The following is a 43,900-nucleotide window of genomic DNA, read 5'->3' on the forward strand; positions in this document are numbered from 1 at the left end:
ATCCTCGCCGCGAACTCGTTCATGCAGAACCCCGTCGGCTACCGCATCAACCCCGACAGCGGACGCGCCGAGCTGACCGACTTCCCGGCCGTGCTCACCAACAAGGTCGCCCTGATCACCTTCCCGCACACCCTGGCCGGCTCGTTCCTGGTCGCCGGGTCGCTGATCGTGGCGGTCGGCCTGTGGCACGTGATCCGCAACCGGGACTCCGCCGACACCGGCGCGTACCGCTTCGCCACGAAGTTCGGCTCGTGGGTGGTCCTGGTCGCCTCGGCGGCCGTGCTGTTCACCGGCGACATCCAGGGCAAGATCATGACGGATGTGCAGCCCATGAAGATGGCCGCCGCCGAGGGTCTCTACACCACCGAGAGCCCCGCCTCGTTCTCCGTGCTCACCATCGGCAGCCTCGACGGCAGCCGCGAGGTGTTCGCCCTCAAGATCCCGTACCTGCTGTCGTACCTGGGCACCGGCGACCCGAACGGCACCGTGCACGGCATCAACGACCTGCAGGCCCAGTACGCCACCCAGTACGGCGCGGGCAGCTACACCCCGATCATCCCGGTCACCTACTGGAGTTTCCGCTTCATGGTCGGCTTCGGGTTGGCGGCGGGCGCGATCGCCCTGCTGGTGCTCTGGAGCCAGCGCAGGGGCCGTACCCCGCGCAGCAGGTGGCTGCTGCGCGCCGGCCTGGCCATGCCGGTGCTGCCGCTGCTGGCCAACTCCTTCGGCTGGATCTTCACCGAGATGGGCCGCCAGCCGTGGATCGTCTTCGGCGAGATGCTCACCCGCAACGGCGTGTCCCGCAGCGTCTCGCTCACCGAGGTGCTGACCTCGTTCACCGCCTTCACGCTGATCTACGCCACCCTCGCCGTGATCGAGGTCAAGTTGCTGCTGCGCTACGCCAGAGCTGGCGTGCCGGACGTCAGCGAACAGCCCCCCACCGACGACACCGACGACGCCGAGCGTCCGCTCGCCTTCGCCTACTGATCCCGGAGCCCATCGTGGACCTGACCACCATCTGGTTTCTCCTCGTCGCCGTGCTGTTCACCGGCTACTTCATCCTGGAGGGCTTCGACTTCGGCGTCGGCATGCTGCTGCCCGTGCTCGGCCGCGACGACCGGGAACGCCGGGTCCTGATCAACACCATCGGCCCGGTCTGGGACGGCAACGAGGTGTGGCTGATCACCGCCGGCGGGGCGATGTTCGCCGCGTTCCCCGAGTGGTACGCCACCCTCTTCTCCGGCTTCTACCTGCCGCTGCTGCTGATCCTGCTGGCCCTGATCGCCCGCGGGGTGGCCTTCGAGTACCGGCACAAGCGCCCCGAGGCGTCCTGGAAGCGCCGCTGGGACGCCGCGATCGTGGTCGGCTCGCTGCTGCCGGCGATCCTGTGGGGCGTCGCCTTCGCCAACATCCTGCGCGGTGTGCCCCTGGACGCCGACCACGAGTACGTCGGTGGCCTCGTCGACCTGCTCAACCCGTACGCCCTGCTCGGTGGCGCGACCACGCTCGCGCTGTTCCTGACCCACGGCGCGGTGTTCCTGGCCCTGAAGACCACCGGCGACATCCGCGACCGCGCGGGCGCCCTGGCGGTGCGCCTCGGCGTCGGCGCCGCCGTGCTCGCGGTCGGCTTCCTGGCCTGGACGTTGAGCATCCGCTCCAGCGCGGCCGCCGTCGTGCTCGCCGTCGGCGCGGCCCTCGCCCTGCTCGGTGGCCTCGCCGCCGCCCGGGTACGCCGGGAGGGCTGGGCGTTCACGGGTACGGCCGTGGCGATCGGCCTGGCCGTAGCGACCCTGTTCGCGGCGCTGTTCCCGAACGTGCTGCCGTCCACCCTCGACGCGGCGGGCACGCTCACGGCCACCAACGCGGCCTCCACCCCGTACACCCTGAAGATCATGACCTGGGTGGCGGTGATCTTCACTCCGGTGGTGCTGGCCTACCAGGCCTGGACGTACTGGGTGTTCCGCAAGCGCATCGGCATAGCCAACATCCCCCAACACTGACCCCCACCCCCCACCCGCCACCGATCATGGACTTGTGGTGCCCGACCTGGGGCATCAAGGGCGCTTCGTCACCCACCACGACTCCATGATCGACGGGAGTCCGGCCGGGGAGGTTATCGGCTGGTCGGTGTCGGGGCGGGCCGCTACGGTGTGCCGATGCGCGTTCGTGAACTCACCATCGACGACCTGGACGACGCCTGGGAACTGGGCCGGTTCGCGTTCGGCTCTGATGCTCAGCGGTCCCCGCACACCACCGTCGAGGTGCCCGGCATGACCCGCTACGGCGCGTTCGACGACACCGGCCGGCTCGTCGGCAAGGCCGTCGACCTGCACCACGACCAGTGGTGGTCCGGTCGGGCCGTCGCGGCGGCCGACGTCGCCGGGGTGGCGGTCGCCCCCGAGGCGCGGGGCCGGGGTGTGGCCCGAGCCCTGCTCACCGCCCTGCTGGCCGGGGCCCACGAGCGTGGCGCGGCGATCAGCGCCCTGTACCCGACCGTCGCCGCCCCCTACCGGGCCTGCGGCTGGGAGGCCGCCGGTGTGCTGCGCACCGTCAACGTCGCCACCGCCGCGCTGCCCCGGCACCGGCCCGCGTCGCACCTGACCGTCCGCGCCGGCACGCCCGCCGACCTGGACGCCGTCGCTGCCCTCTACGAGCGGGTCACCCGCCACCGCAACGGCATGTTGACGCGCCGGGGCAAGCTGTTCGACTTCTTCGCCGCCGACGCGAAACTGCCCGGTGACGGGATCACCCTCGTCGAGGACGACGGCGACCTCGTCGGCTACGCCACCTGGCAGCGCGGCCGGGGCTACGGCGCCGACTCGGTCCTCACCGTCGACGAGGCTCTGGCCACCACCGCCGACGCGGCCCGGGAACTCGTCGGGGTGCTCGGGAGCTGGGCCAGCGTCGCGCCGACCCTGCGGCTGTGCCCGCTCGACGGTGACGCCGTCAGCGTCCACCTGCCGTTGGAGGCGGCCCGGGACCACGAGCGGGACCTGTGGATGCACCGCCCGGTCGACGTCGTACGGGCGGTGGGTGAGCGCGGCTGGCCCACCCACGCCCGGGGCGTCGTCAACTTCCACCTCACCGACCCGCTCGCCGACTGGAACACCGGCACCTGGCGGTTGGCCGTCGCCGACGGCGAAGCCGAGCTGACCAGACTCGACGGCGAGGCGGACCTGCGGCTCGACGTGCGCGGCTTCGCGCTGCTGTACGCGGGCGCGGCGGGTGCCCGCTCGGTGGCCCAGGCCGGCCTGCTGCACACCGTGGGCGTCGAGCCGGACGCCCTGGACCTGCTGGGCGCCGGCGGTCCGGCACACCTGCTCGACTACTTCTGACCGCCCCTTCGGGGACGGGTGGCAGTCCGGCGCGCCGGTAGGGTGTGCCGGTGCAGATCCTGACCCGCGTCCACTCCGGAGCGACGGCGCAGCGGCTGCTGCCCCACCCGCGCCTTGCACTGGTGGCGGCCTGGGACGCCGACCGTCCGGCGATCCGGATCTGGGAGTACCGGGACGGACAACTGCGGCAGCGGGCAGCCCTCGGCGTGGACTCGGCCGGCTACGTCGAGGACGTCGGCTACGAACGGTTGAAGCGGACACCCTCCGCCGCCTGGCACCCCCGCGACCCGTTGTTGGCGGTGGCGGACGCCGAGAGCGTTGTTCTCTGGACCCCCTCGGGCACGTCGCCGGTCGACGGCGTCCCGTCGACCGAGTACCGGCGGAAGGTGGCATTCAGCCCCGACGGTCGCACGCTCTGGTTGTCGCCCGCCGCCGGAACGGACGGCTGGGAGCACTCCGTCGCGCTCGACCTCGCCTCGGGAACGACCCTCACCGGCCCTCGGTGGGACACCGGGGTGGTGGCGCATCCGGCGGGTGGCCTGGTCTGCACCCTCGTGAGCGACCAGGGTGCCACGCTGGTGCTCTTCTCCGCGGACACCGGGCCGGTGCTGCGGCCGGTGCGCCGTGCGCTGGTCCTGGACTGCGACGGCTACCAAGCGCCGATCTTCAGCTCGGACGGCCGGCACCTCGCGGTACGGGGCAACGCGTACAACAACTCGCTTGAGGTGTTCGCGTTTCCCTCGCTGCGGCGCGTCCTGCGCATGACACTGGGGGAGCCGAGCCCGGGGTACCCGTACCCGCAGGAGTGGCTGGACGAGATGCGGGCCTGGTCCCGCCACAACGTCGCGTTCGGTCCGTCGCCGCGGGTCCTCTGGATCGGGACACCCGAAGGCGTGGTCGTCGAGCTGGACGTCGACGGCAGTCGGGTGGTCGAGCACGAGGTGCTGCCCAGGGCAGCGGTGACCGCGCTGGCGGCCACCGCCACCGGTGAGCTCGTCGTCGCCGGCAACGACGAGCTTCTTGTCCTGTCGGTGGGCACGACCGACCCGGGCGAGGCAGCCGGGGCCTCAGTGACCGCTTTCCTCGCCGGCACCCGCGAGGCGTCGGTCGTCGACATGGACCAGCTCGACCTCACCGACGGCACGCGGGTCTGGCAGTCCGGCGACCTGGCGACGGTCAGCGAGACCTCCGCGACCAACCCGTCCTGGCTGCGGATCCGGGCGGCCGTGAACCGACGCACCTGAGTCGCTTCCGGCGTCAGGCCACGTCCGCCGGTTGAACCGCGTTCCGGCGTCAGGCGACGCCCGCCAGCTCGTCGTTGGCCCGTTCGGTGACGAGCGTGAGGACGCGGGCGGCGACGTCGGCCTCGGCGGGCGGGATGTCCCCGTACAGCCGGGCGGTGATACCCCCGACGGCCTCGGCGACACGGGCCTGCGTGCTCTGGCCGGCATCGGTGAGCGACACCCGCGGCTCGGTGGTGTCGTCGAGCAGCGCCAGGCCGGCGTCGACGAGGCCGTCGATCACCTCGAGCACGGCCGACTCGTCGACCCTGCGGGCGCTCGCGAGGCGCCGCACGAGCGAGGTCCGGTCGACGGGGCCGGCGGTGAGGGCGTTGAGGGCGATGACCTGGGCGAAGTCGATGCCCAGGGGCGCGACGGCGCGGTCGAGCAGGGCCCGGGTGGCGAAGTGGGCCTGACCGATGACCTGACCGTTGAGAGTGGACACGTTGCCTCCTTCGAAAACGTTGGCTGAACCAACGTTGGTAGAACCAACGTAACATGGTTTGTGGGTCACGCCAACGATTACTGTTAGGCTCCCGCCATGGACGCCACCGCCCCGCAGTCACCCGCCGGGCTGCGTACCACCGCGAGCTGGCTGCTCAACCAGGTCGCCGCCCACGCCGGCCGACTCGCCAGCGCGGGCTTCGCCGCACACGACCTACGCGGCTACCACTTCCGGCTCCTCGCCTCGCTGGCCGAGGACGGCCCCGCGAGCCAGGCCGACCTGGGCCGCCGCTGCGGCATCGACCGCAGCGACGTCGTGGCCGCCATCAACGACCTGGCCGGCCGGGAACTCGTCGTACGCGCCCCCGACCCGGCCGACCGCCGCCGCAACGTCATCAGCCTCACCGACGCCGGCACCGACGAAGCCCACCGGATGGCCGACACCGTCGCCCGCGTCCAGGACGACCTGCTCGCGCCCCTGTCGAGCGCCGAACGCGCGCAGCTGACCCGCCTGCTCACCCGACTGCTCGAGCACCACAACGGCCACTGACCGCCGCTCGGGCCCGCCCCACCGCAAGGCAGCGCTCAGCTCGCCTCGCGCAACTCCGCCAACCGGGCCTCGATCTCGGCCAACTCCGCGCGCAGCTTCTCCGCCTGCTGCTCCGCCTCGGCCCGCTCGGCGCCCAGGATCTGCTCCACCGCCTCCTGCACACCCGGCACGTCCACCAGCGCCACCATCTTCAACGCCTCGGCCGGCTTCACCACGTACGGCTTCGCCAGGGCCTTGCTGCCCTGCTGCGCGGCGACCGTCCACTCGCCGTCCGCGTACGCCAGGGTCACCGTGAGGCCCGCGGGCCCCTTGGGCTTCGCGGCCTTGACCGCCCGCCGCGCCGGCGGCTTCTCGACCTGCTCCACCTTCGGCTCCTCCTGTCGCTGCGCGGGCACCCGCGGCGTGTCCAACACGAACTCCGGCGCCGCCACCGCGTGCGCCTCCGGTTCCGGCTCCGGTTCCGGCTCCGGTTTCGGCTCCGCCACCCGCCGGCCCGCGCCCTTGGGCGCGACCGCCAGATCGGCGGGGGAGAACGGCAACTCGTCACGACCGAACCGCACCACGACGAACTCGTCGGACACGTCCGGATCGGTCAACTCGACCACCTGGCCGACCTGACCGGCGATCTGCCCCGCCGACGCGGTGAACACCACCCTCGGCTTACGGCCGGCCGCCAACGCCTCCCGGATGCTTTGCACCTCGTCAGTGGACAAACCCTGGCCGGCATCCATCACAACCCTCTTCCGTACACCTGTTTGATTGCTGTCTTGATACCAGTCGACTGCGACACCCGCCGCACGGGGCTTAGGGCGTGTGTGAAGCCCCTGGCCGGCCGTTGGCTGGACTCCGCCTCGGCTCGACCGAGGACTTTCAGACACGCCCTAGCCGCCGAGGGCCCGCAACGCCCGATCGGCGTGGTCGTTCATGCTGACCTCGCTGTGGATCACCTCGATGACCCGCCGGTCCGTTCCGATCACGAACGTCATCCGCTTCGTGCTCAACGCCCCCAGCGGCACCCGCCGCCGGACCCCGAACGCCCGCGCGACCGTCCCGTCCACATCCGACAGCAGCGGATAGTCGAAGCCGTGCATCGTCGAGAACTCCGCCTGCTTCGCCACCTCGTCGCGGCTGATACCCACCCGCGACGCGCCCAGCGCCGTGAACTCCGCCGCCAGGTCCCGGAAGTGGCAACTCTCCGCCGTGCACCCCCGCGTCATCGCACCGGGATAGAAGAACAGCACCACCGGCCCCGACGCCAGGAACTCCGACAGCCGACGCGGCGTGCCCGTCTCATCCGGCAACTCGAAGTCGTCCACGACATCGCCGACACCCACACCCGCCACCGCGCACCTCCGTAGTCCGAACGACCGCGCGGGAAGCGTAAGCGATCACACCCGCAGCGCCTCGTGCGCCACCAGCACCAGGGCCCGCAGCATGTGACCCTCCTTACGACGACTCGTCCGCGCCGGTCACGGTAGCGTCGGCCCAACCCGCCCGACAGACCCGGAGGCGCCATGGCACCCGTCACCGTCATCACCGGCGGAGGCCGCGGCATCGGCGCGGCCACCGCCCGCCGCCTCGCCGCGGCCGGCCACCACATCGCCCTGTGCTACCGCCGCGACGACGCCGCCGCCGCGACCGTCCTGGCCGACCTGCGCGCCACCGGCGTCCAGGCCATCGCCGTACGCGCCGACACCACCGACCCCGACCAGGTCACCGCCCTGTTCGACGCCGCCGCGCAGCTCGGCCCCCTCACCGGCCTGGTCAACAACGCGGGCGTCACCAGCCTCATCGGCCCGTTCACCGACCTGCGCGTGGACGACCTGCGCCGCGTCGTCGACGTCAACCTCATCGGGTACGTCCTCTGCGCCCAGCAGGCAGCCCGCCGCCTCACCGACGGCGGCGCCATCGTCAACGTCTCCTCGGCCGCCGCGACCCTCGGCAGCCCGGGGGAGTACGTGCACTACGCCGCCGTCAAGGCCGCCACCGACACCCTCACCGTCGGCCTGGCCAAGGAACTCGCCCCGCGCGGCATCCGCGTCAACGGCGTCGCCCCCGGCCTCGTACGCACCGACATCCACACCGACTCCGGCGTACCCGACCGCGCCGACACCGCCGCCGGTCGCATCCCGATGGGCCGCGCCGGCGAACCCGACGAGATCGCCGCCGCCATCGCCTGGCTCCTCAGCCCGGACGCCTCCTACACCGCCGGCGCCGTGCTACGGGTCTCCGGCGCCCTGTGAGCCGGGGCGCGCGACACGCGCCCCGGCCCACCGCCCTCAGTGGGTGAACAGCTTCGCCGCCGTGATCACCGTCTGCACGACCCCGTAGCCGAGCAGCACCGCCACCACCAGCCAGGAAATCCACAACCGGGCCTGCTGCCCGCTCCGACCGTCGTCGCTCATCGCGTACCACTCCTTTGCGCCGCCGTGACCTCGTCCACGTCCTGCTCCACCGGCTCGTGATAGCGCTGCGGCACCGGTCGCACCAGCAGGTTCGCCACGAAGCCCACCGCGAGGACACCCACCATCGTCAGCAGCGCCGGCCGGTACGCCGCCGCCGTCAACGTCCCCGGCTTGCCCTGCGCGTCGAGGAACCCGTTAACGATCAACGGCCCCGCGACACCCGCCGCCGACCAGGCCGTCAACAACCGGCCGTGGATCGCCCCCACCTGGTACGTGCCGAACAGGTCCCGCAGGTACGCCGGCACGGTCGCGAAGCCGCCACCGTAGAACGACAGGATCACGCACGCGAACAGCACGAACAACGCCGTCGCCGTGTGCCCGAACAGCGCCAGCAGCGCGTACATCGCCATGCCCACGCCGAGATACACCAGGTAGATCGGCTTACGGCCGATGACGTCCGACGTCGACGACCACACGAACCGGCCCGCCATGTTGAACAACGACAGCAGACCCACGAACCCACCGGCAGCCGCCACCGACACCGCCGACGTCCCGTTCTCCCGGAAGAAGTCCTGGATCATCGGGCTGGCCTGCTCCAGGATGCCGATACCGGCCGTCACGTTGCAGAACAACACCACCCACAACAACCAGAACGACCGCGTCTTCACCGCGTTCGCCGCCGACACGTTCGCCGTGGTGACCAGCGGCTTCGCCGCCACCGACGCGGGATCGAAGCCCGCCGGACGCCAGTCCTCGGCCGGCACCCGCACGTTCGCCACCCCGAACATCATGATCACGAAGTAGCCCAGGCCCAACGTCACGAACAACCACACCAGCGCGCTGCCCGACGCCGTCGAACCCGCGTTCGACGGGTCGTAGCCCGGGTCGTAGAACGACAGCAACTGCCGCGACAGGGGAGAGGCCACCATCGCCCCACCACCGAACCCCATGATCGCCAAACCGGTCGCCAGACCCGGCCGGTCCGGGAACCACTTGATCAGCGTGGACACGGGGGAGATGTACCCGATACCCAGACCAATGCCGCCGAGCAGGCCGTACCCCAGGTACAGCAGCCACAACTGCTTCGTGGCGATGCCCAGCGACCCCACCAGGAAACCCGCCGCCCAGAAGCAGGCCGACACGAACATCGCCTTACGCGGCCCGTTCGCCTCCACCCACGTCCCGGCCACCGCCGCGGACAACCCCAGCATCACAATCGCGATACTGAAGATCACCCCGATCGCGGTCTGACCCGTGTCGAAATGGGCGATCAACGAATTCTTGTAGACGCTCGTGGCGTAGACCTGGCCGATACAGAGGTGGATGGCCAACGCCGCCGGGGGAATGAGCCACCGGCTGTAGCCGGGCGGCGCGACGGTATGCCGACGATCGAGTGCGGACAGCATGCGCTGCTTCCTCTCCGAGGCGGACGAAACGTGGTCACAACGTGCCCACCCCGCACCCAAGGAGCAAACCTCACCATCGCCGGACGGTCCCTCCCGTGAGCTGAGCGGTCACTCAGCCCACGCCGCACCTACCGCAGCTCCGGCGCATGCCAGCCACCCGCCAACGCATCCGCGTCCGCCGGACCCCAACTACCCCTGTCGTACGAGCGCACCGGCGCCGCCAGATCCAGGATCGGCGCCACGATCCGCCACTCCTGCCGAATCGTCTCCGCCCGCGCGAACCGCAGATGCTGCCCGTCCATCGCGTCGTCGAGCAACCGCTCGTACGCCTCCTGACGCCGACCCAACGCCGCACCGAAGTCCACCGACAGATCCACCGGCCGACTCGCCACCGCCGCGCCCGGACTCTTCGCCTGGATCGACATCGTGATGCCATCCCCACGACCCAACCGGAACCGCAACAGGTTCGCCGGCGCCTCCGCCCCACCCTCGGCGGGGATCAACGACCGCTGCGGCCGCTTGAACTCGACCACCACCTCCGTCGCCGTCCCCGGCAACGACTTGCCCGTCCGCAGATAGAACGGCACACCCGCCCACCGGGGCGAATCCACCGTCAACCGCGTCGCCACGAACGTCTCCGTGTTCGAATCCGGCGCGACACCCGGCTCATCCCGGTAACCCGCGTACTGCCCCCGCACCGTCGACTCCGGCGACAACGGCACGACCTGCCGCAACACCGCCGCCTCCGCCTCCCGGAACGAATCCACGTCGTCACCAGCCGGCGCGTCCATCGCGATCAACGCCACGACCTGCAAAATGTGGTTCTGCAACACGTCCCGCGTCGCACCCACCGTGTCATAGAAACCGGCCCGACCCTGCGTACCGAAACCCTCAGCGAGGGTCACCTGCACGTTGTCGACGTGCTCACGGTTCCACAACGGCTCAAACAGCCGGTTGGCGAACCGGAACGCGTACAACCCCTCCACCGCCTCCTTGCCGAGGTAGTGGTCGATCCGGAACACCCGACTCGCGTCGAAAGCCGCCCCCAACGTCCGATCCAACTCCTCGGACGACGCCAGGTCACGCCCGAACGGCTTCTCCACGATCACCCGACCACGGTCGGCCAACCCGACCGCCGCCAAGCCCCGCACCACCGAACCGAACACCATGGGCGGAATCGCCAGATAGAAGATCGGCCGCCGCGCCGCACCCAGACGCTCCGCCAGCCGCTCGTACGTCGCCGGATCCGCATAGTCCCCGGAGATCATCGACAGGTTGGCCGCCAACGCGTCGAACGTCTCGTCATCCACCTCGTCAGAAGCCTCCGCCACCGACTTACGGGCGGTCGCCACCAACTGCTGATCATCCCAGGGGGAGCGGGCCACCCCGATCACCGGAACGTCGAGACGCCCCCGCCGCGTCAACTCGTACAACGCCGGAAACAGCTTCTTCGAGACAAGATCACCTGTCACACCGAACAGCACAACCGCGTCTGAACGCACGCGCATGACACTTCCATCCGATCATGTGGACCTGATCTTCCGAACGGACAACGGCGCGCCCCACCGGAGGAATTCCCCGCGAACGGCCCACGTGAGGTCGGCGACAACGCCACAACGGAAGATGACCCCACAGCGCTCCGCACACCCCCAGGAAGGACCAGAATGACCCTGGCCGCCGACCGCTCACCGGAAACCGGCCCCGACGTGGTGTGCCTGCCAATGTTCGGCACGACCCGCGCCGCCACCGCCGCCGCCTTCCACCCCGCCCTCGCCGGCACCGGCCTCCGGGAGACATACCTGGACCTGCCCGGCCACGGCGACACCCCACCCACCTGCCCGCCCACCTCCCAGGCCCTGCTCACCACCATCTGCGCCTGGCTCGACCACCACATCGACGGACCGGCCCTGCTGGCCGGCGCCTCCTACGGCGCCTACCTCGCCGCCGGCATCGCCCGCCAACGCCCCGACCTCGTCCGCGGCCTACTCCTGATCTGCCCCGGCATCACCATCGCACCGGCCAGCCGCACCCTGCCCGAGCACCGCCCGCCGCCAGGACCCACCGGCTGGCTCGACGACGCGCCCACCGACCTGCGCCCACACCTCGACACCGCGCTCGGCCACCGCACCCCGAGCGTCGTCGCCACCGTCCTGCGCGCCCTGGACACGGGCGGCCCCGGCGACCACACCTTCCAACAGGAACTGCGCACAGGCCCCGGGTACGCGCTCCCCGACGAGACCGCCGACACCCCCTTCGACGGGCCCGTCAGCGTGCTCACCGGCCGCCAGGACGGCATCGTCGGCTTCGCCGACCAGTTCCACGCCATGCGCCGCTACCCCCGAGGCACCTACAGCACCGTCGACCAGGCCGGGCACTACCTGCCCTTCGAACAACCAGCCCTGCTCCGCGCCCACACCCGGGCCTGGCTCCGCCGAACCCCACAACCTGAGGCCGGTACGCGACAATGACCGCCATGGCTGACCTGGACGACACCAAGGCCGCGATGCACTACTACCTTCGCAGGAACCGCGACGACCTCATCTGGAAACTCGACGGCATCAGCGAACGCCAGGCCAGAACGCCCCGCACCACCACCGGCAACAACATGCTCGGCGTCGTCAAACACTGCCTCAACGTCGAGGCCGCCTACTTCGGACCCACCTTCGGCCGCGAGTTCCCCACCCCGCAGGAGCTGGTCCCGCTCACCGCGTTCGACGACGACCCGCAGGCAGACTGGTACGCGTACGAGAACGAGACCAAGGACGGCCTCATCGACCTGTACCGCCGCGTCGGCGCCTTCGCGGACGAGACGATCGACCAACTACCGCTCGACGCGCCGGGGCAGGTGCCCTGGTGGCAACCCGGCCGCCAGGACGTGACACTGGCCCGGACCATCATGCACGTCACCAGCGACATCGCCCGGCACGCCGGTCAGCTGGACATCATCCGCGAGCAGCACGACGGGGCGATCGGCTGGCAGCGCGACAGCACCGGCATTGCCGACGGATACGACTGGCCGGCGTACGTCGACAAGCTTCGCAAGCTGGCCGACCAGTTCGACTGACCGAGCTGGGGGAGAAGGCCGCGGAAACGACACTGCCCTGCCGGTGCTACCGGGCACCGGCAGGGCAGTCACACCGCCTGAAATCAGTTGTCGGTGCCCTTCAGCCCCTGCAACATCTCGGCGAAGTCAGTGGTCTCCGCCGGCGGAGGCGTCTCGATGGTGACCGCCTTGCCGTAGTCGGTGTAGTCGACCACGATGTCGCCCATCGCGCCCATGACCGTGGCCGCACGACGCGGCCGGTACTGCTCGTCGACCCAGAGGTCGACCTTGACCTCCTTAACGCCCGCAGCGGTGAACTGCTTCTCCACAGCGGCCCGCAGCTTGGCGTCGACCTGAGCCAGCTGCGTCGCCACCGGGGTGGTGACGGTGTAGTGGACCGTGCGCGCCCCGTTCACCGTCTCCTCACCGACGACCGTCACGCCCTCGGACGCGAGCAGGGTCTTGACCTGCTTGGTCGGGTCGATGTCCTCGAACTGCTTGCTGAAGTCCATCCCGGCCTGCTGGCCGATGCTGCCCATGTCCATCTTCAGCCACCGCTTACCGCCCATGCTCGAACGGTCCTTCGCCGGCACCTCGACGTAGAACGCGGTCCCGATCAGCCGGACGGTGGTCGGACCGTCGCTCGGGTCCGCCATCGTCATCTCGGCCTTGACCGGGTCACCCAGGTCCAGGACACCCTGCATGGAGATCTTCTGGCCGCCGGTCGTTCCCGTCATCGTCAGCGTCACCGAGTCGCTCTTGTCGGTGACGTCGATCGTCTTCTGCAACGAGCCCTTGAGGTCGCTGGCCAGCAGCTCAAGGACGCTGGTCTGCTTCGGCGCGTCGGACGAGCCCGACGAACCGGTCGCCACGCCGCAGGCGGAGGCGGTGAGCGCCGTAAGCGCCGAGACCGCGACGACGGCGGTCTTCTTCCACAGTGACACGTGATTGCTTCTTTCCGACAAGGCTGCGGGGAATCTCCCCAGTAGATCGACGACACGCTAGCCCACCGCGTCGATCTGCGGGTGCCGTGCCACATTCGATAATGCACATTATGTAAAGTTGGCCGATCTGGTGGCCCCCCGCCACACCGAGGGCGAGCCAGTCGCGCGTCAGGCCGAGTGGACGCGCGTCCTCGTTCGACCTGACGAGGCGTGCGTTGACCGGCGGGAGCAGGCCAGCTCCGTCGGACCGCCGAGGTCCCGGTACACGGTGGGCGTGCCCGCCCGACCACAGGTGTGACAGCTTGCGGGCGACGTCATGCCGCACACGATCCGTGGCTCCTCGATCAGCCTATGGCCGTTCGGGCCGGCCCCGACCGGGCTGCCGGCCGCCGTGGTGGGCTGTCCAGGCTGTGCCACGCCTGCCCCACCTACGGGGCAGCTCGACAGTCCTTCGCCGAGGTCGGTGCGGTCGCCCGGATGGCCTCCATCCCCTACTCCCCCCGCTTCCCGGGAACACGAAAATGCTGCATAATATCCCTTATGCATGACAAAAAGGACGAATCGCTCGGAGCCTTGATCGAGGAGTTCCTGACCGCCCGGGCCACCCGTAAGCCCTCCCCCCACACCCTGGCGGCCTACCGACGCGACCTGTTCGCGGTGGCCAACCTGGTCTCCGCCGGTAATGCCACTCCCCTCCCCCTCGACGAAGTGTCGATCACCGACCTCTCCCCCCGGGTGTTACGGGCGGCGTTCGCCCGGTTCGCCGCTCCCCGCGCCCCCGCCTCGGTGCACCGCGCCTGGTCCACCTGGAACAGCTTCTTCACCTTCCTGGTGACCGACGGTGTGGTGGCGGGCAACCCGATGCCGGCGGTCGATCGGCCCCGGGCCGTCCTGCCCGAGCCGAAGCCGCTGCGGGGCGCGGACACGCCCGAGGTGCTGCTGGCGTCGGTGGCGCGTGACGACGGCCGGCAACGGGACCCGTGGCCGGAGCGGGACGTGGCGGTGTTGGCGGTGGCGCTGTGCGCCGGGTTGCGTCTGTCCGAGCTGCTGGCGTTGCGGGTCGGTTCGTTGGCGGGTCGGCCGGGTGAGCGGCGGATCGAGGTGGCCGGCAAGGGTGGGCGTCCCCGGGTGGTGCCGATCGAGACGGACCTGGACCGGGTGCTGGCGGACTATCTGGCCAGTCGGGCGCGGCGGTTCGGGTCGCGGTCGGTTCGCCCCGACTCGGCGTTGCTGGTGGACCGGCGGGGTGAGCCGCTGCGCCGCGGTGGCCTGCAGTATCTGGTCGAGTCGTGTTACCGGCGGGCGGGTATCGGTGACCGGGTACCCAAGGGGGCGCGGTTGCACGCGCTGCGGCACACGTTCGCGACCCGGTTGGCGGAGGACGGGGCGGGCGCGGCGGAGATCATGCGGTTGTTGGGGCACGCGTCGTTGGCGTCGTCGCAGACGTACATCGAGGTGACGGCGGGTCAGCAGCGGGAGGCGATCCGGGCTAGTCGTACCCATCGGGTGTTGGCTGCTCTGGTGTCGGCGGAGGGTGACGCGGCGCGCTGATGCTGGCCTCAGCCGAGGTCGACGAGCAGGGGTCGGTGGTCGGAGATGGTGGACGTCGGCGTGGTGACGGCCCGTACGGGTGGGAGCGCGTCGAGGGCGTGCCGGTCGGCGAGGATGTGGTCGAGTTGGACGCGGGGTTGTCCGGAGGGGTAGGTGGGGCAGCGGCCGAGTGGCTGCCAGCGGGATACGAGGCGGGCCGGGCCGGCGGGGAGGTTGAGGTCGCCGAGCAGGACGCGGGGGCCGGGTAGGGCGCGCAGGGCGCGCACGGTCTGGCGGAGTTGGCGGGCGTTCCAGCCGGGTACGAAGGACAGGTGGGTCGCGGCGACGGTGAGGGGGCCGTGGGGGGTGTCCAGGATGGCGGCGAGGACGACGCGGGGTTCGTCGTCGAGGAGGATGAGGCCGCCGCCGGGTCCGGGGGCGTAGATGGGTGAGCGTATGGGCGCGGGTTTGAGTCGGGTGATGTGCCAGCTGCGCACGGGGTGGCGGCTGATGAGGCCGATGCCGTAGCAGGGTTCGCCGTGGCCGTCGTCGTCGTGGCGCAGGGGTCGGAACCGTTCGCCGGGGGTGCCGACGACGGCGGCCGCGAAGCGGTGGTGTGGCGCGTCGAGGGCCTGGGCGGCGATGGCGGTGAGGTCGAGGTTGCCGCTGCGGTGTTGGTCGCGGTCGACTTCCTGCAGGGCGAGGACGTCGGCGTCGAGGGCGTGTACGGCGGCGGCGAGTCGGTCGGGGTCGACGAGGCCGTCGGTGAGGGATCGTCCGTGCAGCAGGTTGAAGGTGGCCAGGCGCACTCCTGCACCTTACGTGTCCGTGGCAGGGTTGCCGCGTGGTGAAGCTGTTGCTGTGTTCGATGCTGGTGTTCGTGGCGGTCGGGGCGTGGGGGGTGTGGTTGCGGCGTAGGCGGGGCCGGTGAGCGGTGAGTCGCGCCACTTGCGGGGCTGGTGGGGTGGGTCGGGTGGGGAGAATTGCCGACCGTGGACGCCGTATCGCTGAGTACCCTGCTGGCCGCCGCGGCGATGGCCGGGTGGGTGGATGCCGTGGTCGGTGGTGGCGGGTTGTTGCTGCTGCCGGCGTTGTTGGTGGCGGCTCCGGGGGTGCCGGTGGCGACCGCGTTGGGCACGAACAAGTTGGCGGCGATCTTCGGTACGGCGACGGCGGCGGCGACGTACGCGCGGCGCACGAAGGTGGACTGGCGGGTGGCGGGGCCGGCGGCGGGTGTGGCGGTGCTCAGCGCGGGGGTGGGCGCGGCGTTGGCCGGGGCGGTGCCGGCGTCGGCGTACCGGCCGGTGGTGTTGGTGGTTCTGGTGGCGGTGGCCGTGTTCGTGTTGTTGCGTCCCCGGTTGGGGGTGGTGGCTGTGCCGGCGCGGCGGACGCGGGCACGGGTGGCGGTGGCGATCGGTGTGGCCGGGGTGGGGATCGCCCTGTACGACGGGTTGATCGGGCCGGGGACGGGCACGTTTCTGGTGCTGGCGTTCACGACGTTGGTGGGTGCGGATTTCGTGCACGGGTCGGCGATGGCGAAGGTCGTCAACGCGGGTACGAATCTGGGCGCGTTGGTGGTGTTCGCGGTGACCGGGCACGTGTGGTGGTGGTTGGGCGCGGCGATGGCGGTGTGCAACATCGTGGGCGCGGTGGTGGGTGCGCGGATGGCGTTGCGTCGCGGGTCGGGGTTCGTGCGGGTGGTGTTGCTGGTGGTGGTGCTGGCGTTGGTGGCGAAGCTGGGTTACGACCAGTGGGCGGCCCGGTAGGGGCGCGGGTTCAGGCGCGGCGGCTGGGTGAGTCGAAGCGGCCGGCGCGGATTTCGCGCAGGGCCCGGCGGCGGATGTCGCCGCGCAGGGTGTCGACGTAGAGGGTGCCGCGCAGGTGGTCGGCCTCGTGTTGCAGGGCGCGGGCGAGGAATCCGCTGCCGGTGATGGTCAACGGTTCGCCGTGCTGGTCGACGCCGTGGGCGGTGGCGTGCAGGGCGCGCGCGGTCGGGAAGTACAGCCCGGGGATGGACAGGCAGCCTTCCTCGTCGTCCTGGAGTTCGTCGGACAGTTCGAGGGTGGGGTTGATGAGGTGGCCTCGGTGGCCGTCGGCGTCGTAGACGAAGACCTGGGCGCTGACGCCGATCTGGGGTGCGGCGACGCCGGCGCGGCCGGGTGCGCCGAGCAGGGTGTCCATCAGGTCGGTGACCAGGGCGCGCAGCTCGGCGTCGAAGGTGGTGACCGGCTCGGCTTCGGTGCGCAGGACGGGGTCGCCGATGATCCGGATGGGCCGCATGGTCATGGGGGTCAGCGTATCGCCGGTGGTGGTGGTGTCAGCGTCCGGCCAGGGTGGCGCGTACGGGCGCGGTCTTGGCGGCGGCTTCGGCGACCTCGGCGGTGGGGTCGCTGTCCCAGGTGATGCCGCCGCCGGCCCAGGTGTGCAGGGTGTGGCCGGTGGCGGCGGCGGTGCGGATGGTCAGGCCGAGGTCGATGCGGCCGGGGGCGATCCAGCCGAGGGCGCCCATGCTGGCGCCCCGGCCGACGGGTTCGGCGGCGGCGATGTGGGTGAGGGCGGCGAGTTTCGGCGCGCCGGTGACGGAGCCGCCGGGGCAGGTGGCGCGGAGCAGGTCGGCGAGGCCGAGGCCGTCGGCGGCCTGGGCGCGGACGGTGGATTCGGCCTGCCACAGGTCGCACCAGCGGCGCACGGTGAACAGTTCGTCGACGGTGACGGTGCCGGTGCGGGCGATGCGGGCGAGGTCGTTGCGTTCCAGGTCGACGATCATGATGTGTTCGGCGCGTTCCTTGGCGCTGGTGAGCAGTTCGGCGTGGCCGGTGGCGGTGGCGGGGCGGGTGCCCTTGATGGGTCGGGTGATGATCTGGCCGTGGTGGACCTCGACGAGGGTTTCCGGGGAGGCGCAGCCGATGGCCCAGCCGTCGCCGGTGAGGACGCCGCCGTAGCGGGCGCCGGGGAGCGCGCCAAGGCGGCGCAGGGCGGGTAGCGGGTCGCCGCTGTAGGGGGCGGCGGCGTGTCCGACGAGGTTGGTCTGGTAGATGTCGCCGCGGCCGATGGCGGCGCGGACGGCGTCGACGGCGGCGGCGTGTTGCGCGGGTGTCCAGCTCTCGGTCCATGGGCCGAGCCACCAGGGCGTGTCGTCGGGGGCGGCGGGTGCTCGGGTGGGTCCGTGGTGGTAGATGACGACGGCGAGGTCGGGCAGGGTGGGCGCGGGTTCGGGTGCGGTGGCGGGTACGCCGGCCAGTTGTGCCCCGGCGGCGGCGGACAGGTAGAGCGCGGCGCCGCAGACGACCGGGCCGTGTGCGGCGGGTCGGTTCAGGTCGCGCAGGTCCAGGCCGTGTGCGGCCAGGAACTCCTCGGCGAGTGCGGCGGGGTCGCCGCCGTCGGCGCGATGCCACTGGAGTCGGGCGCGTTCGACGAGGCTGTCGCGGCATCCGGCGGGTGCCGCGGGCGCATCGACCAGCACCTGTGGGAGCGTTTCCACGCCGTATGGTCCGATCTTCCTCATCCGTTCAGTGGATTTCCGGTACGGCAAGGCGACACCTGCTCGATGCTGGACACCTTCGCTTGGTACTGTGCGTCACTGGTCATGTGAACCATGACACAGTGCCCCCACAGTCCGGAGAACCCGATGTGCCAGCACCAACCGACCTGCCCCTTAGCTGAAGCCACCGATCGGGAAGCCGCCCGCGTCCTCGCCTGCTTCCCTGAGCAGGGCTGGAGCCTGCTCTGCAACGGCGTGATCGTCTTCGAGGACACCGGTGAGCTGCTTCCCGACGGCAGCAGCATCGCACCCCACCGCGGCCCCGCCCGCCACGCCCTCGTGGCCTGAACGACCACCCAGCGTCACCACGCCGAGTCGCTGTCCATCGCACAGCGGCTGCCGGGGCGGCCCGATACCGCCCGCCCCGGCACGCCCGTCGTCAGTCCTCGAACGCCTCCGGCGACGGGCACGAGCAGACCAGGTTCCGGTCGCCGTACGCGCCGTCGATGCGCCGTACCGGCGGCCAGTACTTCCCGGCCCGGTCCACCCCGGCCGGGTACGCGCCCACCGACCGCGGGTACGGGTGCGGCCACTCGTCGCCGCTGACCATCGGCGCGGTGTGCGGGGCGTTCGCCAGGGGGTTGTCCCCCGCCGGCCACTGCCCCGAGCCGACCTGCTCGATCTCGGCGCGGATCGCGATCATCGCGTCGCAGAACCGGTCCAGCTCGGTGAGGTCCTCACTCTCGGTCGGCTCCACCATCAGCGTCCCGGCCACCGGGAACGACATCGTCGGCGCGTGGAAGCCGTAGTCGATGAGGCGCTTCGCCACGTCGTCGACGCTCACGCCGGTCGCCTTCGTCAGCGGCCGCAGGTCGAGGATGCACTCGTGGGCGACCAGGCCCTTGTTGCCGGCGTACAGCACCGGGTAGTGCTCGCGCAGCCGCGCGGCCACGTAGTTCGCGGCGAGGACCGCCACGCCGGTGGCCCGGGTCAGCCCCTCGGCGCCCATCATCCGCAGGTACGCCCACGGGATCGGCAGGATGCCCGCGGACCCGTACTTGGCCGCCGAGATCGCCGGGGTGGCGTCGACGTGGGCGCCCAGGGGGTCGCCGGGCAGGAACGGCGCGAGGTGCGCGCGGACCGCCACCGGGCCGACGCCGGGGCCGCCGCCGCCGTGCGGGATGCAGAACGTCTTGTGCAGGTTGAGGTGCGACACGTCCGCGCCGAACCGGCCGGGCTTGGCGTACCCGACGAGGGCGTTGAGGTTCGCCCCGTCGACGTACACCTGGCCGCCGGCGTCGTGGACCTTCGCGCACAGCGACGCGATGCCCGTCTCGTACACGCCGTGCGTCGACGGGTACGTCACCATGATCGCGGCGAGCGCGTCCCGGTGCTTGTCGATCTTCGCGTCGAGGTCGACGAGGTCGACGTTGCCGTCGTCGTCGCAGGCCACCACGACGACCCGCATGCCGGCCATCACGGCGCTGGCGGCGTTCGTGCCGTGCGCCGACGACGGGATGAGGCACACGTCGCGGTGCGACTCGCCGCGTGACGCGTGGTACGAGCGGATGGCCAGCAGACCGGCCAGCTCACCCTGCGACCCGGCGTTGGGCTGCACGCTCACCGCGTCGTAGCCGGTCACCTCGGCCAGCCACGACTCCAACTGGCCGATCATCTCCCGGTAGCCGACGGTCTGGTCGTCCGGCGCGAACGGGTGGATGTTGGCGAACTCCGCCCAGCTCACCGGCTCCATCTCGGTGGTCGCGTTCAGCTTCATCGTGCACGAGCCCAGCGGGATCATGCCCCGGTCCAGGGCGTAGTCGAAGTCCGACAGCCGCCGCAGGTAGCGCAGCATCGCCGTCTCCGAGTGGTGGCTGCGGAACACCGGGTGGGTCAGGAAGTCGGTCGTGCGGGCCAGGTCGCCCGGCAGGGCCGCGTCGACGTCACCGTCGAACGCGGGCACGCCGAACGCCGCCCACACCTGCCGCAGGTGCGCGTCGGTGGTCGTCTCGTCGCAGGACATCCCGACCCGGTCGGCGTCGACCAGGCGCAGGTTCACGCCCCGCTCGGCGGCGGCCGCGACGACCCGCGCCGCGCCGCCGGGCACCGTCGCGGTGACGGTGTCGAAGAACGCGACGTCCGCGACGTCCACGCCGCCGGCGCGCAGCCCGGCCGCGAGCCGCGCCGCCATGGCGTGGGTACGCGCCGCGATGTCCCGCAGCCCGTGCGGGCCGTGGTAGACGGCGTACATGCCGGCCATCACCGCGAGCAGCACCTGCGCGGTGCAGATGTTGCTGGTGGCCTTCTCCCGCCGGATGTGCTGCTCGCGGGTCTGCAACGCCAGCCGGTACGCCGGGTTGCCGGCCGCGTCGCGGGACACCCCGACCAGGCGTCCGGGCAGCATCCGCTCCAGGCCCGCGCGCACCGCCAGGTAGCCGGCGTGCGGCCCACCGAAGCCCATGGGTACGCCGAAGCGCTGGGTGGTGCCGGCGGCGATGTCCGCGCCGATCTCCCCCGGTGCCCGCAGCAGCGTCAACGCCAACAGGTCCGCCGCGACCGTCACGAGGGCGCCGGCGGCGTGCGCCGCCTGCACCAGGGCGGCGTGGTCACGGACCGCGCCGGACGCCCCCGGGTACTGCAGGTGCAGGCCGAAGAACTCGGCCGGCAGCTCGTCACGCGCGACGTCGACGACCCGCACGTCGATGCCGAGCGGCACCGCCCGGCTGGTGATCACCGCGATGGTCTGCGGCAGGGCGTCGGCGTCGACGACGTACACCCCGCTCTTGCTCTTGGAGGCGCGGCGGGCGAGGGTCATGGCCTCGGCCGCGGCGGTGCCCTCGTCGAGCATGGAGGCGTTCGCGGTGGCCAGGCCGGTCAGGTCGGTGACCATCGTCTGAAAGTTCAGCAGCGCCTCGAGCCGGCCCTGGCTGATCTCCGGCTGGTACGGCGTGTACGCCGTGTACCAGGCCGGGTCTTCGAGCACGTTGCGGCGGATCACCGCCGGGGTGTGCGTGCCGTGGTAGCCCAGGCCGATCATGGACACGGCGACGGTGTTGCGGGCCGCCAGGGCCCGCAGCTCGGCGATGGCCTCGGCCTCGGTGGCGGCGTCCGGCAGGTCGAGGGTGCCGTGCCAGCGGATCACCTCGGGGATCGCGGCGTCCATCAGCTCGTCGATGGAGTCGTGCCCGACGACCTCCAACATGCGGCGCTCGTCGTCGGGGCCGGGGCCGATGTGACGGGTGGCGAACTGCTCTACGGACATCAGGGGCGCTCCCGGGCGAGGTCGACGGGTCGGCCTCCCCCTCTGTCACACCCCACCGGAGCGCTCCACAGTGCCTGCCCACGAGGTCCTTTTGCCTGAGAGGTTCCGGGGAGGATTTGCCCCTTCGGCGCCGCCCCTGCTGTCGAGGCGGTCTCTCCCACGTGGGTGGTACCGGCATGGTCAACGCTACCAGCGCCGGTGTTTCCAGCAGATGTCCTACCCCGCGGCGGCTGTCACACCGGCACCGCCGACGCGCCGGTCACCCGCTCGGCGAGCACCGGCAGCACCTCCCCCAGCGGCGCGTCGACGCGCACCGTGGCGTACCCGTCACCCCGGGTCGGACCCTGGTTGACGATCGCTACCGGAATGCCCTGCTTCGCGGCCCGGATCACGAACCGCCGGCCCGACATGACCGTCAACGACGACCCCAGCACCACCACCGCCCGGGCCTGCTCCACCAGCGCGAAACACCGCGCCACCCGCTGCGGCGGCACCGTCTCGCCGAAGAACACCACGTCCGGTTTCAGCATCCCCGTCCCGCAGATCCCGCAGTCCACCGGCCGGAACCCCGCCACCTGCTCGTCCGGGAGATCAACATCACCGTCCGGGTTGACCGCGGCGACCCGGGCCACGAAGTCCGGGTTCGCCTCGCGCAGCCGCCGGTCCACCTCCTCGCGCGAGGTCAGGTTGCCGCAGTCCAGGCACGTCACCTCGTCCAGGCGCCCGTGCAGCTCCACCACCCGCCCGCTGCCCGCCGCGCCGTGCAACCCGTCCACGTTCTGCGTGATCACCGCGTCGACCAGGCCGGCGTCCTGCAACCGCGCCACCGCCCGATGCCCCGCGTTCGGCGTCGCCCGCGCGATCAACCGCCACCCCAGGTGGCTGCGCGCCCAGTACCGCCGCCGCGCCACCGCGTCCCGGGTGAACGCCTGGAACGTCATCGGGGTGTGCCGGCGGGCCACCCCGCTGGGCCCCCGATAGTCCGGGATACCCGACTCGGTGGACAGGCCCGCCCCGCTGAGCACGACCACCTGACCGCCGGCCACCAGCGCGGCCAGTTCCTGCACACTCGTCGTCACCCCTTCATGCTGCCTCAGCGCACCCCCCGATGCCGAGCACCCGCCTACCCCGCGACGACGTCGGCGACGACACAGGCGATGTTGTCGGGCGCGCCCGCGGCCCGCGCGGCGGCCATCAGCTCCCGCACCGTGCGCTCCGGGTCGGCTCCCGCGCCCACCGTCGAGGCCAGGGCGGCCCGGTCGACGACCGCCCACAGCCCGTCGGAGCACAGCAGGTACCGGTCACCGGGCACCGCCACCCGCAACGCCAGATCGGCCTCCACCTGCCGACCGCCGCCGAGCGCGCGCACCAGCAACGCCCGCTGGGGGTGCGCGCCCGCCTCGGCAGGGTCGAGCCTGCCCTGATCCACCTGCGCCTGCACCCACGTGTGGTCCCGGGTCAACACCGACAGCTCGCCGTCGCGCAGCAGGTACGCCCGGGTGTCCCCGACGTGCGCCAACGCCAGGTGGGTGCCGCTGCGCAGCAGCGCGGTCAGCGTCGTCGCCGGCTGGTGCTCGTCGGTCGCCAGCCCCCGCACGGCCCGGTCGGCGTCGGTGACCGCGCCGGCCAGCGCCGTCACCACCTCCACCGCCGACACGTTGGTGAGGTCCAGCGACGCGAGCGCGTCGATGGCGGCGGCGCTGGCGGCAGCGCCGCCGGGCCCCCGCACACCGTCGGCGACGGCGAGCAACCGCTCGTTGGCGTACGCGGCGTCCTCGTTGCTGTCGCGGGCGATCCCGGTCTCACAGCCGGTGGCGTAACGGACACTCATCGACGACATGGTGGTGCTCCCCTCGGACAGGTCCCGCACGAGGAGGGCGGCGAGCCGCGCGCGGGCAGCGGTGTCGACCGACACCCGCCGCCAGTACGCGGTGACCACCTCGGCCGCCGCCGCCGGCTCCAGAGCACACACGGTGCGGATCTGCGCCAGCGGCATGCCGATACGACGCAGCTGAGCCACCAGCCGGGCCAGCGGCACCTGCCGCGGGTCGTAGAGCCGGTACCCGGACTCCGCGTCCACCGCCGCGGGCACCAGCACCCCCACCCGGCCGTACAGGCGCAACGCCTTCGGCGTCAGACCCGCCGCCCGGGCGAACGCCCCGATCGTCAGCAACCCCACGTCGGGTTCCTCCTCGCACCGGTCACCGTGACCGGCGCACCCCACACTGGGGGTTGCCCACAGGTCAAGGTCAAGCCCGGCGGGTGCCGGTAGGTTGGTCACATGCGTGTCGTCATCGCCGGAGGCCACGGCAAGATCGCCCTGCTCGTGCAGCGGCACCTCACCGGGCGCGGTGACGCCGCCGTCGGCCTGATCCGCAACCCCGACCACGTCGACGACCTGCGCGCCGTAGGCGCCACCCCGGTCCTCTGCGACCTGGAACACGCCGACGTCGACGAGGTCGCCGCGCACCTGCACGACGCCGACGCGGTCATCTTCGCCGCCGGCGCCGGCCCCGGCAGCGGCGCCGCCCGCAAGGACACCGTCGACCGGGCCGCCGCCGCGCTGCTCGCCGACGCCGCCACCCGCGCCGGAGTCCACCGCTACCTGCTGGTCTCCTCGATGGGCGTGGACCGGCCGCCCGCCGCCGGCACCGACGACGTGTGGGCCGCCTACCTGCGCGCCAAACGCGCCGCCGAGGACGACCTGCGCGCCCGCGACCTGGCCTGGACGATCCTGCGCCCCGGCCGGCTCACCGACGACGAACCCACCGGGCACGTCACCCTCACCCCACACGCCGGCCGGGGCGCCATCAGCCGCGCCGACGTCGCCCTCGTCCTCGCCGCGCTCCTGGACGAACCCCGCACCGCCGGGGCGACCCTGGAACTCGTCGACGGACCCACCCCGATCGCCGACGCGATCCACGCCGCCACCACCTGAACCTCAACCCGGGGGTGGGGCCTCACACGTAAGGCCCCACCCGCCAGGTGTTCAGCGCTGGTGGTGACGCGGCAACGCCGTCTGCCCGGCCGCGCCACCCACGAAAGGCGCCCCCGGCGTCTCCTTCGCGATCCGGTCCATCGTGCGCACCAACTGCTCACTGCCGTCGTCCAGGTGCCGCGCCGCCGCCTGCATGTGCGACACCATCATCTCGCCGAAGATCCGCAACGCCTCCCGGGTCGCCACCGAGTCGTCGAAGCTCGACCCGGCCGAACTGCGGTACTCCGCCACCGCACGCTCGGCCTCCTGCTTCGCCTCCTCCGCCGCCGCCCGCATGTAACTCTCGTACTGCACCCGGGCGTACTCCGCGACCCGCCGCGCGTAGTCGTGCGCCTGCGCGATGATCTGCTCCGCCTCCCGCTGCGCCGCCGACAGCAGGTTCACCTCCTTGGCCGCCGGCACCTTCGCCGCCGCCCCCGCGCTCGGGATCACCCCGTGGCGGTGCAACTCCACCCGATCGGTCAGCCGCTCGTTCTCCGCCCGCAGATGCGCGATCTGCGTCGCCAACAGATCCAACTCGTCGGCGACCTGCACCCGGAACCGGTCCACGTCCGCGTGGTCATAGCCCCGGCGCGCGAACGGCGCCGTACCGAACTCCCACCGCCGAACCCGGTCGGAGGTCATCCGCACCTGCACACCGCCGGACACCTGAATCCCGTCGTACCGGCTGATCGGGCTCGCGCTCATTGGTCACCCCCTGAACTCGACTGCTGGACCGCCGTACGCCACGCCGGGCCGTACCACTGCTTGCCCAGACCCTCGTGATGCACCTGACCCTCGTGGTAACCCGCCCGCGCCAACGTCTGCGCCGCATGCGACACCATCTCGTCGGACCCGCACACGTACACGTGCCGCGAACGCCAGTCACCATCGGCCAACGCCCGGTCCACCGCCTGCACGAACTCACCCGGCCGGTTCACGTCCGCGCCCACCACGTACGTCACCGTCAACCACGGGAACGACGACGCCATCTTGTCGATCGCGTCGCTGTCGTAGAACTCGCTGCGCGACCGCGCACCCACATACAGGTCCACCCGCCGACGGGAGCCCTCCGCGGCGATCTGCTCCACCAACGCCTTCATCGGCGCCCAACCGGTGCCCGAGGTCAACAACAACAGGTCACTGGAACCCGCCGACCACAACGCCAACCGCTCCCCCACCGGCGCGGCCAGATTGACACGGTCACCCACCGCCGAGCCGTACACCAGCCGCGACGACACCGCGCCACCCGGAGCGGCCCGCACATGCAACTCCAACGTGCCGTCCGCGCGCGGCGCGTTCGCCGGCGAGTAGTACCGCCACGACCGCACCGACGGATGCGACACCCCGATCGACTGACCCGGAGTGAACGGCAACAGGTACTGCGGACGCACCGTCAACACCGCGACGTCGAACGCCCGCCGCTCGTGGGCCACGATCTCCGCCACCCACCACGGCGGGTTCACCGCCTCGGCCGCCTGCGCCGCCTCCGTCATCACCTGCGCGACCAACCCGTACGCGCCCGCCCAGTCCTGAGCCAGCTCGTCGGTCCACTGCTCGGCCAGGAAATGCTGCAACGTCGCCAGCAACGCCTCACCGACCGCCGGGTAGTGCTCCGCGCGCACCGCGAACTTCCGGTGGTCCGCGCCGAGGTCCTGCAGGAAACCCACCAGCCGATCGACCTGGTCCACATGCGACACGATGTGCCCCAACGCGGTGACGAGGCGATCCCGCTGCCCCGCCATGTTCGTCGGGAACATCTGCCGCGTCTCGGGATGGGCCAGGAACAACGTCGAATAGAAGTAGAGCGGCACCTCGTCGCCGTGCGCGGCGACGAGGGACCAACTCTGCTTGAGTCGGGCCGCGTCCACGCTCAGACGCCCGGACGCTCTCCGGTGGACACCACCTGGTCCTGCACCTGCCCCAGCACCACGCGCACGTGGTCCAGGACGTCGGCCGGCACACCCAACTCCGTCAGCGTCGTGATCAGGTGCACGCCCACCTTCGCGTAGTGCTCCGCCGGGATGCCCAGCGGCTGGTGCGTCTCGGCCAAACCGCGACCCGCGTACTCGTTCGGGCCGCCCAACACCACCGCCAACATCAACGCCAGGTGTCGACGCTGCGTCGGCATGTCCACAGTGGCGAAATAGCCCGCCAGCTCGGGATCGGCGAGGACCTTGTCGTAGAACAGTTCGACGGCCGCCTTCACCGAACTCGCGCCGCCGATGCGGTCATAGTGCGAGGCGGCAGCGGTCTCTTCCGTAACCGTCACGGTCGTTCCTTCCGGGGGTGAAAGGTCGCGCGCGGTGACGCGCAGGGGCTACGGTCACCGACGCGACACCCGCGTGCCACGGGGCACCACGGCGGGGACCGTGACGGACCATAGCGTGCCCGCAACCTCCGGTCAGGGCCCCCCTATCCGATTCCCGACAACTGGTGGACACGCACCGTCACCACGGTCCACCCGAGATTCCACCCAGCGCAACCGGAGCACCACAGACAGTGTCCACCATGGATTCATCGACCGGGGAACAGCCACCCAACGTCGACCGCCCTGACCCACAGTCACCAGCCGGGCGTGCCCAAAAAAGTCACCCACACCAACGGACCGCGCACCGACAGACGCGCAGCGCTACTCAGCCCGCGCGCCGCCGCGCCCGCCGCGCCGCCAACTCGTCCCCCACCGGATCCGACGAGGACCCCACCACCGGCTCCGCCGGGCCGCTCGCCGCCGGCTCCGCCGGCAGATGCGACAACGACCCCTGGATCTCCTTGAAGGCCCCACCGATCGCGATCCCGAACACGCCCTGCCCACCCTGCAACAGGTCGACCACCTCCTCCGGGGACCGGCACTCGTACACCGTCGTCCCGTCAGAGATCAGCGTGATACCCGCGAGATCCTCCACACCACGCGACCGCAGCGCCTCGATCGCCTTACGGATGTTCTGCAGGGACACCCCCGCATCCAACAACCGCTTCACGACCTTCAACACCACCAGATCGCGGAACGAGTACAACCGCTGGGTCCCCGAACCCGACGCGTCCCGGACGCTCGGCACCACCAACGTCGTCCGAGCCCAGTAATCCAACTGCCGATAACTGATGCCCACCGCGTGGCACGCCGTCACACCTCGGTAGCCCACCGAGCCGTCACCCTCAGGCGTCACACCCGGCTCGTTCACCTGTGTACCCGGATCGGGATCCTGCGGCTCGTGCATGCGGACAACCTCCCCGTCAGTGCGGCGACGCATCGTTTCCTGCGACGCGCACCCCTCGACACGGCAACCCTAACGCCACCTTCAGGGGTTACCGCGGAGGAACCGGCGCGACACGCCGCGCAGCCACCGAGAAAGATCACCAACCGCGCGCCAGCGTCACCCACCGTGACACCAGCCGGGCACCCGAACCGCTCAGCCCGCGAAGTCCTCCGGACGCACCTGCTCCAGGAACTCGCGGAACTTCTCCACCTCATCCTCCTGCTCATCAGGGATAACGATCCCCGCCTCGCTGAGGACCTGCTCGGCACAACGAATCGGCGCACCAACCCGCAACGCCAACGCGATCGAATCGCTCGGACGCGCCGAAACCCGCACCCCGTCACCGATCAACAAGTCGGCGTAGAACACGTTCTCCTTGAGCTCGGTGATCTCCACCGCCTGCAACGGCGCCTGCAACGCCGCCAACACATCCCGCAAAAGATCATGCGTCAACGGGCGGGCCGGCTTGACCCCCTGCTGCTCATAAGCGATAGCCGTGGCCTCGACCGCACCGATCCAGATCGGCAGATAGCGGTCGCCCTCGACCTCCCTGAGCAGGACGATCGGCTGGTTGCTGGGCAGCTCCACCCGAACTCCGACCACGCTCAGCTCGCGCACCGCCGCCTCCGTGTCGTCGTCAACCTACGCACCGCGCCCTTCCCTGCACGGTACACGGACCGCAACACGGCCGTCCCATGCGCTACAGCACCACGTCCGCGCCAGAAAGGGGTTACCCCGGCAAGCCTACGGCACGCTTCAGAGAAGAGATCTTTCCGCTCCGCCGCACCTGCCGGGCACCTCACCGACCCAACGTCGACCGCAACCCCACCCGCACCAACGCCGCGTGCAACTGCTCCGACAACGCCACCAACTCCCGCGCCGTCTCCGCCGCCCGCGCCCGCGCCGCCGGGTCACTCTGCCGCGCCAACGGCGCCACCAACTGCGCGAACAACCCGACCTCACGATCGGCCGCAGTCCGATAACCCCGCAGATGCCGCGGCTCCAACCCGTACGCCGCCAGACCCGCCACCGCCGACGCGATGATCAACGCATCCGCGTCATACCACCCCGGCGGATCCGACACCAGCACACCGAGCCGCTCCAACTCCACAAGCGTCGACTCGTCGACCCCACTGCGGGCCACCAACTCAGCCCGGCCGAGCCGCACCTGCGACGACTCGGCCGGCTCCGCCGACTCCCGACCCGGAACCGCACCATCAGGCCCCACCGCCACCAACGCCGGCCGCGACCGCTCCGGCTGCTCACCGGACGAATCCCACTCGGCCAACTGCTCACGGATCACCCGCAACGGCAGGTACCTGTCCCGCTGCGCGGTCAACACGAACCGCAACCGCGCCACATCGTCCCAGCTGTACTTCCGGTAACCCGACGCCGTCCGCTGCGGCTCAACCAGCCCTTCGGCCTCGAGGAACCGCAACTTCGAAATCGTGGTGTCCGGGAAATCCACCCGCAACTGACCCAGCACCTCACCGATGCTCATCAGCGGCTGGGACCGGGCCGCCCCGGGTGGCGTGGAGGCCGCAGGCTCGTTCACCCCCGGCCGGCCTCCTCCTCCGGGCGCGGACCGGCGATGAACACCACCCGGAACTTACCGATCTGAACCTCGTCACCATTGCTCAACGTGGCCGCCTCGACCCGCTCACGATTCACGTACGTGCCATTGAGGCTACCCACGTCCCGCACCGTGAACGTCCCACCATCACGGTGGAACTCCGCGTGCCGACGCGACACCGTCACGTCATCGAGGAAGATGTCACTGTCCGGATGCCGGCCACTGGTCGTCACGTCGTGGTCCAACAGGAACCGGGCACCCGCATTCGGACCGCGACGAACCACCAGCAGCGCCATACCCGGCGGCAACGAACCGGACATCCGGCTCGGCACCACATCGGTGTCCGGCCCCTCCAGCACTTCGTCGAGCGAGCCGAGATTGAGCGTCGAGGTGACGTCGAGCGGGGGGAACTCGTCGTCTGGGCGCGTCATGGGACCACCTCACGGATCTGTTCGGTCGGCGTCGGGTAATGGCGGGTCTGGCCGCCGGGCACTCCAACACCCGGCGGCTGGCTCCCCGTGCCCGGGAAGGCAATTCCACAACGCACAACTAATGGGTTCTTCTCGGTCGACTGGGCGAGCCTAGCCAGCGCCGAAATGCAGGGCAACCGGACGCGCGCAGACATCCCGCACGCCGGATCAAGCACACTCAGCCTTCGGTGATCTTCTGATACGCGCCCGCCGTGAGCAACCCGTCGGTCGCCGTCGGATCAGCCGGCGTGATCTCCACCAACCAACCCGCACCGTACGGATCCGTGTTGATCAGCTCAGGAGTGTCGCCCAGCGCCTCGTTCCGCGCGGCCACCGTACCCGCGACCGGCGCGTAGATCTCCGACACGCTCTTGGTCGACTCGATCTCACCCAACGAGTCACCGGCCGCCACGACCGCACCCGCCTCCGGCAACTGCACGTACACGATGTCACCCAACGCGTCCTGCGCGAAGTGCGTGATGCCGACCCGGATCGAACCGGTACCGTCACCCGCCACCCACTCATGCTCGGCGGTGTATCGCAGATCCTCGGGAATCACCAGACGCGTCCTCATCCATCGTGCCCCGGACCACCCGGGCCCGGCGCGGCCGCGCCGGTCAGGAGACCGGACGGGCGTGTTTCCTACTTGGTCGGCACGTGCAGCGCCGAAACCTCGGCAACCTCACGCTCCCCAAACGTCACGTTACCGCCGTCACCCCGGACCGACGCCACCACCCCACCAGGAATGTTCAACGCCGTACGCATCGTCGCCGGATCACCGATCACCGTGATCGTGTACGGACCCGTCAACCGACGCCCCTCCACCATCAGCGACCCGTTCTCCCCATCCAGGAAGTACGTCGACGCGATCACCCGCACCGTCGCCCGGTCACCACCGGAGATCTGCATCGCCTCCGCGCCCGCGCCCCGCAACTCCTGCACCGCGTCCAACACCCGGTTCGCCGTGATCGGCTTCACCCCACTGGAGAACTGCACCGTCAGCCCCGGGCCCACCGCCGGCAACGTACCCGCCAGAATCCCCAGCTCGTCCGCCCGACGCGTCGCCTCGTCCAACGCCGCCTGCCGACCCTGCTCACCCGAGGCCAACTGCCGCTGACTGTCCTCCAACGCCCGGATGTCCTGCTGCAGGCGACTCTCCCGCGCGTCCAGATCCGACAGGATCCGCACCAGGTCCTCCTGACGCGTCGCCCCCAACGTCGGATCCGTCGACGTCGTCTTCAACTGCACGACCAGCGTGAACCCCAGCAACGCCAACAACACCGCGATCATCACCCCGGCCGCGCTCCACCGCGACCGACCGGTCACCGCGGGCGCGGCCGGCGGCACGTCCGGCTCGTCCGACGACACCGCCGGCTCCCCCGCCCGCGACACCGCGCGCAGGTCCACCGTCGCCCCGTCATCGGCCGGCACCACCTCCGGCTCCGCGTCGTCCGGCTGCGGCTCCGACACCGGCCCGCGCGGCGCCAACGGACTCAACTCGTCCGGATCCGGCGCATCCGGCCGCGGATCCGGCTCACCCGCCGGCCCACCGGGCCGCCCCGGCACCACCGGCTGCGGCCAGCCCGTCCCCGTCTCATCCTGCTCGTCGCTCATCGCTGTCAAACCTACGCCCGGAACAGGTGCCGACGGATCGCCGCCACATTTCCGAAGATCCGCACACCCAGCACGACCACCACACCGGTGGACAACTGCCCACCCACGCCCAACTGGTCACCCAGATACACGATCAGGCCCGCCACCAGCACGTTCGAGATGAACGACACCACGAACTGCTTGTCGTCGAAGATGCGGTCCAACTTCGCCCGCACCCCACCGAACACCGCGTCCAACGCGGCCACCACCGCGATCGGCAGGTACGGCTGCAACGCCGACGGCACCGTGGGATCAAGCCACACCCCGAGCACCACACCGGCGAGCAACGCCAGCACCGCGATCATCCGCCACCTCCGGAAGGACTAGCGGTCCCCGGCGAACCCGACGACCCAGGACTGCCAGACCGGCCACCCGACCCCGAAGGGCTCGGACTGACCGACGGCTTGGCGTAGCGTAGCTGCGGCTCCGGCGCCGCCGGCAGGGTGAGGTCCTCCGCCTCCCGCACACCGAACGACAACCCGGTCTTCTGCGCGACCTCCCGCATCAGCGCCGCGTTCCGACTGTCCTCGAACTTGCGCCGCATCGACCCCGGACCCGTCGCCGACACCTCGTACGGCCCCGTCACCGGCCGGAAATCCACCAGGATCGCCTCACCCGCCGAACGGATCGTCGACGTCGACGTCAACCGCTGGCCGTTGATCGCGATCGCCTCCGCGCCGGCACTCCACAACGCGTTCGCCACACCCTGCAGGTCGCTGTACAGCACCCGCGGCGGCCCCGCGCCCGCACCGGTCACCGCATCCGCGTTCCCCGGAGCGTCCGCCAGGCGCACCACCACACCGTCACCCCGCACCCGACCCAGCCCGGTGCTCGCCTCCAGGTCCCGCAGACGCGCCGCGGCCGAACCGCTCAACGCCGCGTCCCGCTGCCGGCTGACCTCCTCACGCAGCTGGTCCGCCCGCGCCGACAACCGGTCGGTCTGACTCTCCCGCTCCTTGATCTGCGCCACCAGCCCCGAGCGCGCCTGGGCGCGCCCCGGCTCGTCCGCCATCGTCTGGCGGTACGCCACCGCGAACAGGAAACCCAGCACCACCACCACGACCAGGCCGACCGACCGCGCCGCCCAGCCCCGGGGCGCGTCCGGAGACGACCCCCGCCGGCGCGCGGCGGCCGCGTCCGCGTACCCCGGGTCCAGCGGGTTACGGAACAACTCGGTGAGGAAGTCCGGCGCGTACACCCGATCCGGGCGGGGCCGCGGCGTCGGCGGCGTCGCGCTCACGCGGCCGCGTCCCGGCCACGCGCCCCGCGCACCAACCGCGACGCCTGCACCACGTACATCGCGCCGGCCACCCAGTAGAGCACCAGCCCCCACCAGGCCAATCCCCAGCCGATCGCGGCCGTGGCCGTCGCCGCCGCGCTCCACTCGGTGGCCAGCAGCAGCACCGGGAACGCCGCGAGCAGCAGGAACGTGGCGGTCTTGCCCACGTAGTGCACCGGCGGCGGCCCGTACCCGAAGCGGCGCAGCACCGCCAGCGAACCGAGCAGCAGCAGCTCCCGGGCCAGCAGCGCCGCCGTGAACTGCCACGGCACCACCCCCCGGGCGGTGAAGGCCAGCAACGTGGCGAGGATGTAGAGCCGGTCGGCGAGCGGGTCGAGCAGCTCACCGAGCCGGCTCACCTGCCGCAGTCGGCGGGCGATCCAACCGTCGACCCAGTCGGTGGTGCCGCCGATGGCCAGCACCACCACCGCCGCGACGTCCGCCCGGGAGACCAGGAAGAGATAGAGGAACAGGGGTACGCCCAGCAGCCGCCCGAAGCTGATCAGGTTGGGCAGGGTGAGCACCTGGTCGCCGGGCGTCTGCTCGCCGGTGTCCCGCGGGTGCTCTGCCTGAGCCGGCCGACGCGACACCGAACCTCCTTCACGGCACGCCCCGACGCCGGGCCGAGATCGGGCGCGGCGGAGGTCGTACGCGCTGTCGGGCCGGCAACCACCGGCTCCCCTGCGGCCCCGGGACGGGACCTCTGCCCTGATACGGCCCGCGATCACCGAGATCGCGGGCCGGTTAAGTGCGCTGCCACTATATCGGGCTCTCGTCGACGGCCCGGCCGCCGTGCGCTGTCGGCGCGGTGGTGTGGCGGTGTGGTGTGGATCACCACCGCCAGAGCGTCCTAGGATACTAGTGGAACGTGTCAGGCCGTCTGGACCGCTGCCTGGTCGGCCTGCTGCTCCGGCACCGTCTGCGTCGCCGCGCGGCCGAACGCCAACAGGGACGCCAACAGGTCGTGCTGCGTCCGGGGCGGCATCCTGTCCAGCACGGCCTGCACCGCGCGCTGGCGCCGCTCCGCCAACTCCCGCAACAGCGTCAACGCGGCGGCGGTGGGCACCAACCGCACCTCCCGCCGGTCCCGCGGATCCGCCACGCGACGCAGCAGGCCGGTCGCCTCCAACCGGTCGCACAGTCGGCTGGCCGAGGAGGGCACCACGTCCAGCAGCTCCGCCAGCCCGTTGACATTGGTCTCCGGACGGCCACTGATCAGCATCAGCACCCGCAACTGCGTGGGGGGCACCTGATGCCGTGACGCCGCCGAGTCGAGCACGGCGATCAGCGTCTCTGCGGCCGCGTTGATCGCCGCGGCGAGATCCGCCGGTCGCTCCACCCGATGTCCCCTGCCGTCGTCGCGCTGGTGCCCGCCCGGGACGGTGGCGGCGACTCTCATCCGCCATCCCGCCCACGCGGACCATGCCAGTCGAGGCAGACGACGACGGCGTCGTCGCGCAAATCGGAATCCGCGTGGTAGGCGTGTAGTTCGCGCATCACCGTACCAACCGCCTCGGTCGCCGGCTGCAACCGAGTGGCGCGCAGCGAACGAGCCAACATCCGCTGCCCGTACGGCTCCCGCCCCGCCGGCTCGGCCGCCCACACCCCGTCGCTGACCACGAAGACCCGGTCACCCGGCGCGAGCTGGAACTCCTGCACCTCGTAGCGGGTCTCGGCGAACATGCCCAGCGGCAACTGCTGATCCAGCGTCATCGGCTCGACGGTCGCGCCGCGCATCCGCAGCAGGTGCGGCGAACCGGCGTCGACCGCCCGTACCCGCCCGGTGGCGATGTCCAGCTCCAGCAGCAACGTGGCCACGTGTCGACGGCCCCGGTGCTGGTAGTAGACCGTGTCCGAGGCCAACTCCGCCTGCTCCACGAGGCCGCCGTCGGAGCGGCGGGCGTTGCGCATGGCGTTGACGGTCACCGCCGTCAGCAGCGACGCGGCCAGGCCGTTGCCCTCGCCGTTGAGCACCGTCAACGTCAGCCGTTCCCCGTCCAACGACCAGTCAAAGTGGTCTCCACCGACGGTGTACGCCGGTTCCAACTGCCCGGCCAGGTGGAAGCAGCGGTGTGCCACGCTGCGCCCGGGTAGCAGGTCCCACTGCATCTCGGCGGCCATGCTGAGCCGCTCCCGACGACGGGCCCGGCGGTACCGGTCGGTCTCCCGGTCCGCGGCCCGCATCGCCACCGCCAGGTCACCGGCGATGTCGGTGGCACGGCCGGTGACCGCCGGGCCGGGCACGGTCGGCAGCTCGATGAGCAGCACGCCGAGGCGCTCCCCCCACACCGTCAGGGGCAGGTAGAGCCGGCAGGCCCCGTCCTCGAGACCGTCGCGCACCGGCTGCTGGCTGGAGAAGCAGCGCTGCGCCACGGTGTGCCCGGCCAGGGCTCCGGCCGCCGGCAGGTCCGGGTCCAGCACGGGCCAGAGCCCGCTGATCCGGTAGTCGGCGACGAACACGTCGGTGCGCACCGCGCCCAACGCCGCCCGGATCGCCCGGTCCGCCGCCTCCGCCAACTGGTCGGGCGCGGCTTCGCGTAGCGCGCGCGACACCCCGTCCGGCGCGTCCACCATGCTTGGTCGTCCCTCCAAAAACTTGCTACAGGGCAAGCATCATACGGAGACCCCGGACAACCCGTCGTCGCGGGTCAGTCGGCGCCGCGCGTCGCCAGGACACCGTGGAAGGCGTCCGGCACGTCGACCGGCACGCCGGCGGGCCGCCAGCGGTTGACCGGGACGATTCCGTCCGACGTCGGCGTCCACCGGCCCAGCAGCGGCGCGAACGCCGCCGCGGGTCGCATCCGGAACGCCGGCCCCATCATCGCCAACGCCTGCGGGTGGGCGGCCAGCTCCTCGGTGTCGAAGTCCACGGCCAGCAGGCTGCCCGGCGCCGCCGCCGCGTACAACTCGTCGAGGGTGCGCCTCAGCGTGTCGTCGTCGAGGAACGCGGCGAGCCCGAGGAAGACCAGCCCCACCGGCCGTCGCCCCCACCCGGGTACGAAGCGGTGCAGTTGGGCCGGGTCGATGGTACCGATGTCGGTGGCGTCGCCGTAGCCGTAGCCCGCCCGGTCGCTGCCGGCGAGGATCCGCTGACCCAGCCGGATGGTCACCGGATCGACGTCGGTGTAGAGCACGCTGGCCTCGGGAGCGACCTCGTGCACGTTGCCCATCGTGGGCACCCCCGCCCCGAAGACCAGGAACCCGTCCACGCCCTGCTCGACGATCGCCCGGACCGCCCGGCCGAGAAACGCCCGCAGCTCCGCGAAGACCGGCGCGCACGGCCCGTACGCCTGCTCGAAAGCGGTCGCGGCGGCCACGTCGACGCCGAAGTGGTGCTCCCCACCGAGCCAGTAGTCGATCATGCGAGCGGTGCTCGGCTCGTCCGGTTCACCCATCGACGGCGCTCCTCCCCTCGGGTCGTCGCCAGCGTACCGACCGGTGCCCGAGCGGCGGTATCGCTCCGCCGCGCCGCCACGCCCGCGATACTGGCCCGGCGGGGGGTGGGCGGTGAACGCGGCGAACAGCGCGGCGGTGGTGGTCGGCGTGGACGGCTCGCAGCCGTCCCTGCGCGCCGTGCGCCTGGCCGCCGCCGAGGCGGTCCGCCGGCACCGGCCGCTGCGGGTGGTGCACGGTTTCATCTGGCCGCTGCTACGAGTACCCGTGGCACCTCCGTCCGGCGCGCCGCCGGGCGTCGGACTGCGCGAGCGGGCACAGGAGCTGGTCGCCGCCGCCGTGGCCGAGGCCGAGGCGACCACACCCGGGCTGACGGTCTCCGGGGAGATCATCGACGGCGAGGCCGCCGCGGTGCTGGTGGGCGAGTCCCCGACCGCCGCGCTCATCGTGCTCGGCGACCGGGGACTGGGCGGCTTCTCCGGGCTCGTCGTCGGCTCGGTAGCGGTGCAGGTCAGCGCGTACGCCGACTGCCCGGTGCTGGTCGCCCGCGGCGAGCAACGCCCCGACGGCCCGGTGGTGGTGGGGCTGGACGGCTCACCGGCGTCGCTGCTCGCCGCCGACGTCGCCGCCGAGGCCGCGGTGGCGCGCGGCGTGCCGCTGCGCGCGGTGCACGCCTACCGGCACCCCGGCAGCAGCGGTCCCGGCGACCTGCAACCCCTGGTGTACGACGAGGCGCGGTTGCACGACGAACAGGAGCGGCTGCTCGGCGGCTGGCTGCACGGGCTGACCGACCGCCATCCGGGGTTGCGCCTGACGTGCCGGGCGACCCGGGAACGCGCCAGCGCCGTGCTCGCCGAGGCGTCCGCTGACGCGCAACTGCTGGTCGTCGGGGGGCAGGGGCGCGGCGAGGTGACCGGGTTGCTGCTGGGGTCGGTGAGCCAGTCGGCGCTGCACCACGCGCGTTGCCCGGTCGAGGTGGTGCGCGGTCCCCGCTGACGCCCCGGGGTTGGTCCGCCGCCCAACGGGTAGACGGCCGCGGTACGCCAACGGCGACGAAGGAGGCAGCAGATGCCAGGACCACGGCCGGGCAGCAACGCGTACGACAAGCAGCGGGCGCGCCTGCGCAACGCGATCGACGACTCCGGACGTCGGGTACCCGACGGCAAGGCCAACCAGGTCGCCAACCGGATCCTGCAGGAGGATCGCGGCCAACGGGGCGTCGTGCGCGGTGAGCGCACGTACGGTCCCAAGAGCGAACGCGAACCGGGCGACCCGAAGTGAGGGGCGTCGACCTGGCCGACGGCGCGATCGCCGGCGCGGTCGGCAGCACCGCGCTGAACGTGGTCGGCTACCTCGACATCGCGCTGCGGGCGCGGCCGGCGAGCAGCACGCCGGAGCAGACCGTCGACAAGCTGGCCCACCTCGCGCACGTGGACCTGGGACCGGAGCCCCGGGCGGCCACCCGCCGCTCGGGGCTCGGCCCCCTGATCGGTTACGGGCTGGGCATCGCCGCCGGCATGGCCTTCGCGCTCTACGCCGGGGGCCGACGGCAGCCGTTGCCGATGGCCACCGGCGTGCTCGGCGCCGGCGTCATGGCGATGACCGACGGGTCCATCACGGCGCTGGGCATCAGCGATCCCCGTACCTGGCGGCGCTCGGACTGGATCTCCGACATCATCCCGCACCTGGCGTACGGGCTGACGGCCGCCGCCACCTGGAACAGGCTGCGACGGCCGTCAGGCCACGGTCGTTAGGAGCGGGTGTCGCTGTCGTCCTCGGCGACCGGCTCACCCGCCGGGCCGTACGGCGACACCTGACCCTTGGGCACCGGCCGGCCGGCGTCCCCCCGCGACGAGCCACGGTTGAGCGGATGACCCGACGGTCCGGGCCCCTTGCTGTCCTGGCTGGTCGCTCCCTTGGCGTTACGCCGGAACTCCTCCTGCTGCGGGTTCACCACGAGCGTCTCCCTCCCGGTACGGCAGGCGGCATGGACCGCCTCCACCGGCCGCATACCCGTCGGATCCGGCCACATTCCGGTCCTGGCTGGCGTCGGGAGGGCTAGCCGGGCGTGCGGCGGGTACCCCCGTGGTGTGGGTGACGATCGAGCGGTGGTGCGGGTCCTGCTGGACCGGCGTGGCGACACGTACGCCGAGGAGGCCGGCATCCGGCTGGCCGACCGTCCCGGCCCGCTGTACCAGCTGCTGGTGCTGGCCACCCTGTTGAGCACCCGGATCCGGGCCTGCGTCGCGGTGGACGCGGCGCGGGAGTTGTTCGCGGCCGGCTACCGCACACCGCAGGCGATGGAGGCGGCGAGCTGGCAGCAGCGGGTCGACGCGTTGGGGCGTGGTCACTACCGCCGCTACGACGAACGCACCGCCACCATGCTGGGCACCGGGGCCCGGCTGTGTCTGGACCGGTGGCACGGCGACCTGCGTCGGCTGCACCGCGATGCCCAGGGCGACCCGGCGGGGCTGCGTCGACGGCTCACCGAGTTCCCCGGCATCGGACCCACCGGCGCGGACATCTACCTGCGCGAGGCGCAGACGGTCTGGTCCGACGTGCGCCCGTACGCCGACCGGCGGGCCCTCGCCGGCGCGAAGCGGTTGGGTCTGCCGGGCTCACCGGACCGGCTGGCGTCCCTGGTCGACGAACCGGAGTTCGGTCGGCTCGCCTCGGCGCTGGTACGGGTGGCGCTCGGCGAGGAGTCCGCCGGTGAGGTCGCCCGTGTCGCCGCCGGCTGAGCCGCTCACTTGACGGTCTTGTCCCCCGGTCGGGTCAGGTGCCACACCAGCAGCGCGGCGAGCAGCGCCAGGACGATGACGCCGCCGGAGATGCCCCGGCCCTCCTCGGGGCTGCGGCCGGTGCTGCCGAAATAGATCACCGCGAGGCCGGCGAGGACGGTGACGAACGTACGTAACCCTCGGTCCTTCACGTACCGCACCGTAAGCGGGGCACCTTCGCACCGTGACTATTCACGCGTTTTGTCCCTCTTTCGGGGGTGCGGTCACTGTTCGGCGACGAAGCCTCGCAGCCGTACCCGGCGCACCGCCCGGTCGGCGACCTCCACCACCTCGATGGTCAACCCGGGCAACCGCACCGTCTCACCGGGAGTCCCCGGCAGGTGCCGCAACCGGGACAGCACCAGCCCCGCCACCGTCGTGTACTCCCGGGACAGCGGGAAGCTCAGCCGCACCCCCACGTCGGGCAGATCGTGCAGGGGAAAGTCACCGGGCACCAGCAGCGACCCGTCCGACTCCCGGACCACACCGCGCACGTCGCGGTCGGTCTCGTCGTACAGCTCGCCGACGACCTCGGCCAGCAGATCCTCCAGCGTGACGATGCCGTCGATGCCACCGTGCTCGTCCACCACGAGGGCCATCTGCTGGTGTTCCTGGCGCAGGCAGCGCAGCGCGTCGGCGACCGCCACGGTGACCGGCAGCAGTAGCGGCGGCCGGGCCCGCTCCCCCACCGTGCCGGCCTCGGCCCGGACCAGGTCGCGGATGTGCACCACGCCGACCACCTCGTCGAGGCCGCCCGGGCCGGTGACCGGCGCACGGGACCGGCCGGCGACGCCGAGCAGACGAACCCCCTCGGCGGCGGGCAGGTCGGCCGGCAACGTGGTCACCTCCCGGCGGGCCACCAGGATCTCCCGCAGCGTCCGACCGGCGATGTCGAACGCGCCGGTCAGGATCTCCCGCTGCTGCGCCGACAGTCCCCGCTGGGTGGCCAGCATCTCCCGCAGCTCCTCCTCGGTCATCTCCTCACGGCTGGCCCGTGGGTTCCCGCCGGCGAGGCGGACCACCACGTCGGTCGTCGAGCTGAGCAGCCACACCGCCGGGCGGGACACCCGGGCGAGCAGGTCCAGGGGGCCGGCGCTGAGCAGCGCCCACCGCTCGGCGCGCTGCATCGCCAGCCGCTTCGGCGCCAACTCGCCGATCACCAGCGTGACGAAGGTCAGGGCCACCGTCACCAGCAGCACCGCGGCCGGACGGGCCGCCGCGCCGAGGAAACCCAACGGGCCGACCAGTGGCTGGGCGAGGGACACGGCGGCCGCCGCCGAGGCGAGGAACCCGGCCAGGGTGATGCCGAGCTGGATGGTGGCCAGATAGCGGTTCGGGTCCCGGGACAGCCGGACCAGCCGCTCGCCGGCCCGGCTGCGCCGACCCAACCGTCGCAACTGCCCCTCGCGCAGCGTCACCAGCGCCATCTCGCTGCCGGACAGCGCGGCGTTGACCAGCACCAGGACGGCGACCAGCGCCAACTGCCCGAGCTGACCGCCCACCACGCACCCCCGTCGACCGCCCTTCCGTCACTCAACCGCAGCGCGGCCGGCTCCCGCGTGCGTTTAGTCGACCTCCAGGTCGTCCAGCGAGATGGAGTGCGTCATCAACCACCGGGCCAGCGCCGTCATGCCGAACAGCCACAGCGGCACCGACTCGGTGGGCCCGTTCGTCGCGTAGATGGCGAACCGCAGGTCCGGGGCGCGGTACGCCTCGATCCGCCACTGGTGCTGCCGGTCCCGCCAGACCGCCGAAGGGTCCATGGCGTCACCGTAGGTGACCGCCGACGGTTTGGGGGCCGGTTAGCCCGGCACCACGGCGGCACCGAGCAGAGCCCGCGCGGCGGACACCAGCATGGCGATGCCGATCCCGGCGAGCAGCAGCCAACCGACGCCGCGCCACCCCGAGCCGCGAGCGGGCGGCGGCACCGGCGGCGGTCGCCAGATTTCCCGGTACGACCAGGCCAGCACGCCCACGCCGAACGGGAGGAGGCCGATCCACCACCAGAACCACCGGGTGCCGACCGTCGGTGGGGCCCCACCGACCAGCCGGAGCAGCCACATCAGGGTCACCGCGCCAGCGAGCAGCCCGGCGGTGTCAGCGAGCCGGTGCGCGGCGACGCCGGAGGCCTGCCACGGGCGCGCCGACGCGGCCAGCCGCGCGTCCAACCCGTCGGGCCGCTCGGTCGCCTCCGGTACGAGGGACTGCGCCTGCGCGTTGGGCGGGTCGACGAAGGCGTACCGCACCCGACCGCTCGGCACGCTCCACGCGATCATCGCGCCCCGCATGTCGTAGCGCAGGTGCGGCCGGCTGCCCCAGTACAGGTCGTCGTCGGCCCAGCCGGACGCCCGCTGGAAGGTCACCACACGGCCCGCCGCCAGATCCCGGTCGAGCTGGCCCGCCGTCGCCTCGCGCGGGGTCACCCACCACGCCAGCGCAGCCCACAGCACCCACAGCAGCGGCAATCCCCAGCGCATCGCGCCCGCGACGACACCACGCCACCGGTCACGTGACGACCGCGACGGGGACAGCAGCGGCTCGGCCACCTCTCCACCCTGACAGCCCACCGCAACCCCGGCCACCCCTGGTCATCGCGGAGACGCGCTCAGGTGACGACGACCCGCGCGTCGTCGGGCAGCCGACGGGTCGCGCCACGGCGGTCCAGCAGTTCCAGCAGCGGCACCGCCACCCGTCGGGTGGTGTCCAGCGCCTGCCGGGCCGCCGACAGGGTGAACGGCTGGGGCAGGCCGGCGAGGACGGTGACCGCCGCGTCGAGCGCGTCGGGCAGCAGCACCACGGTGTCGGCCAGCCTCAGCAGCGCGCCGGCGCGTACCGCCGCGCCGATCTCCCGAGGTCCCAGGCCCAGTTCGACGAGACGGTCCGCCTCCGGGGCGCGGAACGGCCGGTCGGCGTACTCGGCGCGCACCCGCCGCACGGCCCGCGCCACCGGCTCGGGCAGGGTGTCGACGGCGGCCGTGCCGATCCGGCCACCGTGCACCCGCAGCGGCGGACGCACCAGCGCCTCGACCAGCGCCCGGTCGGGCAGGGCGAGACGTTGCCGCAGCGCGTCCACCGGCATGCCCGCCTCCAACGGGTGCTCCCGGGCGTAGCGGGTGACCTCCTCGGTCACCTGGTCGCCGAGCTGCCGCCAGTGCCCCGGATCGGCCAGCCAGTCAGCGGCCACCGGCGTGGCCTGCACCGGCACACCCATGCGCCGCAGCGCGCCGACCCGGACCAGGCGACGGCGGCGCAGCTCGCCGGCCAGGTCGGGGCGACCGTCCAGCTCGGCGAGGACCGCCGCGCGGGCGGCCGCCGCGCCCCGGCGGGACAGCGGCGGCGGCGCGACGTCGAGGACCCGTACCCCACCGGCAACCCGATGACGGCCGGGATCACGCAGCAGCGCCCGGTCGCCGACCAGCAACGGCAGCGGGCGGGCCAACCGGAGCCGGACGGTGTCCACGCCGAGCGGCCGCACCCGCGCCGGCACGGCCGCCGACCCCACGTGCAGGGTGAGGGTGGACGGCAGGTCGGCGGCGGGGTCACCGGTGAGCCGCACGTCGAGAAGGTCGGTGCGGTGGAACCGCCCCGGGGTGAGCAGCGCGTCGCCGCGGCCGAGCCGGTCGCGGGGCGTACCCCGCAGGTTGACCGCCACCCGGGACACGGCCGACGCCTCCGCTCGGGCCTCGCCCAGGCAGTGCAGGCCGCGGACCCGGACCGGCTCGTCGACGCCGGCCAGTTCCAGGGTGTCGCCGACCCGCAGCCGACCGGCGCCCAGCGTTCCGGTGACGACGGTGCCGCTGCCCCGCACGGTGAAGCTGCGGTCCACCCAGAGACGCACGGGCGCGTCCGCGACGGGGTCGGGCAGCCGCGCGACGAGCCGGTCCAGCGCGGCCCGCAACTGGGGCAGCCCGGCGCCGGTCAACCCGCTGACCGCCACCGTCTCCACCGCGCCGAGGCTGCTCGCCGCGATCTCGTCCCGGGCGCGCTCCGTCGCCGGCCCCGGGTCGGCGAGATCCGCGCGGGTCACCACCAGCAGGCCGCACCCGACGCCGAGCGCGTCGAGCGCGGCCAGGTGCTCGGCGGACTGCGGCATCCACCCCTCGTCGGCGGCGACCACGATCAGCGCGGCCGGCACCGGACCGACCCCCGCGAGCATGTTCGGCACGAACCGCTCGTGCCCGGGTACGTCGACGAAGGCGATCGTGCCGCCGGACGGCAACGTCGTCCAGGCGAACCCCAGGTCGATGGTCATGCCCCGGCGGCGTTCCTCGGCCCACCGGTCCGGTTCCATCCCCGTCAACGCCCGGACCAGGGTCGACTTGCCGTGGTCGACGTGCCCGGCGGTGGCGACGACGAACATGCTCAGTCGTCCCCGGGTACGCGCAGCACCGCGGCCAGGACCGTGTCGTCGGCGTCGACGGGCACGCACCGCAGGTCGAGCAGGAGTCGGCCCCGCACCACCCGACCCAGCACCGGCTGGTCTCCGGTGCGCAGCGGGACGGCGTACCGTTCGGGCAGGCTCAGCGCCCACGATTCCAGCTCGACGCCGGGAGCGCCGCCACCGCCGACGACGGCGACCGCCTCCACGACCTCCGCCTTGCGTCCGTCCGCGCCGAGCCGGTCGCGTAGCAGCTCCACCCGGCGACGTAGGACGGCCGGATCGGCGTGCAGCGCGGTCCGCGTCGGGGTGTCCGGCCGGTGCAGCGTGGCGGCCAACGCCGCCAGGGTGAGCTTGTCGACGCGCAGCGCGCGGGCCAGCGGGTGGCGGCGTAGGCGTTCGACGAGCGCGGCGTCGCCGAGCAGCAGGCCGGCCTGCGGGCCGCCGAGCAGTTTGTCGC

Annotated in this window: 49 protein-coding genes, 2 pseudogenes and 1 riboswitch (1 of these 52 running past the window's edge); of the genes and pseudogenes, 16 read left to right on the forward strand and 35 right to left on the reverse strand. The window is 72.0% G+C overall.

Annotated elements, in window-relative coordinates; genetic code table 11:
- The 4 genes from ACIBTX_RS27885 to ACIBTX_RS27900 form a co-directional block, all read left to right on the forward strand.
- A protein-coding gene (locus ACIBTX_RS27885; RefSeq protein ID WP_355051069.1) for a cytochrome ubiquinol oxidase subunit I crosses the window boundary here: on the forward strand, window positions 1–987 show its 3' portion. The gene continues 426 nt to the left of window position 1, outside the view; the window shows 987 of its 1,413 coding nt (coding positions 427–1,413); its start codon lies beyond the left edge, outside the window; its stop codon occupies window positions 985–987.
- Window positions 988–1,001: 14 nt separating this feature from the next.
- Complete coding sequence (gene cydB, locus ACIBTX_RS27890) at window positions 1,002–2,000, forward strand: cytochrome d ubiquinol oxidase subunit II (RefSeq protein ID WP_357118690.1); 999 nt, start codon at window positions 1,002–1,004, stop codon at window positions 1,998–2,000.
- A 156-nt stretch (window positions 2,001–2,156) separates the two neighbouring features.
- The gene (gene eis / locus ACIBTX_RS27895) at window positions 2,157–3,335 is read left to right on the forward strand and encodes an enhanced intracellular survival protein Eis (protein ID WP_396833185.1); all 1,179 of its coding nucleotides are present in this window, start codon (window positions 2,157–2,159) and stop codon (window positions 3,333–3,335) included.
- Window positions 3,336–3,385: 50 nt separating this feature from the next.
- On the forward strand, window positions 3,386–4,579 hold the full coding sequence (locus ACIBTX_RS27900; RefSeq protein ID WP_396833186.1) for a hypothetical protein: 1,194 nt from the start codon (window positions 3,386–3,388) through the stop codon (window positions 4,577–4,579).
- A 49-nt stretch (window positions 4,580–4,628) separates the two neighbouring features.
- On the opposite strand, the gene ACIBTX_RS27905 is transcribed toward ACIBTX_RS27900, so the two are convergent.
- Window positions 4,629–5,060, reverse strand: coding sequence for a hypothetical protein (locus tag ACIBTX_RS27905; protein ID WP_396833187.1), 432 nt, complete (start codon window positions 5,058–5,060; stop codon window positions 4,629–4,631).
- 96 nt (window positions 5,061–5,156) lie between these two features.
- Here ACIBTX_RS27905 and ACIBTX_RS27910 point away from each other — a divergent pair, with 96 nt between their 5' ends.
- Window positions 5,157–5,609, forward strand: coding sequence for a MarR family transcriptional regulator (locus tag ACIBTX_RS27910; protein ID WP_357170132.1), 453 nt, complete (start codon window positions 5,157–5,159; stop codon window positions 5,607–5,609).
- Between the two features lie 35 nt (window positions 5,610–5,644).
- On the opposite strand, the gene ACIBTX_RS27915 is transcribed toward ACIBTX_RS27910, so the two are convergent.
- On the reverse strand, window positions 5,645–6,340 hold the full coding sequence (locus ACIBTX_RS27915) for a hypothetical protein (protein WP_396833188.1): 696 nt from the start codon (window positions 6,338–6,340) through the stop codon (window positions 5,645–5,647).
- A gap of 150 nt (window positions 6,341–6,490) precedes the next feature.
- Window positions 6,491–6,952 (reverse strand): peroxiredoxin, encoded by a 462-nt coding sequence (locus ACIBTX_RS27920; protein WP_357170138.1) that lies wholly within the window; start codon window positions 6,950–6,952, stop codon window positions 6,491–6,493.
- A gap of 171 nt (window positions 6,953–7,123) precedes the next feature.
- Between ACIBTX_RS27920 and ACIBTX_RS27925 the strand changes: the two genes are divergently transcribed.
- Window positions 7,124–7,852: an SDR family oxidoreductase gene (locus ACIBTX_RS27925; protein ID WP_357118710.1), complete on the forward strand. Its 729-nt coding sequence runs from the start codon at window positions 7,124–7,126 to the stop codon at window positions 7,850–7,852.
- Between the two features lie 36 nt (window positions 7,853–7,888).
- Here ACIBTX_RS27925 and ACIBTX_RS27930 read toward each other — a convergent pair whose 3' ends face one another.
- The 3 genes from ACIBTX_RS27930 to zwf form a co-directional block, all read right to left on the reverse strand.
- A complete protein-coding gene (locus ACIBTX_RS27930) occupies window positions 7,889–8,014 on the reverse strand; it encodes a hypothetical protein (protein ID WP_357118713.1) in 126 nt (41 codons plus the stop codon).
- On the reverse strand, window positions 8,011–9,420 hold the full coding sequence (locus tag ACIBTX_RS27935) for an OFA family MFS transporter (RefSeq protein ID WP_396833189.1): 1,410 nt from the start codon (window positions 9,418–9,420) through the stop codon (window positions 8,011–8,013). Before ACIBTX_RS27935 ends, ACIBTX_RS27930 begins: the two co-directional genes overlap by 4 nt.
- Window positions 9,421–9,548: 128 nt before the next feature.
- Window positions 9,549–10,928, reverse strand: coding sequence for a glucose-6-phosphate dehydrogenase (zwf, locus tag ACIBTX_RS27940; RefSeq protein ID WP_357170144.1), 1,380 nt, complete (start codon window positions 10,926–10,928; stop codon window positions 9,549–9,551).
- Between the two features lie 156 nt (window positions 10,929–11,084).
- Here zwf and ACIBTX_RS27945 point away from each other — a divergent pair, with 156 nt between their 5' ends.
- Complete coding sequence (locus tag ACIBTX_RS27945) at window positions 11,085–11,888, forward strand: alpha/beta fold hydrolase (RefSeq protein WP_396833190.1); 804 nt, start codon at window positions 11,085–11,087, stop codon at window positions 11,886–11,888.
- A 5-nt stretch (window positions 11,889–11,893) separates the two neighbouring features.
- Window positions 11,894–12,484, forward strand: coding sequence for a DinB family protein (locus ACIBTX_RS27950; protein WP_396833191.1), 591 nt, complete (start codon window positions 11,894–11,896; stop codon window positions 12,482–12,484).
- A gap of 83 nt (window positions 12,485–12,567) precedes the next feature.
- On the opposite strand, the gene ACIBTX_RS27955 is transcribed toward ACIBTX_RS27950, so the two are convergent.
- The gene (locus ACIBTX_RS27955; RefSeq protein ID WP_363660368.1) at window positions 12,568–13,407 is read right to left on the reverse strand and encodes a hypothetical protein; all 840 of its coding nucleotides are present in this window, start codon (window positions 13,405–13,407) and stop codon (window positions 12,568–12,570) included.
- A 540-nt stretch (window positions 13,408–13,947) separates the two neighbouring features.
- On the opposite strand from ACIBTX_RS27955, the gene ACIBTX_RS27960 reads away from it, so the two are divergent.
- Window positions 13,948–14,958 (forward strand): tyrosine-type recombinase/integrase, encoded by a 1,011-nt coding sequence (locus ACIBTX_RS27960; protein WP_396833192.1) that lies wholly within the window; start codon window positions 13,948–13,950, stop codon window positions 14,956–14,958.
- An 8-nt stretch (window positions 14,959–14,966) separates the two neighbouring features.
- Here the strand turns inward: ACIBTX_RS27960 and ACIBTX_RS27965 are convergent, their stop codons facing one another.
- A complete protein-coding gene (locus tag ACIBTX_RS27965) occupies window positions 14,967–15,746 on the reverse strand; it encodes an endonuclease/exonuclease/phosphatase family protein (RefSeq protein ID WP_396833193.1) in 780 nt (259 codons plus the stop codon).
- Between the two features lie 183 nt (window positions 15,747–15,929).
- On the opposite strand from ACIBTX_RS27965, the gene ACIBTX_RS27970 reads away from it, so the two are divergent.
- Window positions 15,930–16,703, forward strand: coding sequence for a TSUP family transporter (locus tag ACIBTX_RS27970; protein WP_357170157.1), 774 nt, complete (start codon window positions 15,930–15,932; stop codon window positions 16,701–16,703).
- A 10-nt stretch (window positions 16,704–16,713) separates the two neighbouring features.
- Here ACIBTX_RS27970 and def read toward each other — a convergent pair whose 3' ends face one another.
- Together def and ACIBTX_RS27980 are read right to left on the reverse strand one after the other, a co-directional pair.
- On the reverse strand, window positions 16,714–17,223 hold the full coding sequence (gene def / locus ACIBTX_RS27975) for a peptide deformylase (protein WP_357118740.1): 510 nt from the start codon (window positions 17,221–17,223) through the stop codon (window positions 16,714–16,716).
- Window positions 17,224–17,254: 31 nt separating this feature from the next.
- Complete coding sequence (locus tag ACIBTX_RS27980) at window positions 17,255–18,469, reverse strand: chorismate-binding protein (RefSeq protein WP_396833194.1); 1,215 nt, start codon at window positions 18,467–18,469, stop codon at window positions 17,255–17,257.
- A gap of 96 nt (window positions 18,470–18,565) precedes the next feature.
- Here ACIBTX_RS27980 and ACIBTX_RS27985 point away from each other — a divergent pair, with 96 nt between their 5' ends.
- Complete coding sequence (locus ACIBTX_RS27985) at window positions 18,566–18,766, forward strand: DUF5999 family protein (RefSeq protein WP_234586185.1); 201 nt, start codon at window positions 18,566–18,568, stop codon at window positions 18,764–18,766.
- 91 nt (window positions 18,767–18,857) lie between these two features.
- Here the strand turns inward: ACIBTX_RS27985 and gcvP are convergent, their stop codons facing one another.
- The 3 genes from gcvP to ACIBTX_RS28000 all read right to left on the reverse strand — a co-directional run bounded on the left by gcvP (window position 18,858) and on the right by ACIBTX_RS28000 (window position 23,859).
- A complete protein-coding gene (gcvP, locus tag ACIBTX_RS27990; RefSeq protein ID WP_357170166.1) occupies window positions 18,858–21,680 on the reverse strand; it encodes an aminomethyl-transferring glycine dehydrogenase in 2,823 nt (940 codons plus the stop codon).
- A 73-nt stretch (window positions 21,681–21,753) separates the two neighbouring features.
- Window positions 21,754–21,850, reverse strand: a riboswitch (glycine riboswitch).
- A 63-nt stretch (window positions 21,851–21,913) separates the two neighbouring features.
- Window positions 21,914–22,759, reverse strand: a complete 846-nt coding sequence (locus ACIBTX_RS27995; RefSeq protein ID WP_357170168.1) for an NAD-dependent protein deacetylase — start codon at window positions 22,757–22,759, stop codon at window positions 21,914–21,916.
- Between the two features lie 44 nt (window positions 22,760–22,803).
- The gene (locus ACIBTX_RS28000; RefSeq protein ID WP_396833195.1) at window positions 22,804–23,859 is read right to left on the reverse strand and encodes a MerR family transcriptional regulator; all 1,056 of its coding nucleotides are present in this window, start codon (window positions 23,857–23,859) and stop codon (window positions 22,804–22,806) included.
- Between the two features lie 102 nt (window positions 23,860–23,961).
- Here ACIBTX_RS28000 and ACIBTX_RS28005 point away from each other — a divergent pair, with 102 nt between their 5' ends.
- Window positions 23,962–24,618 (forward strand): NAD(P)-binding oxidoreductase, encoded by a 657-nt coding sequence (locus tag ACIBTX_RS28005; protein WP_357118756.1) that lies wholly within the window; start codon window positions 23,962–23,964, stop codon window positions 24,616–24,618.
- 51 nt (window positions 24,619–24,669) lie between these two features.
- On the opposite strand, the gene ACIBTX_RS28010 is transcribed toward ACIBTX_RS28005, so the two are convergent.
- The 15 genes and pseudogenes from ACIBTX_RS28010 to ACIBTX_RS28080 form a co-directional block, all read right to left on the reverse strand.
- A complete protein-coding gene (locus ACIBTX_RS28010) occupies window positions 24,670–25,365 on the reverse strand; it encodes a DivIVA domain-containing protein (RefSeq protein ID WP_357118759.1) in 696 nt (231 codons plus the stop codon).
- On the reverse strand, window positions 25,362–26,528 hold the full coding sequence (locus ACIBTX_RS28015) for a globin domain-containing protein (RefSeq protein ID WP_357118762.1): 1,167 nt from the start codon (window positions 26,526–26,528) through the stop codon (window positions 25,362–25,364). Before ACIBTX_RS28015 ends, ACIBTX_RS28010 begins: the two co-directional genes overlap by 4 nt.
- Before the next feature lie 2 nt (window positions 26,529–26,530).
- Complete coding sequence (locus tag ACIBTX_RS28020; protein ID WP_357170177.1) at window positions 26,531–26,929, reverse strand: group 1 truncated hemoglobin; 399 nt, start codon at window positions 26,927–26,929, stop codon at window positions 26,531–26,533.
- 364 nt (window positions 26,930–27,293) lie between these two features.
- Entirely contained in the window at window positions 27,294–27,875 is a 582-nt protein-coding gene (locus tag ACIBTX_RS28025; RefSeq protein ID WP_355051042.1) for a MerR family transcriptional regulator, read from the reverse strand.
- Window positions 27,876–28,067: 192 nt separating this feature from the next.
- A complete protein-coding gene (locus ACIBTX_RS28030; RefSeq protein ID WP_007460347.1) occupies window positions 28,068–28,532 on the reverse strand; it encodes a bifunctional nuclease family protein in 465 nt (154 codons plus the stop codon).
- Window positions 28,533–28,713: 181 nt separating this feature from the next.
- The gene (locus ACIBTX_RS28035) at window positions 28,714–29,415 is read right to left on the reverse strand and encodes a MerR family transcriptional regulator (protein WP_357119452.1); all 702 of its coding nucleotides are present in this window, start codon (window positions 29,413–29,415) and stop codon (window positions 28,714–28,716) included.
- Between the two features lie 50 nt (window positions 29,416–29,465).
- Window positions 29,466–29,918 (reverse strand): FHA domain-containing protein, encoded by a 453-nt coding sequence (locus tag ACIBTX_RS28040; RefSeq protein ID WP_007071101.1) that lies wholly within the window; start codon window positions 29,916–29,918, stop codon window positions 29,466–29,468.
- 217 nt (window positions 29,919–30,135) lie between these two features.
- Window positions 30,136–30,516, reverse strand: a complete 381-nt coding sequence (gcvH, locus tag ACIBTX_RS28045; RefSeq protein WP_357119455.1) for a glycine cleavage system protein GcvH — start codon at window positions 30,514–30,516, stop codon at window positions 30,136–30,138.
- Between the two features lie 58 nt (window positions 30,517–30,574).
- A pseudogene (locus tag ACIBTX_RS28050) lies at window positions 30,575–31,571 on the reverse strand (DUF881 domain-containing protein).
- An 11-nt stretch (window positions 31,572–31,582) separates the two neighbouring features.
- Window positions 31,583–31,915 carry a small basic family protein gene (locus ACIBTX_RS28055; protein WP_355051040.1) on the reverse strand — a complete coding sequence of 111 codons (333 nt, stop codon included), beginning with the start codon at window positions 31,913–31,915 and terminating at the stop codon, window positions 31,583–31,585.
- The gene (locus ACIBTX_RS28060) at window positions 31,912–32,850 is read right to left on the reverse strand and encodes a DUF881 domain-containing protein (RefSeq protein WP_357118774.1); all 939 of its coding nucleotides are present in this window, start codon (window positions 32,848–32,850) and stop codon (window positions 31,912–31,914) included. Before ACIBTX_RS28060 ends, ACIBTX_RS28055 begins: the two co-directional genes overlap by 4 nt.
- On the reverse strand, window positions 32,847–33,479 hold the full coding sequence (locus tag ACIBTX_RS28065; RefSeq protein WP_357118777.1) for a CDP-alcohol phosphatidyltransferase family protein: 633 nt from the start codon (window positions 33,477–33,479) through the stop codon (window positions 32,847–32,849). The genes ACIBTX_RS28060 and ACIBTX_RS28065 overlap by 4 nt, the downstream gene beginning before the upstream one ends.
- A 281-nt stretch (window positions 33,480–33,760) precedes the next feature.
- A complete protein-coding gene (locus tag ACIBTX_RS28070) occupies window positions 33,761–34,228 on the reverse strand; it encodes a MarR family transcriptional regulator (protein WP_357119458.1) in 468 nt (155 codons plus the stop codon).
- Window positions 34,229–34,284: 56 nt separating this feature from the next.
- Window positions 34,285–35,463 (reverse strand): PP2C family protein-serine/threonine phosphatase, encoded by a 1,179-nt coding sequence (locus ACIBTX_RS28075; protein WP_357170180.1) that lies wholly within the window; start codon window positions 35,461–35,463, stop codon window positions 34,285–34,287.
- Window positions 35,464–35,537: 74 nt separating this feature from the next.
- Complete coding sequence (locus ACIBTX_RS28080) at window positions 35,538–36,284, reverse strand: SAM-dependent methyltransferase (protein ID WP_357118783.1); 747 nt, start codon at window positions 36,282–36,284, stop codon at window positions 35,538–35,540.
- Window positions 36,285–36,396: 112 nt separating this feature from the next.
- Here ACIBTX_RS28080 and ACIBTX_RS28085 point away from each other — a divergent pair, with 112 nt between their 5' ends.
- The 3 genes from ACIBTX_RS28085 (at window position 36,397) to ACIBTX_RS28095 (ending at window position 38,036) form a co-directional block, all read left to right on the forward strand.
- The gene (locus ACIBTX_RS28085; protein WP_357118786.1) at window positions 36,397–37,278 is read left to right on the forward strand and encodes a universal stress protein; all 882 of its coding nucleotides are present in this window, start codon (window positions 36,397–36,399) and stop codon (window positions 37,276–37,278) included.
- A 72-nt stretch (window positions 37,279–37,350) separates the two neighbouring features.
- Window positions 37,351–37,563, forward strand: coding sequence for a phosphatidylethanolamine-binding protein (locus tag ACIBTX_RS28090; RefSeq protein ID WP_088948250.1), 213 nt, complete (start codon window positions 37,351–37,353; stop codon window positions 37,561–37,563).
- Window positions 37,560–38,036 (forward strand): hypothetical protein, encoded by a 477-nt coding sequence (locus tag ACIBTX_RS28095; protein ID WP_357118790.1) that lies wholly within the window; start codon window positions 37,560–37,562, stop codon window positions 38,034–38,036. The genes ACIBTX_RS28090 and ACIBTX_RS28095 overlap by 4 nt, the downstream gene beginning before the upstream one ends.
- Here ACIBTX_RS28095 and ACIBTX_RS28100 read toward each other — a convergent pair.
- The gene (locus tag ACIBTX_RS28100) at window positions 38,033–38,239 is read right to left on the reverse strand and encodes a hypothetical protein (protein ID WP_355051033.1); all 207 of its coding nucleotides are present in this window, start codon (window positions 38,237–38,239) and stop codon (window positions 38,033–38,035) included. The genes ACIBTX_RS28095 and ACIBTX_RS28100 overlap by 4 nt on opposite strands.
- Window positions 38,240–38,372: 133 nt before the next feature.
- On the opposite strand from ACIBTX_RS28100, the gene ACIBTX_RS28105 reads away from it, so the two are divergent.
- Window positions 38,373–39,023 (forward strand): hypothetical protein, encoded by a 651-nt coding sequence (locus tag ACIBTX_RS28105; RefSeq protein WP_357118794.1) that lies wholly within the window; start codon window positions 38,373–38,375, stop codon window positions 39,021–39,023.
- A 5-nt stretch (window positions 39,024–39,028) separates the two neighbouring features.
- Here the strand turns inward: ACIBTX_RS28105 and ACIBTX_RS28110 are convergent, their stop codons facing one another.
- From ACIBTX_RS28110 to ACIBTX_RS28135, 6 genes and pseudogenes are all read right to left on the reverse strand, one after another.
- Window positions 39,029–39,214: a hypothetical protein gene (locus tag ACIBTX_RS28110; RefSeq protein ID WP_355244916.1), complete on the reverse strand. Its 186-nt coding sequence runs from the start codon at window positions 39,212–39,214 to the stop codon at window positions 39,029–39,031.
- 72 nt (window positions 39,215–39,286) lie between these two features.
- Window positions 39,287–40,564, reverse strand: coding sequence for a hemolysin family protein (locus ACIBTX_RS28115; RefSeq protein ID WP_357170184.1), 1,278 nt, complete (start codon window positions 40,562–40,564; stop codon window positions 39,287–39,289).
- 63 nt (window positions 40,565–40,627) lie between these two features.
- A complete protein-coding gene (locus tag ACIBTX_RS28120; protein ID WP_145781709.1) occupies window positions 40,628–40,825 on the reverse strand; it encodes a hypothetical protein in 198 nt (65 codons plus the stop codon).
- A gap of 39 nt (window positions 40,826–40,864) precedes the next feature.
- Window positions 40,865–41,608 carry a hypothetical protein gene (locus tag ACIBTX_RS28125; RefSeq protein WP_396833196.1) on the reverse strand — a complete coding sequence of 248 codons (744 nt, stop codon included), beginning with the start codon at window positions 41,606–41,608 and terminating at the stop codon, window positions 40,865–40,867.
- Between the two features lie 59 nt (window positions 41,609–41,667).
- On the reverse strand, window positions 41,668–43,422 hold the full coding sequence (gene selB / locus ACIBTX_RS28130) for a selenocysteine-specific translation elongation factor (protein ID WP_396833197.1): 1,755 nt from the start codon (window positions 43,420–43,422) through the stop codon (window positions 41,668–41,670).
- A gap of 2 nt (window positions 43,423–43,424) precedes the next feature.
- Window positions 43,425–43,900: pseudogene (locus ACIBTX_RS28135) on the reverse strand (L-seryl-tRNA(Sec) selenium transferase); the annotation flags it as partial.

The sequence above is a fragment of the Micromonospora sp. NPDC049359 genome, from assembly GCF_044466585.1.
In the GTDB taxonomy this organism is placed as follows: Bacteria; Actinomycetota; Actinomycetes; order Mycobacteriales; family Micromonosporaceae; genus Micromonospora.

Bases quoted from the DNA above. Each gene is read 5' to 3' on its own strand.
- eis (WP_396833185.1), top strand. From the start codon at position 2,157: ATGCGCGTTCGTGAACTCACCATCGACGACCTGGACGACGCCTGGGAA.
- ACIBTX_RS27910 (WP_357170132.1), top strand. From the start codon at position 5,157: ATGGACGCCACCGCCCCGCAGTCACCCGCCGGGCTGCGTACCACCGCG.
- ACIBTX_RS27915 (WP_396833188.1), bottom strand. From the start codon at position 6,340: ATGGATGCCGGCCAGGGTTTGTCCACTGACGAGGTGCAAAGCATCCGG.
- ACIBTX_RS27925 (WP_357118710.1), top strand. From the start codon at position 7,124: ATGGCACCCGTCACCGTCATCACCGGCGGAGGCCGCGGCATCGGCGCG.
- ACIBTX_RS27930 (WP_357118713.1), bottom strand. From the start codon at position 8,014: ATGAGCGACGACGGTCGGAGCGGGCAGCAGGCCCGGTTGTGGATTTCC.
- ACIBTX_RS27935 (WP_396833189.1), bottom strand. From the start codon at position 9,420: ATGCTGTCCGCACTCGATCGTCGGCATACCGTCGCGCCGCCCGGCTAC.
- zwf (WP_357170144.1), bottom strand. From the start codon at position 10,928: ATGCGCGTGCGTTCAGACGCGGTTGTGCTGTTCGGTGTGACAGGTGAT.
- ACIBTX_RS27945 (WP_396833190.1), top strand. From the start codon at position 11,085: ATGACCCTGGCCGCCGACCGCTCACCGGAAACCGGCCCCGACGTGGTG.
- ACIBTX_RS27950 (WP_396833191.1), top strand. From the start codon at position 11,894: ATGGCTGACCTGGACGACACCAAGGCCGCGATGCACTACTACCTTCGC.
- ACIBTX_RS27960 (WP_396833192.1), top strand. From the start codon at position 13,948: ATGCATGACAAAAAGGACGAATCGCTCGGAGCCTTGATCGAGGAGTTC.
- def (WP_357118740.1), bottom strand. From the start codon at position 17,223: ATGACCATGCGGCCCATCCGGATCATCGGCGACCCCGTCCTGCGCACC.
- ACIBTX_RS27985 (WP_234586185.1), top strand. From the start codon at position 18,566: ATGTGCCAGCACCAACCGACCTGCCCCTTAGCTGAAGCCACCGATCGG.
- gcvP (WP_357170166.1), bottom strand. From the start codon at position 21,680: ATGTCCGTAGAGCAGTTCGCCACCCGTCACATCGGCCCCGGCCCCGAC.
- ACIBTX_RS28005 (WP_357118756.1), top strand. From the start codon at position 23,962: ATGCGTGTCGTCATCGCCGGAGGCCACGGCAAGATCGCCCTGCTCGTG.
- ACIBTX_RS28010 (WP_357118759.1), bottom strand. From the start codon at position 25,365: ATGAGCGCGAGCCCGATCAGCCGGTACGACGGGATTCAGGTGTCCGGC.
- ACIBTX_RS28025 (WP_355051042.1), bottom strand. From the start codon at position 27,875: ATGCACGAGCCGCAGGATCCCGATCCGGGTACACAGGTGAACGAGCCG.
- ACIBTX_RS28035 (WP_357119452.1), bottom strand. From the start codon at position 29,415: ATGAGCATCGGTGAGGTGCTGGGTCAGTTGCGGGTGGATTTCCCGGAC.
- ACIBTX_RS28040 (WP_007071101.1), bottom strand. From the start codon at position 29,918: ATGACGCGCCCAGACGACGAGTTCCCCCCGCTCGACGTCACCTCGACG.
- ACIBTX_RS28055 (WP_355051040.1), bottom strand. From the start codon at position 31,915: ATGATCGCGGTGCTGGCGTTGCTCGCCGGTGTGGTGCTCGGGGTGTGG.
- ACIBTX_RS28075 (WP_357170180.1), bottom strand. From the start codon at position 35,463: ATGGTGGACGCGCCGGACGGGGTGTCGCGCGCGCTACGCGAAGCCGCG.
- ACIBTX_RS28080 (WP_357118783.1), bottom strand. From the start codon at position 36,284: ATGGGTGAACCGGACGAGCCGAGCACCGCTCGCATGATCGACTACTGG.
- ACIBTX_RS28090 (WP_088948250.1), top strand. From the start codon at position 37,351: ATGCCAGGACCACGGCCGGGCAGCAACGCGTACGACAAGCAGCGGGCG.
- ACIBTX_RS28120 (WP_145781709.1), bottom strand. From the start codon at position 40,825: ATGGACCCTTCGGCGGTCTGGCGGGACCGGCAGCACCAGTGGCGGATC.
- selB (WP_396833197.1), bottom strand. From the start codon at position 43,422: ATGTTCGTCGTCGCCACCGCCGGGCACGTCGACCACGGCAAGTCGACC.